General features: G+C 68.2%; 49 protein-coding genes and 8 pseudogenes (2 of these 57 running past the window's edge). 18 read left to right on the top strand and 39 right to left on the bottom strand.

The features are described from left to right. The 4 genes and pseudogenes from ACFY1H_RS42150 to ACFY1H_RS42135 form a co-directional block, all read left to right on the top strand. Positions 1-68 carry the 3' portion of a DUF3558 family protein gene (locus ACFY1H_RS42150; RefSeq protein WP_386955794.1) on the top strand. 1,513 nt of this gene lie to the left of the window's left edge, so the window shows 68 of its 1,581 coding nt (coding positions 1,514-1,581); its start codon lies beyond the left edge, outside the window; it ends in the stop codon at positions 66-68. Positions 69-355: 287 nt separating this feature from the next. Further along, on the top strand, positions 356-760 hold the full coding sequence (locus tag ACFY1H_RS42145; RefSeq protein ID WP_366585147.1) for a hypothetical protein: 405 nt from the start codon (positions 356-358) through the stop codon (positions 758-760). Positions 761-909: 149 nt separating this feature from the next. Then, positions 910-1,110 (top strand): annotated as a pseudogene (locus tag ACFY1H_RS42140) (site-specific integrase); the annotation flags it as partial. Between the two features lie 221 nt (positions 1,111-1,331). Next, positions 1,332-1,925: a tyrosine-type recombinase/integrase gene (locus tag ACFY1H_RS42135; protein ID WP_386955793.1), complete on the top strand. Its 594-nt coding sequence runs from the start codon at positions 1,332-1,334 to the stop codon at positions 1,923-1,925. On the opposite strand, the gene ACFY1H_RS42130 is transcribed toward ACFY1H_RS42135, so the two are convergent. The 5 genes from ACFY1H_RS42130 to ACFY1H_RS42110 form a co-directional block, all read right to left on the bottom strand. Then, complete coding sequence (locus ACFY1H_RS42130) at positions 1,922-2,077, bottom strand: hypothetical protein (RefSeq protein ID WP_386955792.1); 156 nt, start codon at positions 2,075-2,077, stop codon at positions 1,922-1,924. The two genes, ACFY1H_RS42135 and ACFY1H_RS42130, sit on opposite strands and share 4 nt — an antisense overlap. Before the next feature lie 50 nt (positions 2,078-2,127). After that, positions 2,128-2,847: a helix-turn-helix domain-containing protein gene (locus ACFY1H_RS42125; RefSeq protein ID WP_386955791.1), complete on the bottom strand. Its 720-nt coding sequence runs from the start codon at positions 2,845-2,847 to the stop codon at positions 2,128-2,130. Between the two features lie 86 nt (positions 2,848-2,933). Beyond that, the gene (locus tag ACFY1H_RS42120) at positions 2,934-3,476 is read right to left on the bottom strand and encodes a hypothetical protein (RefSeq protein WP_386955790.1); all 543 of its coding nucleotides are present in this window, start codon (positions 3,474-3,476) and stop codon (positions 2,934-2,936) included. Between the two features lie 40 nt (positions 3,477-3,516). Then, positions 3,517-3,861 (bottom strand): hypothetical protein, encoded by a 345-nt coding sequence (locus tag ACFY1H_RS42115; protein WP_386955789.1) that lies wholly within the window; start codon positions 3,859-3,861, stop codon positions 3,517-3,519. A 149-nt stretch (positions 3,862-4,010) separates the two neighbouring features. Next, positions 4,011-4,187, bottom strand: a complete 177-nt coding sequence (locus ACFY1H_RS42110) for a hypothetical protein (protein ID WP_366585155.1) — start codon at positions 4,185-4,187, stop codon at positions 4,011-4,013. A 531-nt stretch (positions 4,188-4,718) separates the two neighbouring features. On the opposite strand from ACFY1H_RS42110, the gene fmdA reads away from it, so the two are divergent. From fmdA to ACFY1H_RS42095, 3 genes and pseudogenes are all read left to right on the top strand, one after another. After that, positions 4,719-5,966, top strand: a complete 1,248-nt coding sequence (gene fmdA / locus ACFY1H_RS42105) for a formamidase (protein ID WP_366585157.1) — start codon at positions 4,719-4,721, stop codon at positions 5,964-5,966. A 309-nt stretch (positions 5,967-6,275) separates the two neighbouring features. Beyond that, positions 6,276-7,056: pseudogene (locus tag ACFY1H_RS42100) on the top strand (transposase family protein). Positions 7,057-7,467: 411 nt separating this feature from the next. Continuing rightward, positions 7,468-7,983, top strand: a complete 516-nt coding sequence (locus ACFY1H_RS42095; protein WP_386955788.1) for a hypothetical protein — start codon at positions 7,468-7,470, stop codon at positions 7,981-7,983. A gap of 13 nt (positions 7,984-7,996) precedes the next feature. Here ACFY1H_RS42095 and ACFY1H_RS42090 read toward each other — a convergent pair whose 3' ends face one another. From ACFY1H_RS42090 to ACFY1H_RS42025, 14 genes are all read right to left on the bottom strand, one after another. Next, positions 7,997-8,551 (bottom strand): YceI family protein, encoded by a 555-nt coding sequence (locus tag ACFY1H_RS42090; RefSeq protein ID WP_386955787.1) that lies wholly within the window; start codon positions 8,549-8,551, stop codon positions 7,997-7,999. 929 nt (positions 8,552-9,480) lie between these two features. Continuing rightward, entirely contained in the window at positions 9,481-10,794 is a 1,314-nt protein-coding gene (locus ACFY1H_RS42085; protein WP_386955786.1) for a PrsW family glutamic-type intramembrane protease, read from the bottom strand. A 40-nt stretch (positions 10,795-10,834) separates the two neighbouring features. Next, a complete protein-coding gene (locus tag ACFY1H_RS42080; RefSeq protein WP_386955785.1) occupies positions 10,835-11,425 on the bottom strand; it encodes an STAS domain-containing protein in 591 nt (196 codons plus the stop codon). Positions 11,426-11,438: 13 nt separating this feature from the next. Next, positions 11,439-11,888: a DUF1931 family protein gene (locus ACFY1H_RS42075; RefSeq protein WP_366585169.1), complete on the bottom strand. Its 450-nt coding sequence runs from the start codon at positions 11,886-11,888 to the stop codon at positions 11,439-11,441. Beyond that, complete coding sequence (locus ACFY1H_RS42070) at positions 11,888-13,579, bottom strand: FAD-dependent oxidoreductase (RefSeq protein WP_386955784.1); 1,692 nt, start codon at positions 13,577-13,579, stop codon at positions 11,888-11,890. Before ACFY1H_RS42070 ends, ACFY1H_RS42075 begins: the two co-directional genes overlap by 1 nt. Then, positions 13,576-13,839, bottom strand: a complete 264-nt coding sequence (locus tag ACFY1H_RS42065; protein ID WP_366585173.1) for a UBP-type zinc finger domain-containing protein — start codon at positions 13,837-13,839, stop codon at positions 13,576-13,578. Before ACFY1H_RS42065 ends, ACFY1H_RS42070 begins: the two co-directional genes overlap by 4 nt. 6 nt (positions 13,840-13,845) lie before the next feature. Next, complete coding sequence (trxA, locus tag ACFY1H_RS42060) at positions 13,846-14,340, bottom strand: thioredoxin (protein ID WP_366585175.1); 495 nt, start codon at positions 14,338-14,340, stop codon at positions 13,846-13,848. Further along, complete coding sequence (gene clpB, locus ACFY1H_RS42055) at positions 14,337-16,967, bottom strand: ATP-dependent chaperone ClpB (RefSeq protein ID WP_366585177.1); 2,631 nt, start codon at positions 16,965-16,967, stop codon at positions 14,337-14,339. The genes trxA and clpB overlap by 4 nt, the downstream gene beginning before the upstream one ends. After that, positions 16,958-17,254 (bottom strand): chaperone modulator CbpM, encoded by a 297-nt coding sequence (locus ACFY1H_RS42050; RefSeq protein WP_366585179.1) that lies wholly within the window; start codon positions 17,252-17,254, stop codon positions 16,958-16,960. Before ACFY1H_RS42050 ends, clpB begins: the two co-directional genes overlap by 10 nt. Continuing rightward, entirely contained in the window at positions 17,254-18,180 is a 927-nt protein-coding gene (locus ACFY1H_RS42045; RefSeq protein WP_366585181.1) for a DnaJ C-terminal domain-containing protein, read from the bottom strand. The genes ACFY1H_RS42050 and ACFY1H_RS42045 overlap by 1 nt, the downstream gene beginning before the upstream one ends. A gap of 6 nt (positions 18,181-18,186) precedes the next feature. Continuing rightward, positions 18,187-18,726: a nucleotide exchange factor GrpE gene (locus tag ACFY1H_RS42040; protein WP_366585183.1), complete on the bottom strand. Its 540-nt coding sequence runs from the start codon at positions 18,724-18,726 to the stop codon at positions 18,187-18,189. Positions 18,727-18,735: 9 nt separating this feature from the next. Beyond that, complete coding sequence (gene dnaK / locus ACFY1H_RS42035; RefSeq protein WP_366585185.1) at positions 18,736-20,613, bottom strand: molecular chaperone DnaK; 1,878 nt, start codon at positions 20,611-20,613, stop codon at positions 18,736-18,738. Then, on the bottom strand, positions 20,613-21,161 hold the full coding sequence (locus tag ACFY1H_RS42030) for a general stress protein (RefSeq protein WP_366585187.1): 549 nt from the start codon (positions 21,159-21,161) through the stop codon (positions 20,613-20,615). The genes dnaK and ACFY1H_RS42030 overlap by 1 nt, the downstream gene beginning before the upstream one ends. Before the next feature lie 10 nt (positions 21,162-21,171). After that, a complete protein-coding gene (locus tag ACFY1H_RS42025) occupies positions 21,172-21,633 on the bottom strand; it encodes an Hsp20/alpha crystallin family protein (RefSeq protein ID WP_366585189.1) in 462 nt (153 codons plus the stop codon). A gap of 270 nt (positions 21,634-21,903) precedes the next feature. On the opposite strand from ACFY1H_RS42025, the gene ACFY1H_RS42020 reads away from it, so the two are divergent. Continuing rightward, complete coding sequence (locus ACFY1H_RS42020; protein ID WP_386955783.1) at positions 21,904-23,568, top strand: PucR family transcriptional regulator; 1,665 nt, start codon at positions 21,904-21,906, stop codon at positions 23,566-23,568. Here the strand turns inward: ACFY1H_RS42020 and ACFY1H_RS42015 are convergent. From ACFY1H_RS42015 to ACFY1H_RS42000, 4 genes and pseudogenes are all read right to left on the bottom strand, one after another. Then, positions 23,454-23,798 carry a hypothetical protein gene (locus tag ACFY1H_RS42015; RefSeq protein ID WP_386955854.1) on the bottom strand — a complete coding sequence of 115 codons (345 nt, stop codon included), beginning with the start codon at positions 23,796-23,798 and terminating at the stop codon, positions 23,454-23,456. The two genes, ACFY1H_RS42020 and ACFY1H_RS42015, sit on opposite strands and share 115 nt — an antisense overlap. A 492-nt stretch (positions 23,799-24,290) precedes the next feature. Then, complete coding sequence (locus ACFY1H_RS42010) at positions 24,291-24,470, bottom strand: hypothetical protein (RefSeq protein ID WP_366585322.1); 180 nt, start codon at positions 24,468-24,470, stop codon at positions 24,291-24,293. 7 nt (positions 24,471-24,477) lie between these two features. Next, positions 24,478-24,609 (bottom strand): annotated as a pseudogene (locus tag ACFY1H_RS42005) (IS481 family transposase); the annotation flags it as partial. Between the two features lie 74 nt (positions 24,610-24,683). After that, positions 24,684-25,124, bottom strand: coding sequence for a hypothetical protein (locus ACFY1H_RS42000; protein ID WP_386955782.1), 441 nt, complete (start codon positions 25,122-25,124; stop codon positions 24,684-24,686). 176 nt (positions 25,125-25,300) lie between these two features. Here ACFY1H_RS42000 and ACFY1H_RS41995 point away from each other — a divergent pair, with 176 nt between their 5' ends. Beyond that, entirely contained in the window at positions 25,301-25,966 is a 666-nt protein-coding gene (locus tag ACFY1H_RS41995) for a Hint domain-containing protein (RefSeq protein WP_366585195.1), read from the top strand. Next, positions 25,942-26,223: an Imm53 family immunity protein gene (locus ACFY1H_RS41990; RefSeq protein ID WP_386955781.1), complete on the top strand. Its 282-nt coding sequence runs from the start codon at positions 25,942-25,944 to the stop codon at positions 26,221-26,223. The genes ACFY1H_RS41995 and ACFY1H_RS41990 overlap by 25 nt, the downstream gene beginning before the upstream one ends. A 1,877-nt stretch (positions 26,224-28,100) precedes the next feature. Here the strand turns inward: ACFY1H_RS41990 and ACFY1H_RS41985 are convergent. Continuing rightward, positions 28,101-31,829 (bottom strand): S8 family serine peptidase, encoded by a 3,729-nt coding sequence (locus ACFY1H_RS41985; RefSeq protein WP_386955780.1) that lies wholly within the window; start codon positions 31,827-31,829, stop codon positions 28,101-28,103. A gap of 146 nt (positions 31,830-31,975) precedes the next feature. On the opposite strand from ACFY1H_RS41985, the gene ACFY1H_RS41980 reads away from it, so the two are divergent. Further along, the gene (locus ACFY1H_RS41980; protein WP_366585199.1) at positions 31,976-34,822 is read left to right on the top strand and encodes an AAA family ATPase; all 2,847 of its coding nucleotides are present in this window, start codon (positions 31,976-31,978) and stop codon (positions 34,820-34,822) included. Positions 34,823-34,870: 48 nt separating this feature from the next. Here ACFY1H_RS41980 and ACFY1H_RS41975 read toward each other — a convergent pair whose 3' ends face one another. Continuing rightward, on the bottom strand, positions 34,871-35,272 hold the full coding sequence (locus tag ACFY1H_RS41975) for a hypothetical protein (RefSeq protein ID WP_386955779.1): 402 nt from the start codon (positions 35,270-35,272) through the stop codon (positions 34,871-34,873). A gap of 629 nt (positions 35,273-35,901) precedes the next feature. Here ACFY1H_RS41975 and ACFY1H_RS41970 point away from each other — a divergent pair. After that, positions 35,902-36,866: pseudogene (locus ACFY1H_RS41970) on the top strand (IS481 family transposase). A 758-nt stretch (positions 36,867-37,624) separates the two neighbouring features. Here ACFY1H_RS41970 and ACFY1H_RS41965 read toward each other — a convergent pair. The 3 genes from ACFY1H_RS41965 to ACFY1H_RS41955 all read right to left on the bottom strand — a co-directional run bounded on the left by ACFY1H_RS41965 (position 37,625) and on the right by ACFY1H_RS41955 (position 40,075). After that, positions 37,625-38,881 carry an RNA polymerase sigma factor gene (locus tag ACFY1H_RS41965; protein ID WP_386955778.1) on the bottom strand — a complete coding sequence of 419 codons (1,257 nt, stop codon included), beginning with the start codon at positions 38,879-38,881 and terminating at the stop codon, positions 37,625-37,627. 16 nt (positions 38,882-38,897) lie between these two features. After that, a complete protein-coding gene (locus ACFY1H_RS41960) occupies positions 38,898-39,254 on the bottom strand; it encodes a YciI family protein (protein WP_364063046.1) in 357 nt (118 codons plus the stop codon). A 662-nt stretch (positions 39,255-39,916) separates the two neighbouring features. Next, positions 39,917-40,075 carry a recombinase zinc beta ribbon domain-containing protein gene (locus tag ACFY1H_RS41955; RefSeq protein WP_386955853.1) on the bottom strand — a complete coding sequence of 53 codons (159 nt, stop codon included), beginning with the start codon at positions 40,073-40,075 and terminating at the stop codon, positions 39,917-39,919. A gap of 2,099 nt (positions 40,076-42,174) precedes the next feature. Between ACFY1H_RS41955 and ACFY1H_RS41950 the strand changes: the two genes are divergently transcribed. Next, entirely contained in the window at positions 42,175-43,350 is a 1,176-nt protein-coding gene (locus ACFY1H_RS41950; protein WP_366585251.1) for a serine hydrolase domain-containing protein, read from the top strand. Between the two features lie 48 nt (positions 43,351-43,398). Here ACFY1H_RS41950 and ACFY1H_RS41945 read toward each other — a convergent pair. The 5 genes and pseudogenes from ACFY1H_RS41945 to ACFY1H_RS41925 form a co-directional block, all read right to left on the bottom strand. Next, positions 43,399-44,340, bottom strand: a pseudogene (locus tag ACFY1H_RS41945) (nucleotidyltransferase family protein). A gap of 273 nt (positions 44,341-44,613) precedes the next feature. Then, positions 44,614-45,315 (bottom strand): acetate uptake transporter, encoded by a 702-nt coding sequence (locus ACFY1H_RS41940; RefSeq protein ID WP_366585253.1) that lies wholly within the window; start codon positions 45,313-45,315, stop codon positions 44,614-44,616. 70 nt (positions 45,316-45,385) lie between these two features. Further along, positions 45,386-46,402, bottom strand: a complete 1,017-nt coding sequence (locus tag ACFY1H_RS41935; protein WP_386955777.1) for an alpha/beta fold hydrolase — start codon at positions 46,400-46,402, stop codon at positions 45,386-45,388. Positions 46,403-46,641: 239 nt separating this feature from the next. Continuing rightward, positions 46,642-46,964: pseudogene (locus ACFY1H_RS41930) on the bottom strand (transposase); the annotation flags it as partial. Positions 46,965-47,207: 243 nt separating this feature from the next. Next, positions 47,208-48,143, bottom strand: coding sequence for an NADP-dependent oxidoreductase (locus tag ACFY1H_RS41925; RefSeq protein WP_386955852.1), 936 nt, complete (start codon positions 48,141-48,143; stop codon positions 47,208-47,210). Positions 48,144-48,239: 96 nt separating this feature from the next. Between ACFY1H_RS41925 and ACFY1H_RS41920 the strand changes: the two genes are divergently transcribed. Beyond that, entirely contained in the window at positions 48,240-48,842 is a 603-nt protein-coding gene (locus ACFY1H_RS41920; RefSeq protein ID WP_386955851.1) for a TetR/AcrR family transcriptional regulator, read from the top strand. Positions 48,843-48,899: 57 nt separating this feature from the next. Here the strand turns inward: ACFY1H_RS41920 and ACFY1H_RS41915 are convergent. Continuing rightward, positions 48,900-49,001, bottom strand: a pseudogene (locus tag ACFY1H_RS41915) (RHS repeat domain-containing protein); the annotation flags it as partial. An 832-nt stretch (positions 49,002-49,833) separates the two neighbouring features. Continuing rightward, positions 49,834-51,396 carry a metallophosphoesterase gene (locus ACFY1H_RS41910; protein WP_386955776.1) on the bottom strand — a complete coding sequence of 521 codons (1,563 nt, stop codon included), beginning with the start codon at positions 51,394-51,396 and terminating at the stop codon, positions 49,834-49,836. A gap of 242 nt (positions 51,397-51,638) precedes the next feature. On the opposite strand from ACFY1H_RS41910, the gene ACFY1H_RS41905 reads away from it, so the two are divergent. Together ACFY1H_RS41905 and ACFY1H_RS41900 are read left to right on the top strand one after the other, a co-directional pair. After that, on the top strand, positions 51,639-52,601 hold the full coding sequence (locus tag ACFY1H_RS41905; protein ID WP_386955775.1) for an MFS transporter: 963 nt from the start codon (positions 51,639-51,641) through the stop codon (positions 52,599-52,601). 38 nt (positions 52,602-52,639) lie between these two features. Next, the gene (locus tag ACFY1H_RS41900) at positions 52,640-52,867 is read left to right on the top strand and encodes an MFS transporter (protein ID WP_386955774.1); all 228 of its coding nucleotides are present in this window, start codon (positions 52,640-52,642) and stop codon (positions 52,865-52,867) included. 165 nt (positions 52,868-53,032) lie between these two features. Here the strand turns inward: ACFY1H_RS41900 and ACFY1H_RS41895 are convergent, their stop codons facing one another. The 3 genes from ACFY1H_RS41895 to ACFY1H_RS41885 are packed head-to-tail and all read right to left on the bottom strand — an operon-like array spanning position 53,033 to position 53,891. Beyond that, positions 53,033-53,236 (bottom strand): hypothetical protein, encoded by a 204-nt coding sequence (locus tag ACFY1H_RS41895; protein WP_386955773.1) that lies wholly within the window; start codon positions 53,234-53,236, stop codon positions 53,033-53,035. A 20-nt stretch (positions 53,237-53,256) separates the two neighbouring features. Continuing rightward, the gene (locus ACFY1H_RS41890) at positions 53,257-53,502 is read right to left on the bottom strand and encodes a hypothetical protein (RefSeq protein ID WP_386955772.1); all 246 of its coding nucleotides are present in this window, start codon (positions 53,500-53,502) and stop codon (positions 53,257-53,259) included. Continuing rightward, complete coding sequence (locus ACFY1H_RS41885) at positions 53,499-53,891, bottom strand: hypothetical protein (protein ID WP_386955771.1); 393 nt, start codon at positions 53,889-53,891, stop codon at positions 53,499-53,501. Before ACFY1H_RS41885 ends, ACFY1H_RS41890 begins: the two co-directional genes overlap by 4 nt. A gap of 337 nt (positions 53,892-54,228) precedes the next feature. On the opposite strand from ACFY1H_RS41885, the gene ACFY1H_RS41880 reads away from it, so the two are divergent. Further along, on the top strand, positions 54,229-55,164 hold the full coding sequence (locus tag ACFY1H_RS41880; protein ID WP_386955770.1) for a S41 family peptidase: 936 nt from the start codon (positions 54,229-54,231) through the stop codon (positions 55,162-55,164). A 507-nt stretch (positions 55,165-55,671) separates the two neighbouring features. On the opposite strand, the pseudogene ACFY1H_RS41875 reads toward ACFY1H_RS41880, so the two are convergent. Then, positions 55,672-56,879 (bottom strand): annotated as a pseudogene (locus tag ACFY1H_RS41875) (IS110 family transposase). A 202-nt stretch (positions 56,880-57,081) separates the two neighbouring features. On the opposite strand from ACFY1H_RS41875, the gene ACFY1H_RS41870 reads away from it, so the two are divergent. Next, on the top strand, positions 57,082-57,432 hold the 5' portion of the coding sequence (locus tag ACFY1H_RS41870) for a hypothetical protein (protein ID WP_386955769.1). 33 nt of this gene lie beyond the right edge of the window; only the first 351 of its 384 coding nucleotides appear in the window; the start codon lies at positions 57,082-57,084; the stop codon falls past the right edge of the window.

Raw genomic sequence — 57,432 nt, 5'->3', positions numbered from 1 at the left:
TCGACAACCCGTGTGCAACGGCGACGAAGTTCGCCGGCATCCTCATCGGACATCTGAAGGGGATGTAGGCCATGACTTACAGCGGCTTCGACATCTTCACGCTGATTCACAACCCCGGGAACACTGACACTCTCGACCGCGCTCAAGGCGATTCCTCGAAGTTGAAGACTATTCACGAGAAAATCGGCCAAACAATGGTCCGAGGTCAGACCGCACTGAGTTCGTTCTGGCAAGGGCAAGCCGCCGACAGCGGGACCGCGGGTTTGTCCCCATTGATCCAGTCGTCACAGATCACTGCTGAGAACCTCGATCGAGCTCAACGCTCGATGCAAGAGCTGGTCGACTTGGCGCGCGAGTGGGGCTGGGCGACACCGAGCTGCGCGAGGAGCTGGCGGCCGAAATCGAGCGCCTCTGCGAGGAGAGTCCCGCGCTGCCCTCGCCCGAGGACGCGGCGGGACGCCGTGGCGCGGCTGCGCGCGGGCTCGGCTCTACGCAGCATTACCTCGCCGGGTCCGAGGGTGCAGGGGCCGTGGAGCAGGTCGCGCCGGCCACCGCGGGCACCGTGCTGCTGCTCGCCGGCATCGCTGCGGCCGGTGGTGCGGGGATCGTGCTGCTGACCTGGGCCCACCAGCTGCTGGCCGGGTTGGTGTGCGTGGCGATCGCGGCGGCACTGATCGGGGTCGCCGACCGGCGGCTGCGACGCCACGGCGCGGCCCGCCGCACGGACCTGAGCCGCGACAGTACGGGGCGGCCACAGTGAGCACCGACATCGAGCCGCGCCGGGACACCGGGCTACAGCCCACACGACCGGGGGAGGTGACCCTGGCCGGCGCGGTCCGCCTGGTGCTGCCGCCGGCGGCGCCGGGGGAGCGCTACCACCTGCGCGGCCTGACCGAGCTGTGGGCGGACATGATCGGCCGCGACTCCGCGCATACTCGCCGCTCTTACGAGACCGGGCTGGCGCAGTGGCTGGATTACTACCTGCGCAGCCGTGTCGACCCGCTGCAGGCCCGCCGTGCCGACGTCGACGACTGGCTGGCCGCCCACTTGAACAGCCACAATGCCGAGACGGTCATCACTCGCCTGGCTGCGGTCGGCTCCTGGTACGGGTACCTGGTCGACAACGACATCGACGTCCGCGACCCCACCGCACGGGTCAAGCGGCCGAAGCGGCAGCGCACCAAGTCCAAGACCCCGTACCTGGACGAGGACGAGCTCAACGCGCTGTTGGCCGAGGCCGACCGGCGTCTGCAGGAGGCCCAGCAGTTCGGCGGGCTCGCGCTGGAGATCGCCGCCCGCGACGTCGCGGTGCTGCGCACCGCGACGTCGCGGTGCTGCGCACCCTCTACACCACCGCCGTGCGCTCTGGAGCCGTTCAGCACGCCGCCGTCGCCGACGTCCGCCTCGTCGAAGACGGCCACCGCGTGCTGCGATTCCACGGCAAGGGCGACGGCCGGGAAACCACCGAGCGACTCAAACCGCTCGTCCCCTACGCCGCGGCCGCCGTCGACTTCTACCTCGCGCTGGTCGCCGACCGCCTCGGCGTGCCCGTCGGCCAGCTCGACGGGCACGCGTTCCGAACTACCCCGTACCAGGGCCGGCGCAGGGGCCGCGAGCTGCGGTCCGACGCGCTGATCGACATGATGCGCACGATTGCCATCACCGCCGACATCGCCCCCGACAAGATCGTCAAGCTCAGCCCGCATTCGCTGCGGCACACCGCGGCCACGCTGCTGGGCAAGACAAAGACCCTGGCCGAGGTGCAGGATTTCCTCGACCACGCCGACCCCCGCACAACCCGTACATACCTGCACACCGACCAGTCGCTCAACTCCTCGCTGGCCTACAGCACCATGGCGTTCATCCAGGTGCCGGCCCGGAGCGCGCCGTCCTCGTCGAGATCCTCGCCGGTACGTGCCGTTTAGATTCGCGTGCGGGTGGTGGGGAAGTCCAGACGGGCACCCTTGGCTGCGGCGAGGGCGCTCTGCAGCTGGCGGGTGTGGCCGGCGCGGGCGTTGCGCAGCGCTCCGCCGTGGTGGGGCTGCCGGACGCCGGGCTGCGTGCGTGCAGGCGGCAAGCCAGGCAGACGACTTCGGCGGCGACGGCGGGAACCGGGGTGTGTTGGCCTCACGTGGAGCGCGGGCAGAGGTGGGTGGCGTCCTGGGGTTGCAGCTCGGCGACGGTGACGGTGTGCCGGTGCCCGCATGCCCCGCAGCGCAAGTCGAGCGGCGCCCGCAGATCCGGGGCGCTGCTGTCGGTCACCGCGTACTCCGCGCTCTGCGGCGGCATGACGAGCGTGCAGACCGGGCAGCGCGCGTACCAGGTGTCCATCTCATCCCCGGCCAGCGGCAGCGGCCGGTGCACCTCCCTCTGCACCGGGTCGCCGGGCGCCGGCTCGTGGTCGGCGTCGTCGCGTAGGCCCCAGGCGGTCTGGATGTGCGCGGGCGGGACCTGGTACAGCTGCGCAAGGGCGTCCAGCACTGGGCCCGGCTGGACCTGCCACACCACGGGCGCGGCGCCGTTTTCCAACGCCGTCAACCGGCGCACTCCGCCTGGGATTCCGTCCCGGGCCAGCAACACGTCCAGACCGTGGACCGCGACCTGGCGAGTCAGGCCGGCCCGCCGGCGCAGCGTCAGCAGGTCGCCGGCGTGGTCGTCGAGACCCATCAGGTGCGCTGGATCCACGGCCACTGCCTCGGCCAGAGCACGCAGCCGTGCGGCCTCCGGAGGGGCACGCGCGGCTTCGTAGCCGATGATCTTCTGCCGGGTGCAGCCGATCAGCGACGCCAGCATCTCCTGCGACAGCCCCGCCGCATGCCGCGCGTTAAGCCCGAAGCTCGCCGGCACCTCAAGTACCCGACCCCGGCCTCAGCGAACGCCGCGGCGAGCGCGAGGCCGAGGCTGACGCACCGAACATTGCGGGCGAGCTCAGGTTATTGCTCCGTCGTTGCTTCGTCGTCGCGCTGAGGATCGGGCTCGCCCTCGCCGAAGGTAGTCCAGTCTTCGGGACGCGGAGGCTCGTAGCCGTGTTCGCGCAGCGCGTCGAGGATCGCGTCGACCTTCTGGTGCTGCCGCTCGAGGATCGCATCCTCATCGCCGTATTGAACGCGTGCCTCGATGACGGCCTTCTCGCCGGGCATGTCGAGCCAGTCGGTCCATCGGCCGTCGACCTCAAGACCGGCGTCGCGAGCCAGGTGCACGGTCAGCGACAGCTCGATCTGCGCGCGGTGGTACGCGGTGGCCGCAACTTTCAGCGCCTCGTACGCCTGGTACGCGTTTCGGTTGACCGCCTCGAGGTCCGCGTGATGGCGGCTGATCTCCGGTCGTTCCGTGAGGTAGGTCCAGCTGCGCAGTTCGAGTGCGTCGTCGGGGTCGATGGTGTAGGTCGGCTTGGGGGGCTGGAGGTTGTACAGCTTGCCGCTCAGCCTGTGGGTGATCCCGGTGAGACGGCTCCAGGTCTCGGTGTTGACCAGCAACGGGTGCAGTGCCCCGTCGGTGTCGCCGAGCGTGGTGAGCTCATCGAGGCCGTTCTCGGCGCCGGTGAGGTCCGAGGTTGTCGACGACGTCATTCACGTTGGCCCGGAAGGGGACTTCACCACTGCTGGCGGCCGACCCGCGGTTGCTCATCAGAAGCTTGTCGGTGACCGGCGCGATGCCGCCGGCCACGTGCAGCGTTGCCCGCGAGTTGAGATCACCTTCCAACGCCTTGGGCACCAGCGTCGTGAAGTCAGGCGTCGGCGTCGAGTCCCACCGCACGCCGAGGAGGTCGTGGGGCACCGGGCCTCGGTTGCCCCACGCCCGCAACGACTGCGGCCGGGTACTGGCCTTGGCCGAGCGCCAGGGCAGGTCGACCAGCGTCATCACGTGCGAGGCGTAGGCCGACTTGTGAACCTGCGCCACGCCGAGCAGTTCGCGCAGGTGCCGTTCGGAAGGCCAGTCAACTCGGGTTCTCGGGCGACAGACAGGGCCTCGCGGGTCGCGGACGAAACCGCAGGTGGAGCCGCGTGTGGCTACCCGGCCAAGCGCCGGATGCTGGGCCGTGCGGTGATCACGACCGAGCCGCCGCAACTCCAGCACTCGACCGCCGCCCCCGGCGGAGTCCGCCCGGCGACCTCGCAGCTGGCGCATTCCCACGCGGTGAGGACGACGAACTCCATCGAGCCGTCGTCGTCGGACTTCGCTTCCACGACGCTCCATCGTTTTCTTGATCAGCATTGGTTCGACGCCCGTAACGGGCAGCCGGTGCAAGACGAGGCAAGATAACGAAACGATATACCTTAAGTCAAGCCGGAGCGTGGTTTTTCGTTGCCCTTGACATCCCTGCGCGACGTGCGAATACGCTGCGCACAGCGCGATCCCGTTCGAGATGCGGCGTCGGGCCAGTGCCGTCCTGGTCTCGGGAGTGGCCGAACGTCCTCGTGAGTCCGCCCGGGCCGTCACGGAAAGTAGCCCGCAAGCAGTCGGTGTGGCGACCGCAACCGCAACGGCGATCAGCGCCGGCCGGAGTCGTCGATGCTTGCCTCAGGGCGTGGGTACGGATCGCCGAACAGCGAAGGTCTTTTTGCAGAATTTCATATCGTCGGCGAAATCAGGTTTTTCGTAAATCCAGGCGTCGGTTTTTCTGCCGAACGTCGCCGAATATGACCGGGAGGTTCACAGGTACTGACCCGAGAACGGCGGGCGAATCGTCAAGGGCCCGCAAACAGAGGAGAATTCGCATGCCAGAAGTAGTGTTCAGCGTCGACCAGACAAAATCCATGCGCGATCAGGCGGTGCCGGGCCACAACCGGTGGCATCCGGACGTACCGGTCGCCGCGATGGTCCGTCCCGGGCAGGAGTTCCGCGTGGAGTGCCGGGAATGGACCGACGCCCAGCTCGGCAACAACGACTCGGCCAACGACGTGCGGGACGTCGACCTGTCACGCTGCCACATGCTCAGCGGTCCCATCGGCGTCGAGGGTGCCCAACCCGGAGACCTGCTCGTCGTCGACATCCTCGACCTCGGCCCGGTTCCGCAGGAGACCGGCGACGCGCCGGGGCAGGGCTGGGGCTACACCGGGGTGTTCGCCAAGGCCAACGGCGGCGGGTTCCTGACCGACTACTTCCCCGACGCCTACAAGGCGATCTGGGACTTCCACGGTCAGCAGGCCACCTCGCGCCACCTGCCGGGCATCCGGTACACCGGAATCACCCACCCCGGCCTCTTCGGCACCGCGCCTTCGGCCGAGCTGCTCCAGCGGTGGAACCGCAGGGAGCGGGCGCTGGTCGACCGCGAGCCCGACCGCGTACCGCCGCTGGGCCTGCCGCCGTTGCTCGACGGGACCCTCGCCGGAACGGCCGACGGGTCGACCGCGGACCACATCGCCCGCGAGGGCGCCCGCACGGTGCCGGCCCGGGAGAACGGCGGGAACCACGACATCAAGAACTTCACCCGGGGATCGCGCGTCTTCTACCCGGTCTACGTCGACGACGCCAAGTTCTCCGGCGGAGATCTGCACTTCAGCCAGGGCGACGGCGAGATCACCTTCTGTGGCGCCATCGAGATGGGCGGGTACATCGACTTCCACGTCGACCTCATCAAAGGCGGCATGGAGAAGTACGGCATCACCACGAATCCGGTGTTCATGCCGGGAAACGTCGAACCCCGGTATTCCGAGTTCCTCTCGTTCGTGGGCGTCTCAGTGGACCGGGAGACCGACGAGAACCTCTACCTCGACGCGACCATGGCCTACCGCAATGCCGCCCTGAACGCGGTGGAATACTTCAAGAAGTGGGGCTTCACCGGTGAACAGGCCTACCTGCTGCTCGGTTCGGCGCCCATCGAAGGCCGGATCAGCGGCATCGTGGACATCCCCAACGCGTGTTGCACGCTCTACGTGCCCACCGAAATCTTCGATTTCGACGTGCGCCCGACGAGCGAAGGCCCGGTGAGGGCCGATCGCGGACAGTGCGCGGTCACGTCCTGACCTGCGGAGGGGTTTCAGCGAGGCCGGACTTCGTTCGGTGTCGACCGACAGTGGCGAAACGCTCGGCTGGGACTCCCAGCCGAGCGTTTCCGTGCGGCTGTGCTGCGGAGCCAGGTCCGTTGCGGTGGACCGCCGTCCGAACCGGTTCCGCGCGACCGATCACGGGCGACCGGTGGCGTTCGTCGAGCACGGCTCGCTCAGGCCGGTCGTCGTGGCGCCGAGTGCGGCCGGTGGGTCGTGAGCTCACTAAGGGATGTCTCGTAACCGGGTCTCGGTCTCGCTGGGCCGGTCGGTGATCGTGTTGTCGTGGTGCAGGTGATCACAGCGTCGCGGCCGGAGTGGATTGTCCCGTTTACCGGGTTGGAGGCGGGGCAGTTCCGGAAGCTGGTGCGGTTGGTCGCGAAGCGGGGCGGGGACGAGATCGCGGACGGTAGCCCTGGCCGGCGGTGGGCATTGCCGCTGGCAGACCGGGTTCTGCTGGTCGCGACCTACTGGCGGACGAACCTGACGATGCGTCAGATCGGGCCGCTGTTCGGGGTATTGCCTTCCGCAGCGCATCGGGGGAAGCGACACGATCGGCCCGTTGCTGGCACTGGCCCCGGTCCGTAAACGCCGGATCGACGCGGTGGCGATCGTGGACGGCACCCTGGTCCCGACCCGGGATCACCGGCTGGCCACCCCGTCGAAGAACTACCGCTACTCCACGAATGTGCAGGTCGCCATCGACGCCGACACCCGGCTGGTGATCGCCACCGGCGCCCCACAGCCGGGCAGCCGCAACGACTGCACCGTCTACCGCGACTCCGGCATCGCCGAACAACTCGCCGACCGGCCGGTCATGGCTGACGGCGGTTACCAAGGCACCCCCGACGTGGTCATGCCTTATCGCAAACCCCGTGACGGGGGCGAGTTGCCGGGCTGGAAGCAAGACCTCAACGCCACCCACCGCAAGGTCCGAGCCCGCGTCGAGCACGTTCTGTCCCGGATGAAGAACTTCAAGATCCTTCGCGACTACCGCCGCGCCGCGAGCACACTCGCCGACACGATGTCCGCAATCGCGCACCTGCACAACATCATCCTCGCCGGCTGACCGCACCACCAGCCCCACCAACCACAACAACAGTTACGAGACAGCCCTTAGCCACGCTCACCGTCCAGGTGGGGCCAGTGTCCGTACCCAGGGCCGACGGGTTCCGGGTGGCGTTCGCCGTCGCGGCTGCCGCCGGCGCGCTTTCCGCGCTGACCATCCCCCGGGGAATTCCGGACGACCACGATGCGCCGCTGCCAGGGGGAATGAGTCAGCGCGACGAAGTTTGAGCCAGCTGTGCCGCTTCCTGGTAGCTGGTATCGCGCAGCCCCGGCGAGCAGCTACGCCAGGATGGTTGCCTGCTGTGACGACATACCCGGGTTGGTGAGCGAGGCTTGACCTCAGACAGCGACCAATGGCGTGCGTGGCTCAGGAGCGAGGTCCTGACCGGCCTTGTTCTCGCAGGAAAGGGCGATGATGTTCCAGCAGACCTTCGTTACGGCGACCACGCCGACCGGCGGCGAGACCCGGCCCTCTGTCCACCGGCGGGCCGACGCTGTCGTGTCCCTGATAGCCCAGCATCGCGCGGCCGCGTCCGCCAGCCGCCGTTATGCGGACCTGGCCGACCGCAGCCTGGCCGCGAAGCTGGCCGCCGAAGACGCCGCCGTCGAGACCGGCCTGTCCCCGTTCGAGCGGCTGACCTGCCCCGCCCACCGCCGGTGGATCCATCAGTGCATCGCTTCCCCCGAGCACGCCAGCCCAGTCACGGGTCATCGCTGGTGCCGTGACTGTCAGTGCGCAGTCACGGTGGCTATCGACGAGCTCACTGGCGACGTGACGATGGCTTGCCCGCGCTGCCGCCGCACCCCCAAGGGCATTGCCACTCGCCAGATTGTGAGCGCCTGCCGGGCCAGCCTGGCCACTGTCCACGACCACCGCGCTCAGCCGGCACCCAGTATGCTGCATTTCGGCGAGCGGCGGCCGGCCTGATGATTCTGCGTGGCTAGAGCGGGGTGAGTTCCGCGTCGAACTCGATTGCGACCTCGTTTGCCAGCTTCAGCGCCCCGAAAAACGCCGAATAGGGTTTGATGCCCCATTGTGTCTGGACTATGGTTGCGCCGCCTCGAATCCTGCGGTCGTCGCTGACCGTGGCCGGCACGGTGATCGGGTGTGACTGGTCCATGATGGTCAGATTGCCGTCGACGGTGAGCGATTCGCCATCTTGGATGACTCGCGTCGAGTGGAACGTGATTGCGTGATATCGGTCGGTGTGCAGAATCTTCGTCCGAATGTTTTTCTCGATCTCGGCGCGGTCGGAGTCGGTGAGCGGTTTGATTCCGCCGCTTCCGGACCGCACCCGCAGCGAGCCGGCGACGACGTCGACCAAGACCGAGGACAGCGCGGGGTCCGCCGTGTTCACCGACACGGCGGCAACCCACTCTGACGCCTCGATCGTGAGATCGTGCCCGACGCGCGAGCCGAGTCCAGTGCGCCGCGTCTTCACCAATAGCTCGGCCGACTGCGGACCGGACCGGTACTGGCCGTCCCGAAACGACATAAACTCGACGTTACGCCGGGACGCTCAGCCGTCCAAGTCGACGTCGCCGTCCGGGTCGCGACGCGGGCGCTTCCTGGCCGGCACCGGGTCCGCTACGTCGTCCCGGTCAGGGTCGAGATCGACTGCGACAACGACACGATCGACCGGATCGCCACCCCGCCCTGCCGGGCGAGGTGGCGACTTGTCAGCGGGCGAACTTCTCAATGGCGGCCAGTGTTGTAGTTATCGTGTCGGAAACTCAATTACCCATGGGGCGTGGGGTGGCTTCGGGGTCGACAAGTGAGAACCTGCACGTCAGCCGGGGATCCGGAGCGTTGTGGTTAGCGTGCAAGATCGTCTCGGACACTCCTTTACCCCACGAATCTTCAGATCCGTGGGGTACTTCTATATCGGTCCACGGCTGCCACCGCCTGATGATATCGGTCGCTCGCCGGTTGCAGGGAATGAGCGGTGATGCTCGTCGACGGCCGCTGTCCGGTGCTCCGGTGCCGTGCCCGCGTGGTGACTGCAGTCCAATTCGAGGGTGAGCTGATTCGGTGGTCGTGGCGGGCAGGCGACGTGTTGCGCGACGGCCGGCCGAAGTTCGCGAGTCTCGCGACCGCATAAGATCGCCAATCCGCGGTTTCGAAGGTCCTCACGTATCTCGCGCGGGCTGCGGTCGTGGGCCTGTCCGTCTTCGTGAAGCAAGCCCGTCAACGTCACCAGAAGGTGTTCCTCCCGAACATAGACGTTGCGCGGCCGATGAGGCGGTCGAGGTGCGGCCGTACGGCAGCGATATCCCGGGCGGGGCCCTGTCACGATTTCCGTGTAAGCCACTCGGCCGTGATCCGCGTCGATTCCGAGCCGCGACACCAGCTGCCGCATCACGCGGATGAGCAACGCCCGTGCCCGGTGACGCACCAGGACGGCGCCGAGCGCGGGCAGCGAGATCATCGCGACTGGTGCTCGACGTCGATTCCCGCGACGACGGGTTTCGTCCCTGCGCGCCGGGGCAGATCGGTGATCAGGACCAGCAGGTCCCAGCGCTGGTCTTGCCGGTGCCGCTGTGACAAGGTGCGCATCGGGAGGTCATCGTTTTCGTCCAGCGGCAACTGCTCCACCTGGTCCGCCACCCGCCATCGCGTCTTCTCGCTCACCTGGGCGGCGAATATCCCGGGCAGGTCGTCGGCGATCGTCGTGATCACCTGCTCCGGTAGCCCTTCGTCGGCCAGCACTCCGACGGCCACCTGGCGTGGTGCCTTCATCCGTTTCACCTCGCTCATCGGTACCCGTCGGATTCCCCGGGTGGCGCCGGCCAAATCACCCGGCCCGGCAGCGAGCTCGGCTATTGGCTCGGACAGCGGGTCAACGGAAGAGCCGGATGCCGGGACGTCGCCACGCGGTAGGTCAGTGCCGGTCGCGTGCCCTGCCGCTCCCGGCGTGCCCGCACGACCAGCACCAGCAGCCACAACCACCCCGGTCGCCGCGATCAGGCCCTGGCCCACCCAGGTCAGCGTCGTGTACAACCCGACCTGGGTGCCGGTCGGAGCGGCCGGCAGGCCGCGCGCGAGCAGGTCGTACTGCCACGGCTGACCGGTCAGCAGCAGCGTGATGTACAGGGAAATCACGGACATCGAGTCCCACAGCGCGTGCAGCAGCGAAACGCCCAGGTAGGCCAGTGCGAGCCGGGCGGTGAGGACGAAATGGTCGCGGGTGCTCCACGCGAACAGGAGCCCGCCGAGAACCGCGGTCCACAGCCCGCGGCCGACCGGGGCGAGGAGCCCGCGCAACAGTTCGGTGGTCACCAAGTTCGCCAGAGACAGTCCCTGAGAGGTGAACAGCGCGGTCAGCGCGAACCCGGCCGACTCCAAGGCGGCGAACCCGAACCCGGCCGCGGCACCCAGGATCAACCCATCGCGCACGGACTTCACGGCCAAGCGCCTCGTCAGCAGGGCGAGCGCGGCCAGCTTGACCGCTTCCTCGATGAGTCCGACGCCGACGTACAGCCACGGCGACGGGTACAGCAGGTATGTTTCCAGCACCGACGCGCCGAGCACGCCGAGAACACCGCCGACTGTGAACATGCGGAACACGAGTTCGGCGGTGATCTCGCCGGAGTCCCGGTGCTCGAACGCCCACGCCACGAAGGTCACCGGCACCAGGAAGCTGCCGAGCAGCACCAGGGTGGGGATGAGGTTGGGGTTTCCGGTCAGGTAGGTGACGACCGCGGACATTGTCCACAGGAGCAGGCCGACTCTGAGCATCCGAAGCCACGTACTCGTTTCGGTCGTTCGGCAGCAGCTCTCACCTGCGCTTCCCCCATCGCTCGCCGCGGCCGTGGGCGGCCGTGTCGATGAAAGTCCGGTGCCGGTCCGCGGATCCGGGCTCCGCGACGTTCTCGAGCCCTTGCGGGCAGCGCAATGCCGACCACAGTGCGGCACGCGGTCTCGGGTCCTCGATGACGGCGCGGTGCCAGGAAAAGACCCCGGCCAGCAGGGCGTCGTCCATTGCGTACAGCACGGGCGGCGCGAGCCCGGTCAGCTCGAACAGGCCGTTGAGCGCCGTTAGCCTGTCCTCCACCTTGTGCATGAGTCCGAACAGGCTGTCGTCCACCTCCTTGACCTGGGACAGATCGACCACCAGGTGCCGGGTACCGGCGTGGAGCAGTCCGGCGAAGTGAGCGGACAGTAGGCGCAGCGCCCGCGCGTCGATCGAACCACCGATCGTGACGACTGTGTAGCGCTCGCCCCGCATCGTCGAGGTGACCGTTAGATCCCCCGTGGTGTGGGCGGCCTCGGCCGGTGCGCCACGCGCCTGTCCGGTGAGGCGTTGCAGCTCGGCGAACGCGGCCACGTACGCCGGCTGATCGAGGTTGCGTGAGAGTCCGTTGACCATGCCTGACGCCCTTTCAGAGGAGCAGTTCGAACATCCGGAAGACTTGTTCCCACTCGGCGGAGCCGGGGTTCTTGACCCGCGGGGCGATGATCTTGAACGCCTGCGCGAGAGCCACGCTGAGGCCGCCGGCGATGGCCGGGAGCCGTGCCTCGGTGTCTTCGGCGATCGCGATCTCGAGCGGGGGACGCCTCAGGAGCTGCTCGATCAGCGGCACCACTTCCAGGTCGTCTTCCATGTTGAGGAACTCGTGCATGCACTCCTGCAGCCCCTTGGTGATCGGCAGGTCCCTCGGTTCGATGACGTCCCGCCCGTTGGCCTTGGCCGTGGCCTTGGCGACTACGAAGAGGTCGTAGATCTTGCGGTCCAAGAACTCGTCGTACCGTTTCAGATCGCTCTTGTCGACATTCAGGCTCGCGGCCACCCGGAAGAACCGTTCGAACCTTGCCGCGCCCATGACCGGCATCAGGCCTCCATCGAGAGATGTTCGTGTACGAACCGGACGGCCATGGCGCCTTCCCCGACCGCCGAGGCCACTCGTTTGACCGAGCCGTGGCGCACGTCGCCCACAGCGAACACGCCCGGCCTGCTCGTCTCCAGCACCAGCGGCGGGCGCTGAACCCCGCGCCACACGTCGGGGTCCCGGTGCCCCTCGGCGTCCGCACCGGTGAGCACGAACCCGTCCTCGTCCAGGGCGACCATCCCCGAAAGCCAGGCGGTGTGCGGGGAAGCCCCGATGAAGACGAAGAGCGCACGGGCGTCGAGGACGCGGCGCTCGCGGGTGCGGTTGTCCTCGACGACCAGGGATTCGAGGCTGTCGCCGCCGACGAGCTCGCGGACTTCGGTGTGCTTGAGCACGGTGATCCGCGGATGCTGTTCGACCTGGTCGACGAGATAGCGGGACATGTTCACAGCGAGATCGCCGCCGCGCACGACCAGGTGGACCACCGGCGAACCCTCCGCGAGGAAGACCGCCGCCTGGCCGGCCGAGTTGCCGCCACCGACCACTGCGACGGGGGTGGCGAGGCATCGACGCGCTTCGTGCAGAGTCGCGGCGTAGTAGACGCTGGTCGCTTCGAATGTCTCGATGCCAGGTATGACGAGCCTGCGGTAGCGAGCACCGGTGGCGATCACGACGGCACGGGAAACGATCTCGATGCCGTCGTCGAATCCGACGACGTAGCGGCCGGCGCGTGGTTCGAGGGTGCGCGCTTCGGCCGGGACGGCGACTCGAGCCCCGAACTTGGCCGCCTGGATCACCGATCGCTCGGCCAGCTCCGCGCCGGAGATCCCCGGCGGGAAGCCGAGGTAGTTCTCGATGCGGGACGTCGTTCCGGCCTGGCCGCCCGGCGCCAGGGCGTCGAACGCCGACAGCCGCAACCCGTCGGAAGCGCCGTAGACCACCGCGGCCAGCCCGCCGGGCCCGGCACCGACCACGAGCAAGTCCCGCACACCGCGTTCCGGTTCCGGCGGCCGCAGCCCCATTCTCCGGGCCAGCTCGGCGGTGCTCGGGTTCCGCAGCACTTCGGTGCCGTTCAGCACGACCACCGGGGTGTCCTCGACGGCAACGCCGAAGCGCTCCAGGAGCGCTTCGGCTTGCTGGTCCTTGTCGACGTCGACCAGCCGGTACGGGAGCCGGTTGCGCGCCACGAACTCCAGCAGCCGCTTGGTGTCCGGGGTATAGCAGGAGCCGACGATCCGCAGCCCGGTGCCGGATCCGATGAGGAGCGTCCGCCGCACGAGGTAGGCACGCAGGATCAGGTCGCCGAGCACCGGATCGCCGAGCACCAGGCGCCGCAACGCGCTTGCCGGGATGGCGAGCACCTCGCCGGCCTCGACGGCCACGGCGCCGACGAACGCGGGCTGCCCTTCGAGCAGCCCGAGTTCACCCAGGAACCGGTGAGGTCCGTGGACGCGGACGACCTTCGCGTCGCGCCCGGTTCCTTCCACCACGGCGACCTTGCCGGTCAGGATCACGAAAAACTCGGATGTCGGCTCGCCCTGTGCGTACAACACCTCGCCCGCCCGGACCGGACGGCGTTTGCCGCCTTTGCCGAGGGTGCGGATCTGCTCGTCCGTGAGCGAGGGGAACGCTCCGTGCGGATCCGGGGTCTCGGTCAGCGGCGCGCTGAGGTCGATCCCTGTCAAGGCGGTCATACGAATGCCTGATCGACGTAGCACCAGCGCCAGGTCTCGCCGGGCTCGAACGAGCGCACGATCGGATGTCCGATGGCGTGGGCGTGCTTGCTGGCGTGCTTCATCGGCGACGAGTCGCAGCAGCCGACGTGCCCGCACGTCAGGCACAGCCGTAAATGCAGCCACGGCGTGCCGGCGACCAGGCACTCCTCGCAACCCTGCGGGGTTCGCGGCCCAACGTCCCGGACGAACTCGAGATGCCGGTCGACGACACTGGTCATCACAGGTCACCTTCCTTGCTCATGGCTGACCTCGCGGGCACTTTCCGGTCGCGCTATCGCCTGATCGAGCCACTCGCGCAGCACGTTCACGGGCGCAGCCCCTGCCTGCCGCGCGACGACCTCACCGCCGCGCAGCACCATGAGCGTCGGCACGGCCTTCACGTCGAACCGCTGGGCCAGCCCGGGTGCGTTGTCCACATCGACCTTCACGAGCTTGACCTTCCCGGCCCGCTCCCGTGCGAGCTGGGCCAGCGCGGGGCTGACCTGTCGGCAGGGCCCGCACCAGGCGGCCCAGAGGTCGACCAGCACCGGCATCGTGGCCTGCTCCGCGACTTCCGCGAAGTCGGTCTCGCCGGCGTCGACGATCCAGGGCAGCGGCTCGTGGCAGTGCCCGCAGGTCGGCTTGCCCGCGGCAGCCGCCGGCAGGCGGTTCTTGTGCCCGCAGTGTTCGCAGACGACCGTGCCGGTGGTGCCGGAGGTGTTACCGGTGCCGGTGCTCATGCCGCGGACCTCCCTTCGCCCCCGCTGTAGGTGACGACGAGCTCGCCGTCCTTGGCGTCGACGGTGATCACCAGCCCCTCGGTCGGTTCACCGCGCAGGAGCGTGCGGCCGATCTTGGTCTCGACCTCGTGGGAGATGTACCGGCGCAGCGGCCGGGCGCCGTACACGGGATCGAATCCGTGCTGGGCGATGAGTTTCCTCGCCTGCGCGGTGAGCTCGACCGAGATGCCCTGTTCAGCCAGCCGGTGGCGCAACTCGTCGAACTGCAGGTCGACGATCCGCTCGATCTCGGCCGGCCCGAGCGGCGTGAACAGCACGATGTCGTCGACGCGGTTGAGGAACTCCGGCCGGAAGTGGTGCCGCAGCTCGCCCAGCACGGCGTCCCGGGCATCCGGCTTGATCTCGCCGGTGGAGGTGACCCCGTCGAGCAGGTGCTGCGAGCCGATGTTGGAGGTCATGATGATCACCGTGTTGCGGAAGTCGACGGTACGGCCCTGCGCGTCGGTGATCCGGCCGTCGTCGAGCACCTGGAGCAGCGTGTTGAACACGTCCGGGTGCGCCTTCTCGATCTCGTCGAACAGAACTACCGAGTAAGGCTTGCGCCGCACGGCTTCGGTGAGCTGCCCGCCCTCGTCGTAGCCGACGTAACCCGGCGGAGCTCCCAGCAGCCTCGAGACGGTGTGCCGCTCCTGGTACTCACTCATGTCGAGCCGGACCATGTTTTCCTCGCTGTCGAACAAGGCGGCCGCGAGGGTCTTGGCCAGTTCGGTCTTCCCGACACCGGTCGGGCCGAGGAAGATGAACGACCCGATCGGCTTGCGAGGATCGCGGATACCCGAACGCGCCCGGATGATCGCGTCGGCGACCAGCCGGACGGCCTCGTCCTGGCCGATGACCCGCTCGTGCAGGATCTCATCGAGCCGCAGCAGCTTTTCCCGCTCGCCTTCCTGCAACCGGGAAACTGGGATCCCGGTCCACGAGGCGACGATCTCGGCGATCTCCTCGTCGGTGACGACCTCGTGCAGCAGCCGCTTCCGGCCCTGCTTGCCCGCCAGCTGTTCTTCCTCCGCGGCAAGCCGGCGCTCGGCTTCGGTGATCTCGCCGTAGCGCAGCTCGGCCGCGCGGTTCAGGTCGTAGTTCCGTTCCGCTTCCTCGGCTTCGTGGCGCAGCCGTTCCAGCTCGGACCGCAGCTGCTGGACCCGCCGGATCGCCTGACGCTCGGCTTCCCACTGGGCCTTCTTCGAGTCCGCTTCGGCACGAAGATCGGCGAGTTCCCGGTGGAGGTCCGCCAACCGGGCCTTGCTGGCCTTGTCGGGTTCCTTGGACAACGCGGCTTCCTCGATCTCCAGACGGGTGACTCGCCGGGTGAGCTCGTCGAGTTCGGCGGGCATGGAATCGATCTCCGTGCGCAGCCGCGCGCACGCCTCGTCGACCAGGTCGATCGCCTTGTCCGGGAGGAAACGATCGGTGATGTAGCGGTGGGACATGGTCGCGGCGGCGACCAGCGCGCCGTCCTGGATCTTGACCCCGTGGAACACCTCGAGCCGCTCCCGCAGTCCACGCAGGATCGAGATGGTGTCCTCGACGGAGGGTTCGTCGACGACGATCGGCTGGAACCGGCGCTCCAGCGCGGCGTCCTTCTCGATGTGCTTGCGGTACTCGTCGAGTGTCGTCGCGCCGATCATGTGGAGCTCACCGCGCGCCAGCATCGGCTTGAGCATGTTCCCGGCGTCCATCGCGCCTTCGGCGGCGCCGGCCCCGACGACCGTGTGGAGCTCGTCGACGAAGAGCAGGATGCGTCCCTCTTCGGCTTTGACCTCGGCCAGCACGGCCTTGAGGCGCTCCTCGAACTCGCCGCGGTACTTCGCCCCGGCGACGAGCGCGCCCATGTCGAGAGAGAAGATCGTCTTGTCCCGCAGGCCTTCCGGCACGTCGCCGCGCACGACCCGCTGGGCGAGGCCCTCGACGATCGCCGTCTTGCCGACCCCCGGGTCGCCGATCAGGACGGGATTGTTCTTCGTCTTCCGCGACAGGATCTGGACCACCCGGCGGATCTCGGCGTCCCGGCCGATCACCGGGTCGAGCTTGCCTGATCGCGCGTCGGCGACGAGGTCCCGGCCGTACTTTTCGAGCGCCTCGTACGCGCCCTCGGGAGTAGCGGAGGTGACCCGCTGGTTGCCGCGGATCTTGGTCAGCGCTGTCAAGAACGACTCGCGCGTCACGCCGTGCTGGGTCAGCAGCCGCCCCGCAGCGGACTTCGCACCCTCGTCGGCGAGTGCCAGCACGAGGTGTTCGACGGAGACGTATTCGTCCTTGAGCCGCTTGGCGTCCCGTTCGGCGGCGTCGAGCAGGCCGGCGAGGCGGCGAGTGAGGTAGACCTGCCCGGGGGTGGCGCCGGGGCCGGTCACCTTCGGCCGCCGCGCGAGCTCCCCTTCGACGGCTTCGCGCAGGCCGTCGACGTCCGCGCCGGCCTGCACGAGCAGCCGGGGCGCCAGGCCGTCGGACTGATCGAGCAGGGCGAGCAGCAGGTGCTCACCGTCGGTCTCGGTGTGGCCGTGGCGCTGCGCCACGCTCTGGGCCTCCTGCAGGGCTTCCTGCGATTTTTGGGTCAGCTTGTTCATGTCCATCGCCGGTGGCTCCTGACTTGGGCTTCGAGGACGTCGATTCGGTCCAGCAGGTCGAGCACGAGCCCGATGGCCGCGTAGTTGAGGGAAAGGCCCGCGCGCAAGCGCTGGATGCGCGCGAGGGTGGCGACGGCGGACGGGGCGAACCACAGCCGCCCGCTCGCATCGGCGGCGCCGTCCACGAGGCTCAGCGCGACGAACCGGCGGATCAGATCCGGATGCAGCCCGCTTCGCGCGGCTACCGTGTCGAGGCTGAGCCGGACGGGACGGGCGAGCAGGTACTCGGCCATCAGGTCCTCCTCGGGTCGAAATCGGACACCGCGGCGAGCTCTTCGAAGAGCTCGCGCTCCTGCTTGCCGAGCTTCTTCGGCACCATCACGCGGACCTCGGCGTAGAGATCGCCCGGCCTGCCCTTGGGGTTGGGCAGGCCTTCGCCGCGCAGCCGCAGCCGCCGTCCGGTCGACGAGCCGGGCACGACTCGCACCTTCACCTCACCGCCGGGGGTCAGCACGGGAACCGTGGCGCCGAGCGCCGCCTCCCAGGGCGACACCGGCAGCTCGACCGTGATGTCGCGCCCGGACAGGCGGTAGCGAGGGTGCGGCTTGATCCGTACCACGAGGTAGAGGTCGCCGGGCGCCGCGTTCCCGGACGCCCGCCCGCCCTGACCGGCGAGCCGGATGCGCTGGCCGTCGAGTACACCGGCCGGGATGTCGACGTCGTATCCGCGCTCACCCGCGCCGGTGATGCTCAAATGCCGTCGCCCGCCCTGGTAGGCCTCCTCGACCGTCAGCTCGAGCTCGGCCTCCTGGTCGGCGCCGGCGATCGGCCCACCGGCGCCCCGGCTCCGGAAGAAGCCGCCCAGCAGGTCCTCGAGGTCGACGCCTTCGAAGCCCTCGGACCCGCCGCCGAATCCCGGGCCTGCCCGGGTGGAGCGGCCGCGGCCGCCACCCCGCCCGCCGGCACTGGCGTACACCCGCTCGTCGAAGTCGTCGGGCACGCGGCGGAAATCCGCGCCGAACCGGTCGTACTTTTTGCGCTGTTCCGGGTCGGACAGGACCTGGTAGGCCTCGCTGATCTCCTTGAAGCGCTCTTCGGCGCCCGGGTCGGAGTTCACGTCGGGGTGGTGCTGCCGCGCCAGTTTTCGGTACGCGAGCTGGATTTCGTCGGTGCTCGCCGTTTTGGCGACACCGAGAGCCTGGTAAAAATCGGTTGCCACCGGCCATCACCCCGGTGCCTTGGACACCGTCACGGCCGTCGGCCGCAGCTGGTGCCGGTCGGTCCCGTAGCCGGGGCGCACCACCCGGGTCACGGTGTTCGGTTCGGTGGCCGGGTCCTCGACGACGGCGACGACCTCATGCCTGTTCGGGTCGAACCGGACGCCGGTTTCGTCGTCCCGCGGGTACCCGAGACCGGCGAGCAGCTGGACGGCTTGATCCCGGATCGCGTGGACGCCCTGCACGACGGCCGACGGCTCCGCCTCGGCGTGCGCGAGCGCCAGTTCGAGGTTGTCGAGCACCGGAAGCCAGGCCGCCGCGACCCTGGCCCTCTCGGCTTCCACCTCCCGCCGCATGTCCGTGGCATGGCGCTTGCGCACGTTGTCGAGGTCGGCCACGGCCCGCCGCCACCGGTCCTCGAGCTCGGTGAGCTTCTCTTCCGCCCCGGCCGCCGGGGCCGGTACTTCCTGCGGGCCCGGCGCCGTGCCGGCCTCGGCGACCTCCGCGGAGGGGTTTCCCTGCTCCGCGGCCTTTCCTGGGGTGGTCATCGATTCGCCTCACGCCCGGTCGAAGTCCGCGTCGATCACGTCGTCCTCGTCGGCCGATTGCTGCGTGCCGCCGCCGGAACCGCTGCCACCTTCGCCGCCGCTCGCCCGGGAAGCGTTGAGCCCGGCCAGCACCTGCTGCAACTCCGAGGTCAGCGAACGCACCTGGTCCACCGGAGCCGCGTTCTTCACGGCCTCACGAGCCTCGTTGACGAGCATCTCCGCCCGCGCCTTCTCATGCGGCGGGGTGGTGTCCGTGATCGCCCGTTCGACCTGGTATGCCGCCGAGTCGAGCAGGTTGCGCGCGTCGACCTCTTCGCGCAGCCGCAGGTCCTCGGACCGGTTGCGTTCGGCTTCGGTGACCATGCGGTCGATCTCGGCCTGGTCGAGATTCGAGCTCTCGCTGATCGTGATGCCCTGCTGCGCGCCGGTGTCCTTGTCCTTGGCCGTGACATCGAGGATGCCGTTGGCGTCGACGTCGAAGGTGACCTCGATCTGGGGCTCGCCGCGCGGAGCCGGCCGGATGTCGGTGAGCTGGAAGCGCCCGAGCACCCGGTTGTCGGCCGCCCTCTCCCGCTCGCCCTGGAGAACCACGACGTCGACCGCGGGCTGGTTGTCCTCCGCGGTGGAGAACACCTCGGTCCGCCGCGCCGGGATGGTCGTGTTGCGCTCGATGATCTTCGTCATCACGCCGCCCTGGGTTTCGACGCCGAGGGACAGTGGTGTGACGTCGAGCAACAGGACGTCCTTGACCTCGCCCTTGAGCACACCTGACTGGACCGCCGCACCGAGCGCGACGACCTCGTCCGGGTTGACGCTCATGTTCGGGTCCTTGCCGCCGGTCAGCCTGCGGACCAGGCTCTGCACGGCCGGGATCCGCGTCGATCCGCCGACCAGGATGACCTCGTCGATGTCGTTCGCGGTCACCTTCGCGTCGCTCATCGCCTGCTTGACCGGGCCAAGGCACCGCTCGACCAGGTCCGTGGTGATCTGCTCGAACACCGAGCGCATCAAGGTGGTCGTGAGATGCTTCGGGCCGTCTTTGTCCGCAGTGATGAACGGCAGGCTCACGCTCGTCTGGCTGACCGAGCTGAGCTCGACCTTCGCCTTCTCCGCGGCTTCGAAGAGCCGTTGGAGCGCCTGCGGATCCGCCCGCAGGTCGATGCCGTTGTCCTTCTGGAACTGATCGGCGAGGTGATCCACGATCCGGCGGTCGAAGTCGTCACCCCCGAGATGGGTGTCCCCGGCGGTCGAGCGGACCTCGACCACGCCGTCTCCGACGTCGAGCAGGCTCACGTCGAAGGTGCCGCCGCCGAGGTCGAACACGAGGACCGTCTCGTGGCTCTTCGAGTCGAGCCCGTAGGCGAGCGCGGCGGCGGTCGGCTCGTTGATGATGCGCAGGACCTCGAGGCCGGCGATTTTGCCGGCGTCCTTGGTGGCCTGCCGCTGGGCGTCGTTGAAGTACGCCGGCACGGTGATGACGGCCTCGGTCACCCGCTCGCCGAGGAACTTGCCCGCGTCGTCGGCGAGCTTGCGCAGGATCTGCGCGCTGATCTCCTCCGGCGAGTAGAGCTTGTCGCGGACCTTGAACCGGACGACGCCGCCTTCGCCCTCGACGACGTCGAAGCCGACAGCCTTGGCCTCGTCGCCGACCTCGTCGTATTTCCGGCCGATGAACCTCTTCGCGGAGTAGACGGTGCCCTTCGGATTGAGGATCGCTTGCCGGCGGGCGAGCTGGCCGACCAGCCGCTCGCCGCTTTCGGTGAACGCGACCACCGACGGGGTGGTCCGGGTGCCTTCGGAGTTGGCGATGACCGTGGGTTCGCCGCCTTCCCAGGCGGCGATCACCGAGTTGGTCGTGCCCAGGTCGATGCCGACCGCCTTGGCCATCACACACTTCCCTTCATCTTGGCGAGCAGTTTCTTGGCTTCGTCGGCCACCGCTTCATCGGCGACGACCTCGTAGCGGGTGGGCGTCATGACCCGGACCGAGGCGAAGTCGCGGCGGCCACGCTGGAGCGCATGGACGGCGAGGCCGAAGATCGCGCCGATCACAGCGCCGAACACAAGGCCGTACACGGCGAGGGTGAAGGCCGCCAGCAACGGCGTGAACCAGTTCAAGATCCCGAACAGCCAACCGATCAGCAGTCCTGTGACGGCACCCGAGCCGGCTCCGCGCAGCGCGGCGCCGCCGTAGTTCAGGCGCCCGACGACCTGCTCGACCAGCTTGACGTCCGAGCCGATGATGGCGACCCGCTGGACCGGGAAGCCGTTGTCCGACAGGTAGTCAACGGCACGCTCGGCTTCGCTGTAGGTCTCGTAAGCGCCGATCGGACGACGCCGGCTCGCGGTGCGCTGTTCCGAGGTGAGCTCATCCGAAGCTTGCTGGTCCGAAGAGTCACGCGGTGATGGCGCCGTGGCGCCGGGCTGCGCAGTCATCGTCCGGCTCCTAGACGTTCGCGTGTTCTTCGCGAGAAGCCTTGATCTGAGGCTTCTTTTCAGCCGTCTCGGTGCCGCCGCCGATTTCGACCTTGCGAGGCTTGCTGGCTTCGGCGACCGGGATGCCGAGCATGAGCACACCGTGGTCGACCTCCGCGGACAGCCGCGTGCTGTCCAGGTTGTCGCCCAGGAAGAATTGGCGGCTGAACTCACCCTGCGGCCGTTCGTCGACCACCAGTTCGTCACCTTCACGGCGCAGCGGGGCGCGACGGGCACGTACGGTCACCACATTGCGTTCCACCGTCACGTCGACGTCGTCGGGGTTCACTCCCGGTAGGTCCAGCGCGACGACGAACTGGTCGCCGCGGCGGAAGGCCTCGATCGGCATCGCCCGCGGGCCGCGGGCGCCCACCACGGCCTGCTCGGTCAACCGTTCGAGATCGCGGAACGGGTCGAAACGCATCAATGTCATGACTCTCCTCATTCCTCGGCCGATTACGTGTCGCGAATGGACCTACCGCGTCGAACAAACTCTGTGACGCGCTTCTCCTTGCGCATGCGAATTTGCGGTTACCGGCGGAATCGGGACCGTCGCAGCGGTTTTTCGTGACACAGCAGACTGTGCCAAGCAGAGCCATGCTCGCGCGTGCGCCTGGCAGGCCGAAACTGGCGCGAACGATCGACCCGGCAGAGCAGGATCATCCGTGTAGAGTCTTTGTTCAGTCGGCGGTTGGAGGCCCGGATGGCACCCGCGGCGGCGGGCGGAACCCACCAAAATCCACAGAGGTCGGACGGCTGGTGGCGTGGCCACTTGTCGAATTTGCGGGGGTCGTTCGTCGGCCGTGAAGCCGACGACATCGTTCGACTGGCCGCCACCTCGGTGCTGTCGCTGAGCGGCTGCGGCACCAAGGCGGTGTACCTGATCATCGACGGCGCACTCAAGCGTTGTGATGACGCGGAGCCGAACGCGGAGCTTGACCAGCAGGTGCGGCTTCTCGACGGCGACAGCGGCTCGCTCGTCCTACCCGGCGGCGATTGGTGCTGGGGCTTCGCGCTGCGCGGGCTGAACGTCTTGAGAGGCTACCTGGTGGTGCACGCGGCAATTCAGCCGTCGGAGGACGAGTTCTTCTTGCTCGAAGCGCTCAGTCAACAGGCGGCGGATGCGCTGGCCAACGCCGCGCTCCACCGGCGAGAGCGGGAACAGGCCCTCGTTCTGCAAGAGCTCAACGGCAGGCTGGCTGCGTCGGTCGCCCGGCTCGAGCAACAGGGGCACGTGCACGAGGTACTCACCAACATCTCCGTGTCCGGTGCGGGCGAGCCTGGCATCGCCCATGCGCTGCACCAGCTGACATCGTTGTCGGTCGCGATCGAAGACCGGTTCGGCAACCTGCGGGCCTGGGCCGGTTCCGGCAAGCCCGACCCGTACCCGAAGCCCGAATCCCACCGGCGCGAGGAGCTGCTCAGGCGCGCCGCGGCGGTCCCCCATCCGGTCCGGGAGAAGGACCGGTTGATCTCGCTCGTCAAACCGCACTACGAGGTACTCGGCGTGATCGCGCTCGTGGACCCCCGCAGGACCGTGGGCAGCCACGAGATGTTCGCGCTCGAATACGGGACAACGGTGCTGGCGCTGGAGCTGTCCCACCAGCGCAATCTCGCCGAGGTCGAACTACGCCTTCACCGTGACCTGGTCGACGACCTGATCACCGGCACCGACGACGAGAGCGCCTACGCTCGCGCCGACGCGATCGGGCACGACCTGCGCGGCCCTCATTACGTGATCGTCGTCCAATGGGACGGGAGGCAGGCCGACGACGCCCTCGCCCACGCCACCGGCCGGGCGGCCGCCTCGCTTCAGCTGAGCTCGATGATCTCCCGGCGCTCGGGAGCCGTGGTGCTCCTCGTCCGCGGACGCCCGGACGGGGACGCGCTGTGCCGCACCCTCTCGGAGAGCCTCGGAAGCGCCTGTGCGATCGGGGTCGGTGCCCGCTGCGACAGCCCTGGCAACTTTCCGAGGTCCTACTCGGAAGCCTTGCGAGCCCTGGACGTCCGCCAGAAATCAAGGTCACCCCATGGTGCGACGACATTCGACCAACTGGGCCTTTACCGCATTCTGGACACCGGAGACAATCGCGCCGAAATCGTCGCGTTCGTGCGGGAATGGCTGGGCCAGCTTCTCGACTACGACGAGCAAAAGAACACGAATCTGGTTCAGACGCTGTCGCAGTACCTCGAATGCGGCGGACACTACGACGAGACCGCTTCCGCGCTGGTGATCCACCGCAGCACCCTGCGCTACCGGCTCGGCCGGATCCGGGAGATCACCGACCGCGACCTCAATGACGTCGACAGCAGACTCAACCTGCACGTGGCCACCAGGGTCTGGCAGGTGCTGCAGGGTTCGGAGTGAACGGAGACGCCGAGGTAGGAGTAGAGGTGCAGCAGGTGCCAGGACTCGTGGCGCAACCGGCGGCGCGGGGCCCACACCGAGGTGAGGACGACCAAGACGAGCGCGACCGTACCCGCGGTCGCCAGCAGTATGCCCGGGTAGGTCGTGACGAGACTCCACACCTCGGCGATAAGTCCACTGTGGTCGGTCATGGCGTAGCCCAGAGAGATCAGGACGATGTGCAGGCACAGCAGGACGAACGAGGTGAACCCGGTCAGCTGGTGCCCGTGCGCCAGCGTGTCTTGCCCGGAGTTGAGTTCGACCCGGGGAGATCCGGGCGATCAGCAGTACCTGCAGCAGGAGCAGGGCGGACGAGAGCAGCCCGGTCAGGCGGCCCGCGGACGTGAGTCCGGAAGCGACCGAGCCCAGCTGCTGCAGGCCCTGGTGCGCCGCCCTGAGCGCGGTGACGAACAGCAACGTCGCTCATGTCGCCAGCACGTCGTGAGGGGGACATGCGGGCTCTCTTGGTGGTGACGTGGTGTCATCACCCTTCCGGAGCCCGGTTAGTCTCCGGCGTGATCGGGGTGAGAAAACGGTATCTCCCCTCGATCCGGTCGAGGGGGAGATGCTCTCGCGCAGTCCCGGAACGTTGATCTGCTGGGCAACAGGAGGCCGGAGCGAAAAGGAGAGCCCGTTCGGCGGGATGCCCGGCTCACAGGACGCGCACAGCGCTGTTGGCGAGTTCAAGAACGGTGTGCACAGTCAGTACGACGCCGTTCGGCCGCCAGGAATTCATCCGCCGGACCGCGGAACGCGCCGGTGTCGACCGGGGGATCGCCGATGCCGGTGTCGCCGCCGGTCCGGCGTTTGTCCTCGCCGCCTGAGCGGCTCCCGTCCGTCTCGATTTCGTGCTCGAGGCGCATCGGCGCGTGGTGCGAGCAACAGTCGTGTGTGAGACCTGAAACCGCTCAGCTGCGCGTCGTAGTGACCAGCCTTGATCGATGACACATGCGCCAACCGGAGCCTGCCGGTCGGGGTCAACGGGGCGTTACGGTGGAGGATGAGGGCCTCCGGGAGTCGGTGCAGGTTGTGGTGATCCACACCGAAACCCGGGGTCCTCACCCATATCAAGATCATCAAGACCGTGTCGCCACGTCACCAACGTGCCCGAACAGCACAGCTAGGGCCTCGCGGTCGACCGGGACGGGCGAGTTGATGACCGGTCGCTGTGCCGGGGAGAACCGCTCCCTCTGGACGGACATCAAAGCCGCGAGCTGGTCGTGAGCGGCGGCGCCTTCGGCGGCTCGCACGTCTGAAGTGGAGGTGGTTGGTGTCGCGCGGGGCGCGGCTGCGCGCGTCGCGGTGCGTCGGCGGTTCTTTCCGCGCCCGGCGAAGAGGCTGTTGACAAGCGCGTTCTCGGCCGCACCGAGCGGGTTGGTCACCGTGTAGATAGCCCGGCTCAGCTGGCGTACCGGACGGGGTGTCACCGCGTATTTGACGGTGCGGATCGGATGAGCCGTCTTGCGGCGGCGGGTGAAAAACCAGGCGGGTCCGAACGGTTTTCGTGATGTCCGCAACGCCCGTTCGGCGAGGTCCTTCGCCGGGCGGTGGACGAAGATCGTCCGGACCCGGTGCCCGGCCCGCGTTGACCGCGTTTATGCAGATGGCTGATCTGCGAGCGGTTGAGAGTGCAGAGCGACGACTGTCAACGATCAGGGCTTGCAATAGCTTCCTACCTGGAACACTCGTGTTGATGGCTGACGGATCTCGGCGATCAATCGAGTCGACCAAGCTGGGAGAATGGGTAGAAGCCGCTGACCCTGTCACCGGCCGGAGTGTTGCGCGGCAAGTCGTGGGAACGGTGACAGGTGAGGGCTGGAAGACTCTGATCCAGATTCGGATGACCGGTAGCTCGGAGACGATTACGGCCACTGGCAGTCATCCGTTCTGGTTGGCGACAAGGCAAGAATGGGTACCGGCGAGTGAGCTCCGTACCGGCGACATGGTGCGAGGCATCGACCGGCAAGTGCGCATCGCATCAACTGTCAAGGTCATGCGGCCACTGCGGGTCTACAACATCACCGTAGACGTTGGCCACGTGTATCGTGTGATGTCCGGGGACCAGGCGATCCTGGTGCACAATGGGCGCCCCCCACGCCAGGCTCCAGACCCGGCGGCGGAAGGACCGCACACTACGTTCCGATACGCAGGAGACACCGATGAGATCAAGATGTATGCCGAGTGGGCGCCACCGTCAGATCCGCGCGACCCAAGGCCCCTTGTTTTGCAGAAGCGTTTTGACCGCTACGGCCCGGCACATGTAAACCGTGATGGTTCAATCATTTCGACTCCGCACATCAATCTGCCGGACGGCAGTGCTAGAACCCTTGAACAATGGGAATTGCCGGGAGGATGCTAGTGTCGTTGGAAGTGAGTGTCCAATATCTCCTGGACTGGTATGCAAATAATTGTAACGGTGATTGTGAGCATGAATACGGCATAAAGATATCGACCATCGATAACCCTGGATGGCTAATTCAGGTGAACCTTTCCGAAACGGATATTTCCGGCCGAATAATGGAGCCACGCACTTGGGAACCGGAACATGGGCGATGGGTTCGATCGTGGTCCAATGGGGAAGAATTTAATGTTGTGTGTGATGTGCACGTCCTTTGACGTGGCTATTGGAGAGTTTCAGAAGTTTGCCGAAGCCAAATAAGCTGAGTCGGTGACCCGTTCGGCGGGTTGGGTGCCGGGGTTCCACTGGCCCGGGCGCGTTCGCCGCCGACGCCACCGGCGGCCAACGACCGGATCTCGAAGTGCAGCACCGGCGCCGCACCCGCTGCGAGGATCGCATCCGCGTCGCGGAGAGCAGCCGCAGGCACAGCCGTTTGGGTTCGCATCGGCGTGCGTCGTGCCGTGTATGGCCAGCAGCTGCAGCCGAGCGGTTGGTTCGGTTGCGAGGCAGTCGATGGCGATCCAGGTCCGGTTGGCGTCGAACCCGTGCATAGGGAGGTTGCGCAGACCCGTCTCTTTCACCGGTCTCGCCGCGGTTGGGTTCGTGCAGCGCCTCGCCCGCGGCCTGACCCAGGCGGCGCAACTCGCCGTGCTGTGGCGCCTCGTGCCGGACGAGCAGATGCCGATCAACGTCGTCTTCGCGACCTTCGAGGTGGAGATCATGCCGCCGGCCCCGGCTGCCGTCGGCCAGCGCGGCGCTGACGTTTGCCGAGCGAGTCGATCATTGCGTAGACCTCGGCCTCGCCGAGTCCCGGAGGTTCGCCGGCCCTCATCAGTTCTGCCTGAGCGGCCCCTCGATCGGCTTGCGCCCGGTTGAGGTCGACCACGCGTCTGCGTCGCCATCGACCGCCGACGCGCCGATCTCGCGCACAACTCCGCACCATGGAGTTCGTGTGGTCCGTACGACGCGGACGGGCATCCTATCGACGGAACTAGGATCAGCACCGACGCGGCACTGGACGCTGCCGAGAAGTGGCTCGGTCCCGGCGGCTACTTCGAACCGGAGTGAAATTGGAATCACGAATCGAATTCGATCAGTACGTTCTGGGCGAGGGCTTGAAGTTCCGTTGGGACGACGGTTTTGCCCTGGACGTGACCATCGATGGATCAGCGGTACTTGTCCGGGGCAACCCTGCGGGGCTGAGGTCGCTTGCGCGCCACCTGCTCACACTGGCTCAAGAGTCAGTCCCCGCCGGATCTCACCTACATCTCACGGGAGGTTCCGAACTCGACGGTGACGCTGACCTCATTGTCGAACGCGCTGATTTGTGACGGCCACGTCTCGGCCGGCAGCTACAGCAACGGCCGTCAACTCCTGAAGGACACGCGGAAGACGAAGGCCCGACCATTTCGACTGAGCAGGATCCCAGCGGCTTGTTGTTCCGCAATCGTGACTACACCGATTGGAGGACTGTGACACTTTCTCGGATCCCGGTGGTTCGGTGTCCGTCGTTGCCTACTCGTTGTTTGGTAGCGGCGGCCATTGGGTCGGTCACGGGCGCCGGTGTTGTCGAAGCGCAGTGGTTGTCAGCAGTCTGATGAAGATGGACGGTTCCCGCGTTCGCGCGTGGCTCTTCGCCTCAACTCGCCGACCAGCTCGTGGGCGACCGTGATCGGTCGCTGCGCCGGTGGCCCGCGAACCAGGTTCCGCACCACCCCGTCGGGCGGCGGCGCCTGGCCGGCGACTACCTGGGCCAGAGTCGACTCCGCCCAGGTGGGGCCAGTGTCCGTACCCACGGCCGACCCGCCGGCCCGGCAGGACGCCGCCATCTCGAGGACCGTCGTCGCCGTGTCCATTCACCCTTCACGAAGCTCAGTCCGGCGCCCGGTTTCCGAGCAGCGCCAGGACTGTCTTCTCTCGACGGCCAATCGCGCCAGAAAGTGTTTTCACCAAAGCGAATCAGGCCGAGCGTCCACCTCGGACACCCAGCCTGACGGAAACGCCCTGCCCGGAATGAGGATGCCGTACGCCGTGAAAGGCGCTTTCGGGTTGTCCAGCGTCCCGAAAGCGCCTTTCACGGCAGGTGATCAGCTGCTCATTGCTGCCAGGGGTCGACGTAGGCGATGGTGGTCATCTCCACCTCCACGCCGGTCTCGAGGCTGCCCGCCGTGGCGCTCTGGCCGGTCACGTAGAACCGGATGCCGTCCTTCTTCGTGGTCATGGCGATCGCGTGGGCGCCGTCCGGGCCGCCGGCCAGGCCGTCGTACCGGCCGAGCCATGTCTGCCTGCCGGTGGCCGCGTCGTAGGCGATCGTCACGTAGTCGCTGCCCGCGCCGCTATCCGCGCTCGTGCCGGTGATGACCACCTTCTTGCCGTCGGGTGTGACCACGATGCCCGATGACGTGTCGTCTTGGTGGGCCTTGCCGTCGAACCGCTGGAGCCACAGCCGCCTGCCGGTGCGCTCGTCGTAGGCGACCGTGGTCATGTCGAACCCGGTGCCTGCGCCCTCCGTGTTGCCCGTGACGTACACCCGGCCCTGGGAAGCCGTGATGGCGTACGGGTTGTCGGTGGCGTGTCCCGGGCCGTCGTAGTTGTCCGACCACCGCACGGCGCCGGTGCGGGTGTCGTACGCGATGGTCGTCAGGTCGACCGCCGTCGCGCCCTCGGTGCTCGCACCGGTCACGATGACCGAACGGCCGTCCTCCGACACCGTCATCGCGGACGGCATGTCGTAGCCGTGCGTCGGGCTGTCGTACCGGGCCACCCACTTCTGCTTGCCGGTGGCCGTGTCGTAGGCGACCGTGCCCCAGTCGTAGCCGGTCTCGGTCGGCCCCGGGCTCTGCCCGCTGACGAAGACCGTCCTGCCGTCCGGGGCCAGGGCGATCATCCGGGCGTCGTCGGTCGCCTTGCCCGCGCCGTCGTAGGTCGTGGCCCAGACCTGCCTGCCGGTGGTGGCGTCGTAGGCGGCGGTGAAGAAATCGTCGATGCCGTCGTCCGCGAGGGTCGTCATGCCCGTGACGTACACGCGCCTGCCGTCCTGGCTCACCACGATCCCGTTGCTCCAGGCCGTGAAGGCGCCCGGGCCGGTGTACCGCACCTCCCACTTCTGCCTGCCCGTCGCGGCGTCGTAGGCGATGGTGACGGCGTCGTTGCCGGTGGCGTCCGCGGCCGTGGCTCCCGTGACGTACAGCGTCCGCCCGTCCGGGCTCACCTGCATGTCGTGGGGCTCGGCGTACGTGCCTGCCGGGCCCGCGTACTTCGCCGACCACAGCTCGGCACCCGTCTTCGCGTCGTGGGCGACCGTGGCGATGCTCAGGTTGTACTGCCCGGGCGCCGAGCCGTAGTTGACGCCGGTCACGAAAACCCGCTTGCCGTCGGGCGCGAGGACGACCTGCTCACCCGAGTCCTGCACGCCCGCGACGCCGTGATCCGCGGTCCACGCCTGGGCGACCGGGCGGACCACCATCGGGATCCGTACCTTGTGCCGGGCGTCGCGCCAGGTCAGCTGGCCGGAGACGTACGTGTTGACGGCCGCGCTGGTCCGGGTGAACGTCACGGTGAACGACTTCGTCTCGCCTCCGCGCAGCGTGAGCCGGTCGGGCTTGACCTTCACCGACACGCCGGGCAGACCCGTCACCACCGGGGTGTACGTCGTCTGGTCGCGGCCGACGTTGGTCACCGAGCGCGTCACCGTCTGCGTGCCCGGCAAGCGCCCGATGGAGATTGACGGCGTGTTCAGGTCGCTGGGGTCGAACGACTTTCCCTTCTTCGCCTCGGCGTCGCAGGCGGTCTGGGTCACGCCTTTGGTGGTGTCGCACAGGAACGCGATCCAGTCGTCGGCGCCGCTGTCGAAGACCAGCCCCGGGTCCACGGCGCTGTTGGGCACGACGTGCCCGGCGCCCTGTGCGAACGCGACCGCCGGGTCGCTGCCCGGCCCGTCGAGGACATCGCTGCCGGTCGTCATCAGCGCCGACTTGACGGCCATCGGCGACCAGTCCGGGTGCCGCTGCTTGAGCAGCGCCGCGAGCCCGGCGACGTGCGGTGCCGACATCGACGTGCCGCTCATCAGGTTGAAGTCCAGGCCGCCCTGTCCCGGCGGCGCGACCGCGGCGAGGATGTCCTGCCCGGGTGCCGTGAGGTCGGGCTTGAGCAGGTCACCGCCCGCGGCCGTGGACGGCCCGCGCGAGGAGAACGCGGCGATGTACGGCGCGGGCGTGTTGTAGGAGATCGTGGCCGCCGAGACCGACGCCGTGGCACCGGGCGTGGCGGCGTACGCCTGGATCGCAGCCTGGTTCGTGGCCGTCAGGTGCACGGTCGGCACGGCGTGGACGTCGGCGACGAGCCCGTCGTCGTCCGGGGTCGTGTTGACGAGGATCATGCCGACGCCGCCGGCCTCCTTCACCGCGCGGCTCTTGTTGATGCGTGCGTTGTTGCCCCGCTCGCAGACGACGATCTTCCCCGTCACCTTGGCGGGGTCGAGCACGGGCGTGCCGCCGTTGTCGACCGCGGCGTAACAGAGCCTCGCGAGCTGGTCGCTGGCCGTCGACTGCCCGGTCGTGGCCGCTCCGGAGTAGACGAGCGGCGCCGGGCCGGCCGCGGTGGTCGCGAGTGACGCGCCGGTGTGGGTGGTGCCGTCGCCGAGGGTGGCGGTGGCGGTCGTGCTCCGGTTGTGGGTGCTCGCGGCGACCGTCGTCACCCACGGCGACGGGTGAGCGACCGTCGTGGCCGCCGGGCCGCTGTTTCCCGCGGAGGCCGAGACGAAGACCCCGGCCTCGGCCGCGGCGAGGAACGCGATCTCAATCGGGTCGAGCAGGTCGGTCGTGGTCCCCGAGACGGAGAAGTTGAGCACGTCGACACCGTCGGCCACGGCCTGGTCGATGGCGGCGACGATGTCGGAGGTGGCACCCGAGGCGGTCGAGCCGTCCTCGCTGGACCACAGCGCCTTGTAGGCGGCGATCCGGGCGCGCGGCGCCATGCCGGTGATCGCACCGAGCACGGACATCGGGCCGGTAGCCGCCACGCCGTGGTTGCCGCCCGCGGTCGAAGCGGTATGGGTGCCGTGCCCGTTGTAGTCACGCGGGGAGGGGAACTCCCACGGCATCGCGCTCGTGACACCCGCGTCGCCGCCCCACGCCGCGTCGAAGTGCCGCGCGGCGACGATCTTGCCTGTGCAGTCGTCCGGCTGCCACGAGGCGTTCGCGACCGTTTCGCACGTGCCGTGGAAGTCGCTCAGCGGCGCGTACATCTTCCCATCGGTGTCGGGGTTGGCGAAGCTCGCGCTGTCGGGCCAGATGCCGCTGTCGATCACGCCGATGACCAGGCCCTCGCCCGCGCCTTCCGGGCCCTGCAGCTGGTCCCACAGCCCGCCCGGCTTGTCCAGACCGAGGAAGCCGGCGGTCGACGAGGTCTGCGTGGTGACCTTCCGGTCGGCGGTGACCGCGACGACGTCGGGCATCGCCCGCAGCTGCGCGGCCTGCGCGCCGGTCAGGTCGGCCGCGAACCCGTCGAAGGAGTAGACGTAGGTGCTGCGCTTCTTCGCGCCCACCGCCCGCGCCGCCTGGTCCTGCCGGCCCCGGACGTGGTCGGCGTACTCCGCGACTTGCGCCGACCTGGGGTTGACCTTGCGGCCGCGAGCCGGCTTGGTCGGCGGCAGCCCGGCGACGCCACCGTCGTAGGCGACGACGGGATCCAGGGCCATCTGGACGATATAGGTCTGCCGCGCCGCGGCGGTGCCGGGTTCGGCCGCGGCGGCGACGGGCGTCACCGCCGACGCCACCACCGCGACCGCCACGGCGGCCGGCAGCCACCGCCGGGCTCTGGACATTGTGGACCGTTCCATCGCTCACCCTCCGCGTCGAGAATTTCGCTGACGCTAGCGACGGACCACCCGGGTGCCATCCGTACCGCACACGGAAGAATGGCGGTAACCTAGGCCGACCAGGGAGAACGCGGCATGAGTGAGGTTGGCGGATGATCTCGGGAGCGCCGACCACCAGGGCGGACCCGCCCGCCGGTGCACTGATCGGTCGGGCAGCGGAGCTGGCCCTGGCCCAGACGGCGATCACCGCCACCCCGTCGGTCTTGCTGATCGAGGGCGAGGCGGGGATCGGCAAGAGCCGCTTGGTCCGCGAGCTGCTCGCCCTGCCCCCGGCCGCCGAGCGCCGGGTCCTCGTCGGCCAGTGCGAACAGCTCCAGGAGCCGCTGCCGCTCTCGGCTCTCCTCGACGCGTTCCGGCAGGCGGGCCCGCTGACCGGCGGCGCGCTCAACCCGGTGATCGGCGCGCTGGCCCCGTTGTTGCCCGAGGTCGCCGCGTACCTGCCGCCGCCCCCGCCGCCGCTCTCCGACCCGGGCGCGGACCGGCACCGCGTGTTCCGCGCGGCCGTCGCTCTCCTCGACCGGGTCGGCCCTCTGCTGCTCGTGCTCGAGGACGTGCACTGGGCTGATCCCGTGACGCTGGACTTCCTCGCCTTCCTCGCCGCGCACCTCCCACCGGAGCTGGCGCTGATCATCACCGCGCGCACCGAGACCGGCCGGCTGCCGATCCGGGAGGCGCTGGCCCGCGCCCCGTCGGGTGCCGCCCGCGTCGTGGGCCTGCGCCCGCTCGACCGGGTCGAGGTCGCGCAGCTCGCCGGCGGGATCCTCGCCACGCCACCCGCGCCGGCCTTCGCCGAGCGGCTCTACGAGAAAACCGGCGGCATCCCCTTCGTGGTGGAGGAGGTGCTCCGCACCTATCTGGAGGAGCCGGGTGAGCTGTCGGGGCGGCCGGAGGCGCTCGACGACCTCGCGGTGCCGACCGTGCTGCGCGACGTGGTCCTGCAGCGCCTCTTCTCCCTCGGCAACGACGCCCGCGAGATCCTCGACGCGGCCGCCGTCACCGGTCTGGTGACCGATGACGCCCTGCTCGCCGAGGTGACCGGGCGCGACTCGGCCGGGATCGCAAACGCGCTCGCCCGCGCGCAGGAGGTCGGGCTCCTGCAGGAGGACAACCGGCACAGCAGGTTCCGGCACGCGCTCGCACGGCAGGTCGTGTACGAGTCGGTGCCCGCAGCGCGGCGGCGGTGGCTGCACCTGCGCACCGGTCGCGCGCTCGAGGCACGCCACGCCTCCCCTGCCCGGCTCGCGCACCACTACCTGCAGGCCGGTCACCACGCCGAGATGGTGGTCCACGCGGAGGCTGCGGCCGAGACCGCGCTCGCCCACGGCAACGACGCCACCGCCGCGCGGTTCCTGTTGACGGCGCTCGGCGCGGACGGAGTCGCGCAGGAGCTCCGGGTCCGGCTCGCGGTGAAGCTCGGCCGGGCCGCCGTCGACGGGCTCGCACACGCCGAGGCGCTGCCGATCGTCGACCGGCTGCTGGCCACCGAGCGGCTGCCCGTCGCGGTCCGGGGCGAGCTGCGGTTCGCGCACGGCCGCCTGCTCCGGCAATCCGGCGACGCCCGAGCCGGTCACTTGGAGATCGAGCGTGCCGTCGAGGATCTCGCGGACGAGCCCGCCCTTCTCGGGCGCGCACTCGCCGTCCTGGCCGCGCCCGAGACCGTCACGGGCAGGCACGTCCACGAGCACCTCGCCCGCTGCGACGAGGCGGCGGTGGCGGCGCGCCGCAGCGGTGACCGCGGTGTCGACGTTGCCGTGCGGATCACGCGGGCGGGCCTGTTGATGGAGCTGGGCCGGCCGGACGGCTGGCCGCTGGTCGACGAGCTGCTCGGTGGCGACGGCCTGTCCGCCCGCGAGCGGGCCCGCGCGTGCCTGAACTGGGCGCAGGGGGCGCTGCACGCGGGCCGTCTGGACCACGCGGAGGCGTTGCTCGCGGAGGGGCGGCGGGTCGCCGACCACGCGGAGTACCTGCGGGTAGCGGTGGTGCTCGACCTGGTGACGGCAGCGGTTGACCACGCGGCGGGCCGGTGGGACGGCCTGCTGGACCGGGTCCGGCTGATCGGCGGCACCCACGCCGCGTTCGGGGCAGCGGCGCTGGATTCGCGGCTGCTCCGGGGTTCGCTGCTCGCGGCGATCGGGCCGGCGGAGGAGGCTGCGGAGTGCTTCGGCGAGGTCATCGCCGTCGCGGAGCGGGTCGGGGCCGTGTGGCCGCTCATCTCGGCACGGACCGCCATGGCGCGGCTGCTGCTGACGCTGGACGACGCAGGCGGCGCCGCCGAGCACGCCCGGGCCGCGATCACCCAGGTCCGCGCGAAGGGGAACTGGGTGTGGGGTGGTGAGGCCGTGCTGTGCCTGGCGGAGGCGCTGGGCCGGGCAGCTGAGGTCGCGGCCGTCGTCGACGAGCTGGCGGCGGGTCTCGACCAGACCGACGCACCCCGCGCGCGGGGTGCTCTCCTTGCCGCACAGGCAATCCTGGCCCCCGACGGCGAGACCGGCCGGCTCCTCGACGAGGCCCGCGTCGTCACGGCGGGCGCGGGCTTGAGCTACGAGGAGGCGCAGGCCGCCGAACGGCTGGGGCTGTTGCGCTGCGGGCACGGGGACCCGCGTGGCGGCGCGGACCTGGAGGCCGCGTTGCGACGGTACGGCGCGCTGCACGCCACCCGTGACATCGCCCGCGTCTGCCGCGCGATGCGGCTGCACAACGTGCCGATCCCCTATCCGTGGCGAGGCGGGCGGCCCGCGCTCGGGCAGACGCTGTCGGCGCAGGAGCACCGCGTGGCCGCCCTCGCGGCGGCGGGCCGGACGAACCGGGAGATCGCGACCGAGCTGTTCCTGTCCCGCCGCACGGTCGAGAGCCACGTCTCGAGCGCGCTGCGCAAGCTCGGTTGCTCGTCCCGCAAGGACCTGGCGGGCCCTCTCCTCGACGACTCCAAGCCCGCGTGACGCGGAAGGCCGGGCCCGCGGGGTGGGCCTGGCCTGCGTTCCGCGAACTCAGTGCGGTGCGGCGAAGAACGCCTGGATGTCGCCGACCACGACCTCGGGCACCTCGTGCGATGCGAAGTGGCCGCCTTTCTCGAACCGGCTCCGGTGCACGATGTTGGAGTCATCCCGCTCCGCGAAGGTCTGGCTCGTGCTTGACACGGACGCCCGCGCGTACGAGCCGGCAACTGGGCCGACCGGATCAAGCCCCTGCCGGGCTTCGACGAGCAACAGCTGCAGAAAGAACCGCCAGGCGGTATCGGCGAGCCCGAGCCGTCCGACCACGCGCTGGGCCGGTCGAGGGGAGGCTGGACGACCAAGCTGCATCTGGCCATCGTGATGCGCCCCGGGTCTGGTGCAGGCCTCGTGCGGGTCCTTGCTGGCTTTCCAGGTCTTCGTGGCCTGCCAGGACACGCCCTCCGCGCGCAGGATCTGCCGGACGGTCTCGGTGCTCGCCTTGATCCAGGCGTGTTCGGCGAGGTAGCCGACCAGTTTGGCCAGGCTCCAGTGGTGAACGGCAGTCCCAGCTCAGTCGGTTTGCAGGCGGCGATGCGGCAGATCTGCTCCCGGGCGGCCGGCCCGAATTTAGCTGGTCGGCCGCCCCTCCATTTTGGGGACAACGCCGCGAACCCGGAGTCGTTGAACGCGTGGATCACCTCCCGCACATAGCCCTCGGTCGCGGCGAACATCACCGCGATCTCACCTGCGGACCGGCCTTGCGACGAGGCCAGCACGATCCCGGACCGCCGCAGACGCACCCGATCCCGGGTCGATCTCGTGATCTTGACCAGCCGCTGGGCCTCTTCCAGCTCCAGGGACCGCGCGAACACCTCCGGCTGACGTGCCATGGCTCATCTCCACCGGCCAGCCTCACTCTCACCAGTCCCGATGTCCAGGCGACACGGTTACCACGTCAACGTTCCTTGACGAGGCACTAGTTTGTATTTGGCCAGGACGTTGGTTGCGGGTGGTCTTGGTTGACATGGGGAGAGCCTCCGGTTGGGGTGTGGTTTGTCTAGGACCCACTCCAACCGGAGGCTCTCGTGTCTCACCGTAATGCCCGGACCACGGTTGTGGGCAGGCTGCTGATCGTCCAACGTCACCGGGCGGGATGGCCGCAGGCGCATATCGCGGCCGCGATGGGGATCTCCCGTAAATGCGTGAAAACCTGGCTGGACCGATACGCCGCGGAGGGCGAGCCCGGTCTTCGCGACCGGTCCTCGCGCCCGCATTCCTCGCCGCGGCGGACCAGCGAGGAGACCGAGCGCCGGATCGTGCACCTGCGCCGGAGCCAGCGCCGTGGACCGGACTGGCTGGGAGCCGCGCTGGGGGTGCCGACGAGGACAGTGTCGCGGGTGCTGGCCCGCAACAATATCCCGCGGTTGTCCGCGCTCGATCCGATCACCGGCGAGGTGATCCGGGCCGGCAAAACCACCGCGGTGCGCTACGAACGGGACCGGCCGGGCGAGCTGGTCCACATGGACGTGAAGAAGATCGGCCGCATTCCTGACGGCGGCGGCTGGCGAGCACACGGCCGCGCGAACCAGGACGCCACCCGTGACCGCAGCGTCAGGATCGGGTTCGACTACGTCCACTCCTTGGTCGACGACCACAGCCGGCTGGCCTACTCCGAGATCCTCCCGGACGAGAAGGGCCCGACCTGCGCAGCGTTCTTCGCCCGGGCGATCACCTACTTCGCCGGCCACGGCTTCACCCGCATCGAGCGGCTGATGACCGACAACGCCTGGGCCTACCGCTGGTCCCTGCGCCAGGTCTGCGCCAAAAACGGCATCCGGTAGAAGTTCATCAAACCCCACTGCCCTGGCAGAACGGGAAAGTCGAGCGCCTCAACCGCACCCTGCAAACCGAATGGGCCTACCGGCAGGCCTTCACCAGCAACACCGAACGCACCGCAGCCCTTGCCCCCTGGATCGAGCACTACAACACTCAACGCCGCCACAGCGCACTCGGCGGACACCCACCCACCAGCCGACTGCCACCAACCTGATGGCCAAATACAACTAGTGCCGCGGCCGTTTGCGTGGGCGGACGTACATGTACACAAGGAGACCTGCTCTCGCCCGATCAGCCTAAGGAAAGCGTTGTGGTTAGCGAGCAAGATCGTCCTCGGACACACAGCTTGGTCTCTGACCAGCGAATTCTCTTGCGGCTGCGAGTTCTTAGGTGTGAACATGCTGGTCAGAGGCGTTGGGGGTACAAGTCCCTCAGGGATACGCTCGCTAGCCACACGCGCCTGGTGAGCGACCCGACAGAGTCGTTCGAGGCCACTGCAGCCAGTGGCGAATCCAGCTTCGGGCACGTGCATGTGAAACCTGGGCGTCGCAGGCATATCGACCGACGCCGCGGTCGACTCCGCGGAACTCATTGCAGTTGTCTTCAAGGACGTTACGGCGGGGCTCTGGACCAACGGGACCATCTCCGCTTGGTGGAGCCCATCGATTCAGGAGTTCCGCGACCTGACGGCGGTGAGTGGCAGCCGCCTGAAAGCTCACCGACGACCCTCGCGAAAGGCTTGGGTCATGGAACACCCGGAAGGTGAGCAGGCCACGTCAGCAGATCGCAGCCGCCGCTCGGCCCGCGGTTCACCGACTGGCGACCACGGGATTGATCAGGGCAAGCAGACCGGCGACGTGCGTGGTCGGCCGGCTCCTCACAGTGGGAACTTGTCAACTCCCCAGTTCCCGAGGCTGGCACCACCACGTGTGTCCAGGTGTGCCGGACACTGAGCCCGCGCCGCTCACTGGATCAGTCGAGATGGAGCGCGACTTCTTCGCGCCGTCTGAGCAGGAAGGCGCGTTCCACCTCGTTGTCGGTCATCGTCAGGGCCTCCTCGTATGACAGGGCTGCTTCGGGCCACCGGCCGAGGCGGCGCAGGAAGTCGGCGCGGGCCGCGCTCAGGTAGGCGTGGGTGCCCAGCGTGGGTTCGTCCAGCAGGGGCGCGAGCGCGGCGAGGCCGGCCTCCGGACCGTCTCGGAATCCGATGGCGATGGCCCAGTTGAGGTCGACGACCGCGGACGGCCACAAACGGCGCAGCACCTCGTACAGCCCGACTATCTCCACCCAGTCGGTGTCCTCCCAGGTCGCCGCCTCCGCGTGCACCGCGGCGATCGCGGCCTGGACCGAGTACCTCGTCGGCCCCGTACGCCGCAACGACTGGGTCAGCAGGGCCGTGCCCTCCTCGATCTGCAGCGCATCCCACCGTCGCCGGTCCTGGTCGGCGAGCAGGACCAGCGCCCCGTCCCCGGAGATCCGGGTGTCCCGGCGGGCGTCGGTGAGCAGCAGCAACGCCAGCAGGCCGGCGACATCGGTGTTGCCGGGCAGCAGCTGGTGCAGGGTGCGGGCGAGGTGGAGGGCACCGTCGACGAGGTCCCGCCGTACGAGCTGGTTGCCGACCGGCGTGACGTGGCCGGTGGTGAAGACGAGGTGCACGACGTCGAGAACGGAGTCCACACGTCGGGGAAGGTCACCGGGGTCGGGCATCCGATAGGGGATCCGAGCACCGCTGATCTTCCTCTTCGCCCGCGTGATCCGCGCCGCCATCGCTGCGTCCTGCACCAAGAAGGCCCGAGCCACTTCGGTCGTGGACAGCCCGCACACCAGTCGCAGGGTCAGTGCCACCTGGGCATCGCGAGACAGCGTCGGGTGACAACAGGTGAAAATGAGCCGCAGCCGGTCGTCGCCGACGGCTTGCGGGTCCGCCCTGTCCTCCGGCCCGGTCACGATGTCGTCCGTGACAAGCAACGGCAACGCGGAGCGCAGGACCGACTCCCGCCGCAGCAGGTCCTTCGCCCGGTTGCGCGCGACACTGGTCAACCACGCGCCCGGCCGGGCGGGCACTCCGCTCACCGTCCACTTCCGCAGAGCCTGGGTGTACGCGTCCTGGACGCACTCCTCGGCAAGGTCGAGATCGCGCACGACACGCACCGTCGCGGCGAGCACTCTGGCCCACTCGCGACGGTGCGCCTGCGCGACCGCCTCCGTGACGTCGACGTTCCCGGTCAAGGCGCGCCGATCCGGTCTAGTCCGGCTCGTTGATCGGCCGGATCTCGACCCCGCTGTGCGCGACCCTGAGCTCGGGCAGCCGCTCGGCGAGTTTGACCGCAGCGTCCAGGTCGGGTGCTTCCACCACGTAGTAGCCGCCGAGCACTTCCTTGGACTCGAGGAACGGTCCGTCGGTCGGCGTCGGTCGGCCACTCACGCTGCCGCGCAGGCTCGTCGCGGTCGCCGTCGGCAGAAGCTCGTGGCCGGAGATGACCGCGGCACCGGCTGCGGCGTTGAACGCGGCATGCCCGGCTTCGACCTCCGCCCTCTCCTGCGCGGAGCCCGCTTCCCAGATCTGCTCGTCCCCATAGATGAGGAGCAGGTACTTCGCCATCTCACGCATCCCATCGGTTCGGGGCCTCCGTTCGGCCCGTCTGTTTCTACGACGAACGAACCAGCCACGAATCGATGCTCCGCCGCTCTCCCGGTCGACTTTATCCGTGCGAGACCACGGCTCAGGTTCACGGCGCGCCCGGCGATCGCATCGCCAGTGTGTTCGTGTACCCGCACGCCCCTCGGCATCACCGCCGCGTCCCCCCACCCGAGGACCTTCCACACCGCGTACCCGCAGCCCTCGTGCGACGTCAGGTGCGAGCACGCTGCGCACAGCAGCGCGCACATGGTGGTTGCGCCATCCAGGTCGGCGTTCCCGCTGTCGGGCCCAACGGACTGCCAAATCCCTATCTGCGTGCGAGCGTGCTCAACGGACGCAACCGGATATCATCTCAGCACCTGGAGGCGTGTGGCTAACGTGCAAGATCGTCACGGACACTCAATTACCCCACAGAGCCGCATGCCGCGGCGAGGTCAGAGTAACAGGAACTGCCCTCCGGTGGTTTCGGCTGTTGCGGCATGTATGCGTGGTGGGCCACAAGGTTTGATTTCACGCGTGGGACCGCCGTACATGATTGTCAGGTGACCCGACCTCAAGTAGTCCGCGATCGCGGAAGTGTCGTGGCCCAACTCTTCGGCAAACCGGGCGCGAAGGTCGTTTAGTTAGCGGTCTTCGCGGACGTAGACGTTCTTTGCAAGCCCTTGTGGGCGGTTGCGGGCGCTGGTGCGACCGTGGCGGCAGCGGTAGCCGGGTCGGCCGTTCGCCCAGCGCGACTCCAGTCGGCGGCCACAGAGCGGACATTGCACGAGGCCGGCCAGCATGTACGTCCTGGTGTCGCCGTGCCGTGTGGTTCTGGCCGCACGCATGCCCTGGACCGCCAGGAACGTTGCCTCGTCCACGAGAGCTGGAACCCATATGGTGGTCGGCCGCCGAGGAACCTCCCTTGAACGGTGGTCTGCGTATGCATAGCTGCCAGCACGCGGTGCTGCGCTCGCAACACCTCGCGACGCGACTGGGACCCGAGCGGTCGTCGAGGTTTACCGGACCGTCCGCTTCGGGGAGCCACAGTTCGATACCTTGCACCCACAGCGCGGTCAGCACCGCGCCGAACTGAACTCCGTAGCACGCTCACTCGTACTCCCCGATGACGACAGCATCGAACGAACGGTTCGGCTGCCGCGCAGCTGCCATCAGCTGTGCCGCGGCCGGCCGTTCGGACCACGGCAGCCGACGCGAACATCATTCGTCGAAGTACTCCGCCACGATCACGCCGTGCCCTCGGATCGTCTCGTCGGCGACCTCCCGCTGCCAGCCCAACGACGTCGTCCGATCCTGGAACTCGACCGTGGACATCCGCCCGTAAAACGCGAACCTCAGCCCACGGCCTCCCACGGTTTGCTGGCGACATCGGGCACCGGCCCGACGCGGAGACACCGCGCCTGTCGGGGTGGCTGGTAGGGCGGTAGTGATCATCGTGCACCTCGGTGCTTGAGGCGGATCCGGGTCGAGGACGGAACGCTGTTACCCGGTACCGATGACGAGTTGGGGCTGATCTGCACCCGAACGGACGCATTGCCGCTCGCCTCCAGATGCAAGGGGGGCAGCGCCCGCGTCTAGTACTGCACGGGCAGTTGGCGGGTCGTGGCACACCGCCGGTTCAGCGAAAACCTGCGTACCCTCGCTCGCGCCGAAGAGGCTGTTGCCCACTTCACCGCCTCCATCGACAGCTGGGCCGGGCCGACGCACTCGAACTGCAGGCCCTGGTACTGGGCGACCTCGGTGACCCAGACGCCGCGACCGCGCGGCTACGCGCGGCGCTTGAGCTCAGCGGTGGCCGCGATGAGCAGACCACCGCGCGTCTGCGCGCCGAGATCGCGGTAACCGAACGGTCGGCCCGGGGCGGGCCACGTCAGTGACGTGGGAGTGCGCTGCCGACCTTTTGCCGATAGAGGTCGGACCCCCGGGTGGTGAGGAGTTATTCACCCCGGGTTTTTCAACGGTGCGCAGTGGAGCGACCTCGGCTCTGAGGACGTGCTCGCCGTCGACCGGTTCCCGCTGCCGTGTGTGTGGGCTTCCGGTTCGCCGAGGTCGCCCGGCGCCACGGCGACTTCGCGCTCGCCGGCGTCGTGATCCGGGTCCGGGTGTCCGGTGGGCAGGTGGGCAGGTGGAGGAGGCCGTGATGACGGCCTTCGGTGTGTCCGATCGAGCGGTCACTCGCGATGTCACCGCGATGCCGGAGGCGACGCGGGTGCTCTCGGTGAACCGGCGGCGGCGCTCGGCGGCGAGCTTGTCGACACCGCCGAGAACCCGCACGGCTCGCCCGCCTACCGGCGCCGGCTGCTGTCCGCGCCGGGTGCGCGGGAGCTGGCGCGCGCGTACCGTTTCGCCACGAGGGGAAAGCGGTGATGACACTTCCTCGCCCGGTCCGGGCGGAGTTCACCAAGCACGTCGGCGACGACCGCTACCGCGGCCGGGCGCGGGTGGCAGTCGGCCCGATCCGGCTCTCGTTCGCTGGGATCGAGCACGCGGCCGAACGTGACGCCGGCGCACACAGGCTCCGCGTCTTCGGCCAGGGCGAGGACGCTGGTGGCGGCCGGACGCAGGCCGACATCGTGCTGGTCGCCGAGGACCAGCCGGGCGGGGGGCGGCTGCGGGCCACCACTGCCTTTACCTCACCGGGCGGATCGCCCAGTTCGGCCGGGCACTCTCCGGCGACGTCAGCCGGCGGATGTTCGAGCAGTTCGCGGGTGGCGGTGGAGAAGACCGCGGTTCCGCGGGGCACCCGTCGCCCCGCGCGGAACCCCGAGCGCCATCGTCCTGGTGGCAGGCACGCTCCGTTCGCGAGCGCGCAATTGGTGGCGGCGCATCCGTGGCCGTCGTTCCGGCAGGACCCACAACACGTGATGAGGAGACCTCAACGGTGAGCTCGACTTCGACGATCGACACCTCGGCTATGGACCGAGTGCTACGAGACGCGGTCGGCGCTGGGCACGCGCCCAACGTCGTCGCCGTCGCGGGGGATCGTGACGGCATCATTTACGAAGGCGCGGCCGGACCTCGTGCCGCGGAGGCGCCGGAGCCGGTCTCGGCCGACTCGCACTTCCGGATCATGTCCATGACCAAGATGGTGGGCACCGTGGCCGCGCTGCAGCTGCGCGACCGCGGCGCGCTCGACTTCAACGCCCCCATCGACACCTACCGGCCCGAGTTCGCCGATGTCCAGGTGCTGGAGGGTTTCGACGGCGAAAACCCGGTGCTGCGCGCGCCCGCGAGCCGTGCGACTGTCGCGCAGCTGGTGACGCACACGAGCGGCCTGAGCTACTGGTTCTGGAACGACGACATCGTCAAGTGGGAGCGGGCAACCGGCACGCCGAACGTGCTGGCCGGCAAAACCGTGATCTTCCACGCGCCGATGGTGGCTGACCCGGGTACGACATTCGAGTACGGCATCAACACCGACTGGCTCGGCCGGGTCGTCGAGGCCGCGTCCGGCAAGTCGCTGGACGTCTACTTCAAGGAGAACATCACCGGCCCGCTCGGCATGGCGGAGACGACGTTCGTCCCGAGCGCCGAGCAGCGGGCCAACCTGGTGCCCGTCCACGTGCAGGGTGAGGACGGCACGTGGGCGGTCACGGAGATCGACCTGCCCACCGAGCCCGAGTACTACACCGCCGGCCACGGGCTCTACTCCACGCCCCGCGACTACCTGAAGTTCCAGCGCATGTTGCTCGGCGGCGGCACGCTCGACGGGGTCGAGGTGCTTCGGAAGTCCACTGTGGACGAGGCGTTCACCAACCAGGTGGGCGAGATCGAGTTTCCGGCGCACATCCCGACCGCGGACCCGGCTACGACGCACGAGCTCGACCTCGGCCCGGGCCTCAAGTGGGGCTGGGGCCTGGTGCTCACCACGGCGCAGCAGCCGGGCATGCGCGCACCCGGCAGCGGTGCGTGGGCAGGGTTGTGCAACACGCACTTCTGGGTCGACCCGGCCAGCGGCATCACCGGCGCGATCTACTCGCAGTCGCTGCCGTTCGTCCCGCCGGGGCAGCTACAGATGTACGCAGATTTCGAGCGGGCGCTCTACGCCTCGCTCTGAACCCGGCGAGAACCGTGAAGGGTGCTCTTCCCGTTGCGGGAGCGCCCTTCACGGCGTTTCACGCCTTCTCGGGTTCAAGACCGGACGCGCCGCTCGGTGAACATCGTGCCGTCCGCCGGTGCCGGGCTCGGCTTCGAGCCGAGGAAACCCAGCAGGATCCAAATTGGCGTCGGATAGTCGAGCGGGAACGGCGCGTCGGCCGCACCGCCCGGCCACACCGCCGCACTCAGCCATTACGAAAGACGACTCGCCGCCGAACTCGACCAAACCGCCGCCCGGCACCCCACCAAAGCTGGGTTGAAGCGGCACGCCGGGCGGCAGCCAACCAACTCGGACCCCGTGGTGAGAGATAGCGGTCACAAGTGACAGATATAAGCTCGGGCCACTGGCGGAGCCAGCGACTGGCTTTGGCCTCGTAGACGGCACGCGGTGCCAGCACGGGATTCGGGCGGATGAAGTCGCAGTCACGCTAGCGCTCAAGGGGTGCGCATAAGGGGAAAACGGCCGCAGGTTCCTAACGCGACCTTCCGCAACTCGAAATTTCTCTGCACTTGTCAACTGACTGCAACGGTGAGGGACGAGGTTGAACACGTCGGACAGCCCGTGCGGGGCGTAGACGCGCCAGCGGCCGCCTGATTCGAGGCGGACCCCCAGACGGCACGTGGTCGCGGCGAAGGAGCCGATCGCGTCCTCGGTGGACAAGTGGGCAGGACATGGCGTCCCGAACTTCTCCTCGTACTGGAGATGGACACGCGCCTCGTTGCGGATTTCCACCTCGATCGGGATGTCGGCGAAGACATGCTTCGCTGACTGGATCACCGCATCCTCCGCCTCCCAGGACAGATCGGTGGCGTCGAATTAGAACAGGTCGTAGTCCTTGATGCCGTCACCTGGGGCCTGGCTGGTGACCGCGTTCCAGAGGGTCTGGAACAGACAGCCCGCCGTCAGATACCAGCCGGGTAATCCCAGCGACGCCGACCGGGACAGCACCTCCGTCAGCACGTCGTTGCGCGAGAGCACCTCTTGGAAGGCGTCGAGTTGTTCGTTGAGAGGCAGTTGGCTGATCACCGTCTATATGCCTACCACCTGCATTGCTGGACACGGGCGAGCGTCAACGAGCGGACGGCATGCCGAGCCCGACCGGCGCGACGCGTGCCAGGCGCTTGGTCTCCTCCCGCTTCGGGCTGATGCCCTGGCCGCCGCGGAAATCTCGGAGGCCAGGACCGGCCCACCGGAGGGTTCCAGTTGTCGCTCGCGGTCCACTCAGGCCGAGTGCGCCGCCCGCCTGCCCGGCCAGATCGGCAGCAGGCCCCGCCCGCTGATGTCGTTGAGAACGATGGCTGAGCACAGGTAGAACGCGACGAAGGAGTCCAGGAGGCCAACCCAGCCACCGGCCTTGGTCAGTGCGATCGCGGTGGCTCCCGATCCGACGAGGTTGGCGAGGCCCAGCAGTAGGTAAACCACGACCAGCAACACGAACGCGGCGAACGCTGGTGCGTTGACCACCCGTGCCCCCACGGCGAGCATCGCGGTAAACAATGCCCACACGATCAGGTAAGCTCCGAACATGCGGGCGAAGTTCGCTGCTCCCGCCGTGTCGGTGATCATCGGTGCGTAGAACTGCACGATCAGCGCCGTGGTGAACAGGAAGCAGGCATACGCCGAACAGAACGTCGCGCCGAACAGGTTGTTGCCGCGGAACTCCCAGATCCCGCCGACGAGCATGGCAAGCGCGCCTGTGCCCATCGCGACGGGAACGAACATCGTGGCCGTCCGCTGGTCCACGACACCTGTGTTGGCCAACGACAGAATCGTCAGCGAGAATCCGAACCCCGCCAGCGCGAGTGGCACCCCGCTGGCTGTGGGGGCGAAGGCGGTCGTGGCGGGCTCACCCATCCGCGGCGGCGGCACTTCCGGGGCGGTTCCCGGAGGAGTGGTTCGTTGTGCATATTCTGCGCTGGTCATGATGCTACCTCCAGCTGCGCAGGACTGCTCTCGACACGGACCGGGTAGAACCGCGCCGAGGCCAGGCCGATCAGACTTCCGTGGCGAGCAGTTCCTTGAGGCCGTTGTCGATGAACCGGGTGTCTTCCTGGTTGAGGCCGCCACCGGCGAAATGTCCCCACGCTCCCGGGATGACGCGCAGCTCCGCCCGGTGCATGTGCTTGACCTCCCACTCGTTGTCCTCGGGCGGGAAGTACAGGTCCTGCTGCGCCGGCATCACGATCGCGGGCGACCGGATCGCGCCGAGTGCGTCCTCGAGGCTGCGCTTTCCCGGCGTGTTGCCGATGTCGGCGTGCTGCCAGGTCCACAGCATAGCCAGGAGGTTGTTCGCGTCGCGCTTGAGGAACAGGCCCTCCCAGAAGGCCACGAGGAAGTCCTCCAGGGACGCGTAGCCCAGTGGCTCGCGCTCGTAGATCTTCTCCCGGTAGAACTGCTGGCAGAAGCCCCACCCGGCGTAGACCCGCGCCAGGGCGCGAAGCCCGATGTCGGGTTGCTTGTCGTACCGGCCGCCGTTGTAGGCCGCGTCCGCGGTCAGCGCCGTCCTGACCCCTTCCAGGAACACGAAGTTGTGCAGGCTGGTCTTCGCCGATCCGCAGAATGGCAGGATCCGCTTGACCATGTCGGGGAAGCTGACCGCCCACTGGTAGGTCTGCCCGGCGCCCATCGACCAGCCGGTGACCAACTCCAGTGTTGCGATTCCGAAGCGCTCGGTCACCAGCCGGTGCTGGAACTGAACGTTGTCATACATTGTCACCCGCGGAAACGACGCACGGTCATGCGGCGCGGGCGTGTTGCTCGGCGACGAGGACAGCCCGTTGCCCAGCATATTCGGAATGATGATGAAGTATCTCGCCGGATCGAGCGCCATCCCCTCGCCGATCAGCCATTCATTGTCGTAGTGCTGCCCGGAATACCACGTTGGGTACACGATCGCATTACTCTTGTCACCGTTGAGCTCGCCGTACGTCTTGTACGCGAGCTTGGCATCGCTGAGTGTGGCGCCTTCTTGTAACCGGACGGTACCAAGGTCGAATATTTCGTAATCCACGAGAGCCTCCCCGCCGGTTTCTCCGGCTGCGCCCTCCTCGTGGTTCTACAGTACGCCGCCACCGGGTAGGCGATGCGTGCTGGCCGAACTGTATCGCGCCAGTTCCCGCCTCGGCCGACCAGCGCTGATACCGGTGGGACGGCCGTTCGCTACGTCCAGCGGACGGCTGAGATCCTGATCGTCGACGATGCCACCCGCGATGACCGCTTCGCCCGTGACCCGTACCTCGCCGGCCTGGACTGCCGCGGCACCCCGGCCGAGCGCGTGCCCTTCTTCAGAAAGCGGTGTCGTCCACGATCAGCACCCCACCGGGCTCGCCGAGATGCTCGACCACGTAGTCGCCCAGATCGTCGCGGACGCCGTCGATGTCCCAATCCGCCCAGCGCAGCAGCCGTTGCATCCCGTCCGGCGAGATCTCGCCGGCCTGCTCGGCCAGCGTCCACCCGTTCTTCCGCTCCAACCCCGCGACCAGCCCGGACACCTACTCCCGCGCACGCGCCCGCGGGTCCGACGGCGCGAACCGGCCCCCGATCCGCTCATGCACCCGATCCAGCTGATCCATCACCACACCGACCACCACCACGATGATCTACCACACCACCACCAACTGCCGTTGCAGTACTAGGTCTGTGATCCGGCCGGGGTGATTGTCACGTCGCCCATTTTGCGCGAGCGCGATTCGCGTGGATCGCGATCGACGACACTCGCTCAATGCGCATGAGAGTGCGTCCCAGCCTGCGCCATGGGGGAGACCCCGCGCTCGTGATGGCCGGCGGACGCCGCGGCTTGCTGTTCGGGATTCGGCTCACCGCGGCTCGGCGATCTGGAGGACGATCTTGCCGCCGGGGTGTTGTGATTGGCTCAGTTCGATGGCTTCGCGCCAGTCGGGGAGGGGGATGGTGCGGGCGACGGGGATACCGAAGCGGCCCTGGGCCGCGAGTTGGGCGCACGCCTCGACGACGTCGTAGCGGTGGCCGAGTGGTCCTTCGGTGAACGCGTCGCGGGCGCCGGACTCGCGTGCCTGGGCCAGGTTGCTGATGGTCAGGACGTGCTGGGGGTCGGTGACCGTGCGGAGGAGTTCCGGGAGGGTGGCGTCGTCGGGTGGTGAGACGTCGAGGACGACGTCGACGGGGCCGCCTGCCAGCTCGCGTATCCGCTCGGCCATGCCCTTGCCGTAGGGGGTGACCTCGGCTCCGGTGGCGCGCAGGGCTGCGGTGTGGGTGGGGCCGGCGGTGGTGAGCACCCGTGCCCCGGTCCGGCGGGCGAGTTGCACGGCGGCGAAGCCGGTGGTGGTGCCGCCTCCGCTGACGAGCAGGGTCGTGTCGGAGATGATGCGGAGCAGGTCCAGGCCGAGTTGCGCGGTGTCCACGGCCATGGGCAGTGCGGCGGCGGCCGCTGGATCGAGGGCGGGTGGCCGCGGGAACCAGATGTCGAGCAACGCGTGGTCTGCGGCGCCCGCGGTCGGTCCGGTGAACGGGGCAGGACCGAACACCGCGTCCCCGGGCTGGACGCCCGTCACGTTGTCGCCGATGGCGTCGACGGTGCCGGCGACCTCGAGCCCAACTCCGCGGGGCAGGTCGCCGGGGTACAGGCCCTGGCACAGGGCCAGGTCTGCGGGGTTGATCGTGCAGACCTCCACGGCGACCCGGATCTGCCCCGGGGCCGGTCGGGGCTGCTCGACCTCCTCGAGCCGCAGGACGTCGAGGGCCTCACCGGTGTGGTGGAAACGCAGAGCGCGCATGGCGATCTCCTGGTCGGGATCCGAGTGACAGCAGATGCTGTCATCACTCGACGGTAGCACAGTGACGACAGGATCTGCTGTCACTATGCTGGGACCATGGCTCGTTGGGAGGGCAACACTCGTGAGCGGCTCGAGCGCGCCGCGTTGGAGTTGTTCCGCGATCAGGGCTACGACCGCACGTCGGTGGCGCAGATCGCCAAGCACGCCGGTTTGACCGAGCGATCGTTCTACCGCTGGTTCACCGACAAGCGGGAGGTGCTCTTCGCCGGCGACGAGCTGCAGGCCTGTCTGGAAGCGGGCATCGCGGAGGTGACCGCGGGAACCGGCGCGCTCGCGACACTGATGGCCGCGTTCACCGCCGTGCCCGAGGTACTGCGTCCGCGCGAACTGCTGATCGAGCTGCGCGCCGTCATCGCGGCCAACCCGCCGCTGCGGGAACGCAGCCTGATCAAGGAAGCGATGCTGTCCGAAGTGACCGCGGCGGCGCTGCGCCGCCGTGGCCATGACGAGCAGACCGCGCGGCTGGCCACGTCTCTCGGCATGGCGATCCTGGGGTCGGCCACCAGGCGATGGGTGCTCGGCGAAGAGGCCGACTTCGCCACCCTGCTGGCCGACAGCGCCGCCGACCTCCTCGCTGTCGCCGCCGACCTGCCACCGGCCCACACCCCGACCGGCCACGCGCCACGCAAGGGGAGGTAGCGGGAGACTGGCGACACCTCGGTCCGTCGATCTCGCCGATGCAAACGGATCCAGCAACGAGGTGAGCCGGTCGGCCGCGTCGTAGCCGTAGGTCGTGGTGCCACCCGGGTCGGTCATCATCTTGAGGTTCGTGGCCGGGTCGTAGGTGTAGGAGAGCACCTCGTTCGGGGTGGTGCCGTCGGTGCGGGTGTCGGTGCGCAGCAGGCGGCGCGTCGCGGCTCGCTGCCAGGCCCCGCTCGTCCTCGGCGATATGGCGCCGCCGATTCGACCCTAGAAAGCAGATTCGTCCTTACCTGCTTCGAGCTCTTACGATCTGCGTGAAAGCACCGCTCACAATGAATACTAAAAACACAACCACAAAGGTTGCAACTCCAGAGAAAATTAGTCTTTGCGGGATTCTAGTAAATGTCATGAGAATCAAAAAATATCACATAAAGCACTGGTGTGGAAATCACTGTGGATGTCCACAACCTGGTCCACGAACTGCTGCCCACCGACGCCGGACGCGCCCAGTTTGGCGTAACTGCTGCCTGCCGCGACCAGGTATTCCGTGTATCCCCAGGTCAGCGTTAGAACTACGGATCAGAAGGTCAGGGGTTCGAATCCTTCGGGCGCACGTCTGGTTGAGACAATGAGAAACCCTCCTGTTGACTACGGGAGCCGCAACGTCGTCGAACGCCGCTCACCTGGTCAAACAATGTCGCGTCGAGGCCTGCAGTAGCGACGGCGTCTGCTTGACCACCTGCCCTGCGTTGCGCGACGTGGACAAGATCGCGGGAAGCGCCACGCTGCCGTTCTGGTAGTGCGATCAAGTCCGGTCGAGTCAGTCCTACAGGTGCGCGGCCAGCCGGATCCGCCGGCCCAGGACGTCCGCGAGGTCGATCGAGAAATCTTTCGTTGGTGATCGGGAAGAGCGGAACCCTTACCAGGCCGAAGCGGTCGAGATCGCGGACGTCCGAGCGGGGCTGTAGCACATATCCCGCAGGACGCATCAACCGCGCGAGCGGGCCCCGGCGCGTTCGGGCCGCCGGAGGCCGGAGAGATCGACCTTCTTGACGATGTTGCGGTCCACCACGTTGTTCCCCAGCGCGAACTGACCCCAGCTGCCTGCGAGCTCCTGACGGCTGCGCTCGCTCCACTCGCGGGCCAGGTCGCTGCGCGACTTGTGGAAGTTCAGTGCGAACCCCTCGCTGTGCAGCCGGAGGATCGAGAAGCCGCCCGGGTACTCCTTGGCCGCGGCGACCTCCTGCAGGGTCACCCGCGGTGCGGTCGGGCTGACGGTGTGGTGGTTGCGGTGAGTGTGTCCCGCGTGGTGGAGGAAGACGCCCGGAGTCTTCGCGTAGGTCTCCAGGATCGACGCGGCCTGGGCGGCGTCCAGCGAACTGCTCGACTTGATCGGCCTCGACGACTCCTGGACGACGAGCGGGTGGTGACCGAACACGAGGGTCGGCTGCTCCTTGTGCTCGGCCAGGTCCTTCATGAACCAGGCGTACTGCTCCGCCGCCAGGGCACCCGCGTCGCCTCCGCCACCGGCCTTGTCGTACGTGTCGAGTCCGATCACGTGCAGACCGGAGAGATCGGTCGAGTAGAAGGCGATCTCGTCGTCGGGGAAGTAGCGGTCCTGGAAGCAGTCGTTGCCCTGCCAGCGACCGACCCGGCAGTTCGCGTATGGGTCACCGACGTGTGCCCGGTCGTGGTTGCCGCGCGTGACGAAGTAGTCCTCGCGGTACTTGCCGAACCGGTCGAGCAACTGACCGGCTCGGCTGAGATCGCCGGGTACGGCCTCGGCGGAGATGTCACCCGCGGCCAGGAGATAGGTCGGGTCGAAGCTCCGGACGTCGCGCACCAGGGATTCGAGCATGACCTCGGGATACGGCGGCTCGCCCGGGACCTGGACGATCGGGATGACCGACGGGTCCCCGCCGACGAGCCCCGCCTGCGTCTCGCCCATGTGCAGGTCGTTGCACAGCACCACGGAGAAGAGGTAGCGCCCCGGCGGCGGCTGCGGCGTGGTGAACGAGAATGGGCCGCCCGGCGTTCCGAGGCCGTGGTCGTTGGTGCCGACGGCGTTGCCGGCGATGAGCGTGAACACCATGGGGGCGGCCAGCTTCCCGTGGGAGCGCGCCTGGTAGTAGTACGTCTGCCCCGGCTCCAAGTCGGTCAGCTCGACGTGGTGGTAGGGGGTAAATGGACCACTCTGGCCGACGACGCGGTTGAGCCGGTGGGGGTTGGTGCCGTACCAGACCTCACCGTCGGCGGGCAGCGGCACCATTCTGCCCGTGCCATCGTTCGTGCCGGCCTCGCCGGTGTACCAGGTCACCACGGCCCGGTCTTCCGTCAGTGTCACCAGTTCCAAGTTGACTGGCACGACTTCGCCGGTCCCGGCAGCGCCGGTGGACGCGGAGCTTCGAGCGGGATCGACCACACTTGCCAGCGGTATGGCTGCAGCCGCGATCGCGCTCCAGCGAAGAATGTCTCGACGGGTCACATCACAACCAGGCACGCACAGCCTCCGGAATGTCTCCCCGGTCCGAGTCGCCGGGGTCGTCAACATCGCACCTCATGAGGCTGTGGCCTGAAAAGAACCACCGCCGTGAACACCTTGTGTCGAGGTCGGATCGTCGACACGAACACCGTCGCTTGTCAATGACACACAGTCCGGCTTGTAGACAACACGTCGTGCCAGTCGGTCAGGCCTGGATCAGCGTCGTTAAGTACAAGTTGATCCGAACAAACTCAGTTTTATTGCCGAACACGAAGCACCTCTGCCAAGGTGGCTTCTGTGGCGAACGAGGGGTGGCCACCCGCCGCGGTGGCCTGCTGCGTACGAGGGACTTCCGGCGGCTGTGGCTCGCCGACGCGCTGAGCCAGGTCGGCAGCCGCATCGACTTCCTGGCGGTTCCGTTGCTGGCCACGACCGTGTTGTCGGCTTCGGTGGTCGAGGTGTCACTGCTGAGAACACTCGCGACGCTGCCCTACCTGGTGCTCGGGCTGCAGGTCGGCGCGTGGTGCGACCGGATCCGACAGCGGCCCGTGCTGGTGGCCGCCGACCTCGGCCGCGCGGTGCTGATCGGATCGATCCCGGTCGCGGCGGTGGCGCAGGTGCTCACGCTCTGGCACCTCTTCGTGGTCGTCCTGCTCGCGGGTGTACTCGGGGTGTTCTTCGACGTCGCGCACCAGACGTACGTGCCGCACCTCGTCGCGCGCGCCGACCTGCCCGAGGCCAACGCGCGGCTGCAGACCAACGCATCCGTCGCCGCGGTCGCGGGGCCGAGCCCGGCCGGCGTGGTGATCCAGTACCTCGGCTACGCCGGCGCGATGGCCGCCGACGCCCTGTCCCACCTGTGGTCGGCCCTCTGGTTGCGTCGCATGGAAACTCCGGACGCGCCTGGCGAACGGTCCGGCCGCAGCCTCCACCAACAGATCGCCGAAGGGCTGAAAGCCGTGCTCGGCGACGCGATCATCCGTGCCATCACCTTGCACGGCACGGTCTCGTGCCTGTTCCAGTCGATGTTCATGGCCATCAGCGTTGTGTTCCTCAGCCGTGACCTCGGGCTGTCGCCGGTCGCGATTGGATTGCTCAGCACGGTTTCCCTCACCGGCGCGCTGGTGGCGAGTGCCGTCGCGAGGCCGCTCGAGCGGCGGATCGGGGCGGCGCGCGCGCTGAACGCGGCGCCGTCGTCTACGGGGGCTCGTTCCTGCTCTACGCGTTCACCACGCCCGGCTGGGGTTTGGCCTGGTATGTCGCCGGCGGGGTAGGCGCGGGATTCGGGATCATCCTCATCAACGTCTACGCTGTGAGCTTCCGCCAGGCAGCCACCCCGCGCAGGCTGCTCGGCCGCGTCAACTCGGTGTCGACGACGTTGATCCGCGGCATGGCGCCCCTCGGCAGTCTGGCCGGCGGCGTGCTCGCCGAGGTGACGAACATGCGGACCACGCTGTACGTCGTCGGCGTCGGACTGCTGCTGTCGACGGCGATCCTGCTCTTGTCGCCGCTGCGGCGGCTCAGGGACCTGCCGGAGTGACCGTGCGGAGGCCGTCGGTGCCCGCCAAGTGGCATCTCAGCCTGACCGCCGTGAACCAGGACCTGCTGCGGGTCGGCCGAATCCGCCCATCGACGCCGGACACGCCCAGTTGGGCGTAACTGCTGCCTGCCGCGCCCAGGCGTTCCGTTTATCCCCAGGTCAGCGTTAGAAGAACGCCTGTCCGTCGGTTGTGCGGTGGCGGTCGACCGAGGCCACGTACAGCGACTCCCCCTGGCGGAGGCGTTCCGCCGGATTGTGGCTCTGTGGTTCGATCGACGACAGAAGTTGTAAGTCTGTCTCGGCGAGAGCTTCGACAAGTTGCTCGGGCATCGTCCGGTGTTCAGGATGGGCCGGGTCGTCCAGCGACACCCGTACTCTCGTGTCGCGCCTCAGGAAATCCTCAGCGAGGCGTTCGGCAGGCCGGCCGCGGAGACTGCTTCTACCGTCCGAGATTTCAACTCGGCGGCACTGCGTGGGTCGACTTCCCGCGCAGCCTGGTAGATGGTGCGGGCGAGGGCCTTCGCCGCATCGAGCGAAGCATCGACGTGTATGACGTATGGCCCTGAAGTGATCGTGTCCGTGACCGGATCATAGCCAAAGTGCGCGTACTTGCTCGCCACCTCCCGCGCGGTCACCCCAGCCCTGACCTCCTTGTTCTGTGGTCATCGCCGGCCCCGCGGGCCCACTCGTCGAAGTGCACCAGCGCGTTACGCATCTGGGAGATACCAGGCACTGCATAGTCGAACTGCACCCGGGCGCGGCTGAGCGTGGCGATCACACTCTGCTCCATGCCGAGCGCCCGTAGCGCCGTCTGCTGCAGGTTCTCGGCCACGCGTAGCTGCCACAGAGCCACAACGAGCTGGCGCGCGTCGATTTGGCGGCTGCTGAAGCCCGACCGGTAGTCGTCGCCGTCGCGGATGCGAAGCCTGTTCAACGCGGCGCAACGTAGCCACCATTCGGCCTCGGAGACGGCGATCGCGTAAGGGTTGTCCGCAGGCGACCAGCCGCTAGTGGGATTTGACACCCTGGCGTTGTCGTCAGCGCACCCAGCGCACGCCAACATCGCTTCGGACAACCATCCGGCGGGCCGCGGCCCGAACTGGTCGGCAATGAACGGTGCCTACGGAAGTTGATCAATGGGTGCCAAGATGGGTGCGAAACGACGTCTAAACCATTCACCCGAAGCAGCGGAGACAACAATAGCGTCATTCTGACCAGCAGGTGACGTCGGAGCTGGTGCTGACCAGCGCTTTTGCACGGCGGTGGTCAGGGCAACCTGAACCCGGCGTGCACACCGGTCCTGATGGCAGGATGGTGTCCCTGGGGGTGGGCGAATGCGTCGGTGGTCGGTGCTCGTTGTCGTGCTGCTGGTGGTCGGTGCTGGGCTCACGGCGGCGGCGCCGGTGCCTGTGTGGTCGACGCCGCAGAGGTATCTCATCGGGGCGCTGAACCTGCTGCGGCTGCATTCGATGGACCGGGACCGGGTGGACTGGCCGCGAGCGGAGGCGGAGGCCGTGCGTCGGGCGGCGGATGTTACGACGCCGGCGGGGACGTATTCGGTGATCCGGCAGGTGATCGCCGAGCTCGGGAACCCGCACACGATGCTGCTCGGCCCGGCGAGTGCGCGGGCACCGTTGCCGGCCTCGATCGACGTGCCGCGGAGTCATGCGTCGCATGGCGTGGCTGTGATAAGGGTGCCCGGATTCGTCGCTGATCCGGCGGGGGAGCGACGGTATGTCGCGGCGGGAGTGGCAGCGCTTCAGGCGGTCGAGGGGCAGGCGACGTGCGGCTGGGTCGTCGACCTGCGCGACGACACCGGCGGCAACATGTGGCCGATGCTCACCGTGTTGGCGCCACTGCTCGGTGAGGGCGTGGTGGGCTCGTTCACTGGGCCCGGAGTCGCGCCGATGACGTGGTCGGTGCGCGACGGCCGGGCGCTACTCAACGGGTCAGCTCTCGCCGCGGAGACCAACTCGGTGCGGCTGACCCGGCCGCGGCCGCCGATCGCCGTGCTCACCTCGAAGCTCACTGTGAGCTCGGGTGAAGCGACGCTCGTGGCGTTCCGGGGCATGCCGGGCGTTGAGACGTTCGGCGCGCCTACCGGGGGTGCTGCCAGTGGCAATGAGGTCTTCAACCTGAGCGACGGCGCGGAGCTGCTCATCACAAGCGTCGTCGACGTCGATCGCATGGGACGGGTCTACGGAAACGCGCCGATCGAGCCGGACCATCCGGTGCCTCCCGCCGACGCGGAGGCCGTTGCCTCGCAATGGGTGCGTGCGCAGGGTCGCTGTGGCTAGTGAGCAGTCACAGTAAACGAGGTCAGAGGTACCGCGCCGGCTGCAAAACGATGCCCGGATGTAGAACAAAGGCCCTCGCGGCCGCCGTCGGCATCGCGCCGTCCACACCCAAGGGTGCCGGCGTATGTCCCTTCCGCCAGTGTTGCTTAGCTCCGACGGCAGCGGCTCCGGCCCGCGCAACGGTCGTCTCCACGGTACGTCGCGGCTAGGCAGGCTGGTGTAACAGCTACGAGGAACGGGGGGCGGAAGGGCTTTCCGAGTTCGTGAACTTAGCGACTGGGCAGGTGCACTGCCGCCCGCTGCCGGTACTGAGCAGGCGCTATTCGCGGGATTCGGATATAGGAGCCTGCCCGTGGCGGACTCCCACGAGTTCAGGAATTCCGAAGGTTCCGCATAGGGGTGTCCCGTTCGCTCGAACCTTTCGGTGTCCGGACCTACTTTTCGGGACTGGCTTCGACTGTCCGGGCTTACTTTTCGGATGTGGTTGCGGGGGTCCCTATGTGGTTGTCAAGCCGCAGTGGCAACGGGGGCTGGTTCGGGGTGGCGGTAGTGGGTGCCGTTGCGGAGCATGGCGTAGAGGACGTCGCAGCGTCGGCGGGCCAGGCAGATCAGAGCGGCGTTGTGCTTCTTGCCTTCGGCTCGTTTGCGGTCGTAGTAGGCCCTGCTGGTCGGGTCGGCGAGGGCCGCGAATGCGGCCAGGAAGAACGCCCGTTTCAGCTTCCTGTTGCCGGTCCGAGGCGGATGCTCGCCCTTGATGCTGGTGCCGGAGCTGCGGGTGACCGGAGCAATGCCGGCGTAGGCCGCCAGATGCCCGGAACTGGCGAAGTTCGAGGCGTCACCGATCTCCAGCAGGATGCGGGCTGCGGTCCTGACCCCGATGCCGGGCATCGAAGTCAGGACCCCGGCAAGAGGGTGTGCATCGAGTATCCCCTCAACTTGCTCAGCGACGTCTTTGCGTTGCTGGAGAACGGTTTTGAGGCTTTCCGCGAGCCGCGGCAGGACTGTGTCGGCGGCTGCGGTGCCCGGGACCGGGACGGTCTGCTCGGCCAGCGCGGTCATGATCGCCTCGACCAGCTGCTCGCCCATGCGAGGCGCGTGGACCTTCGCGATCGCGGTCAGTTTGCGGCGGCCGGCCTTGGCGATCCCGGCCGGACCGCCGCAACGGGAGAGGATTTCCAGCACGGCTGGGTGGCTGATCCGCGGGCCGATGGCGCGTTCGAGGGCGGAGTGGATGCCGGTGAGCAGACCGCGCGGATCCTGTTGCTGATCCGGGTGGCCTCGCCGGCGAGGTCGTCGTCGAACCCGACCAGCCCCTCCAGCTCGGCCAGGGCCTCGTCGCCGACGTCGACCGGGCGCAACGTGTGAGGCAGCGAGCGGGCGGCGTCGGCGATGATGAACGCGTCCCGGGCATCGGTTTTGGCGCGGCCGGGGTAGAGGTCGGCGATGCGGCGCATCGCCAGGCCGGGCAGGTAGGCGACCTGATGACCGGCCGCGCGGGCGACTTTGACGGGCAGTGCCCCGATCGTGGCGGGCTGGTCGACCACGACCAGCAGCGGTCCGTGCTGGGCGAGTTTGTCGAACAGGGCTCGCAGTTCCGGTTCGGTGTTGGGCAGCGGCCCGTCATGCAGCCGATTACCCTCCGGGTCGAGGCCGACTGCGTGATGGGCTTCCTTGCCGACATCCAGGCCGAGGAACATCCCGAAGCTGCTGCTCATCCACCAGCCGTTTCGTTCGTCGCGTCGTGGTCACCGGGTTGGGCATCGATGGCCGGCACCCACGTTACGACGAGACCTACCAGTTGGTGGCCGTGTCCCTATCAGCGGTCCCTCGATGCCACCAGACTCGGTGACACCACCCCCCCGGATCATGGATTCGACTGGGGGCGTTAGTCATGCCGGGCCTGGTGACCACAGCTCCTTGATCAGGAACTACGAAAAAGGTAACGGGGCGTTCGGCGCAGGGAGAGTGCGCTCCGGAACGAGCCCAGGGACATACCCTGACGTCGAAGTCATTTTCATACAGTGGGGGGCTGGGTACGCGGACTCCGTGGCAGGCGCGGTCGACCGGATGGTCCACCGCGGATGTGACCTCGTCGAGCTGATCGAGTTCCTCCGGGCGCACGAAACGTTTCGGCTGTCTCCGCTGAACCTCATGCGGATCCTGGACGACGCGGCGGGAATCCCGTGGACGATCACACGAGCGGAGTTCGGGTCGATGTTCGATCCCGACCTCCGCCCGCTCACCTCACAGACGGAAATCGAAGCCCGC

Origin of the sequence: Amycolatopsis sp. NPDC001319, assembly GCF_042896185.1 — a bacterium.
Lineage (GTDB): Bacteria > Actinomycetota > Actinomycetes > Mycobacteriales > Pseudonocardiaceae > Amycolatopsis.
Note: the sequence above shows the minus strand (reverse complement) of the source record. Positions and strands in the feature narration are given on the sequence as shown.

Coding starts and splice junctions, on each gene's coding strand:
- ACFY1H_RS42050 (WP_366585179.1), bottom strand. CDS start 17,254: ATGGCCGAGTACCTGCTCGCCCGTCCCGTCCGGCTCAGCCTCGACACG.
- ACFY1H_RS42070 (WP_386955784.1), bottom strand. CDS start 13,579: ATGACCGCCTTGACAGGGATCGACCTCAGCGCGCCGCTGACCGAGACC.
- ACFY1H_RS42020 (WP_386955783.1), top strand. CDS start 21,904: ATGGCACCCGCGGCGGCGGGCGGAACCCACCAAAATCCACAGAGGTCG.
- ACFY1H_RS42030 (WP_366585187.1), bottom strand. CDS start 21,161: ATGACTGCGCAGCCCGGCGCCACGGCGCCATCACCGCGTGACTCTTCG.
- dnaK (WP_366585185.1), bottom strand. CDS start 20,613: ATGGCCAAGGCGGTCGGCATCGACCTGGGCACGACCAACTCGGTGATC.
- ACFY1H_RS42095 (WP_386955788.1), top strand. CDS start 7,468: ATGATGTTCCAGCAGACCTTCGTTACGGCGACCACGCCGACCGGCGGC.
- ACFY1H_RS41980 (WP_366585199.1), top strand. CDS start 31,976: ATGATCTCGGGAGCGCCGACCACCAGGGCGGACCCGCCCGCCGGTGCA.
- ACFY1H_RS41995 (WP_366585195.1), top strand. CDS start 25,301: ATGGCTGACGGATCTCGGCGATCAATCGAGTCGACCAAGCTGGGAGAA.
- ACFY1H_RS41985 (WP_386955780.1), bottom strand. CDS start 31,829: ATGTCCAGAGCCCGGCGGTGGCTGCCGGCCGCCGTGGCGGTCGCGGTG.
- ACFY1H_RS41940 (WP_366585253.1), bottom strand. CDS start 45,315: ATGACCAGCGCAGAATATGCACAACGAACCACTCCTCCGGGAACCGCC.
- ACFY1H_RS41925 (WP_386955852.1), bottom strand. CDS start 48,143: ATGCGCGCTCTGCGTTTCCACCACACCGGTGAGGCCCTCGACGTCCTG.
- ACFY1H_RS41920 (WP_386955851.1), top strand. CDS start 48,240: ATGGCTCGTTGGGAGGGCAACACTCGTGAGCGGCTCGAGCGCGCCGCG.
- ACFY1H_RS42010 (WP_366585322.1), bottom strand. CDS start 24,470: ATGCGCCTCGAGCACGAAATCGAGACGGACGGGAGCCGCTCAGGCGGC.
- ACFY1H_RS41955 (WP_386955853.1), bottom strand. CDS start 40,075: ATGCTGGCCGGCCTCGTGCAATGTCCGCTCTGTGGCCGCCGACTGGAG.
- ACFY1H_RS42025 (WP_366585189.1), bottom strand. CDS start 21,633: ATGACATTGATGCGTTTCGACCCGTTCCGCGATCTCGAACGGTTGACC.
- ACFY1H_RS42065 (WP_366585173.1), bottom strand. CDS start 13,839: ATGACCAGTGTCGTCGACCGGCATCTCGAGTTCGTCCGGGACGTTGGG.
- clpB (WP_366585177.1), bottom strand. CDS start 16,967: ATGGACATGAACAAGCTGACCCAAAAATCGCAGGAAGCCCTGCAGGAG.
- trxA (WP_366585175.1), bottom strand. CDS start 14,340: ATGAGCACCGGCACCGGTAACACCTCCGGCACCACCGGCACGGTCGTC.
- ACFY1H_RS42090 (WP_386955787.1), bottom strand. CDS start 8,551: ATGTCGTTTCGGGACGGCCAGTACCGGTCCGGTCCGCAGTCGGCCGAG.
- fmdA (WP_366585157.1), top strand. CDS start 4,719: ATGCCAGAAGTAGTGTTCAGCGTCGACCAGACAAAATCCATGCGCGAT.
- ACFY1H_RS42080 (WP_386955785.1), bottom strand. CDS start 11,425: ATGGTCAACGGACTCTCACGCAACCTCGATCAGCCGGCGTACGTGGCC.
- ACFY1H_RS42115 (WP_386955789.1), bottom strand. CDS start 3,861: ATGACGCTGGTCGACCTGCCCTGGCGCTCGGCCAAGGCCAGTACCCGG.
- ACFY1H_RS41990 (WP_386955781.1), top strand. CDS start 25,942: ATGGGAATTGCCGGGAGGATGCTAGTGTCGTTGGAAGTGAGTGTCCAA.
- ACFY1H_RS42040 (WP_366585183.1), bottom strand. CDS start 18,726: ATGACCACCCCAGGAAAGGCCGCGGAGCAGGGAAACCCCTCCGCGGAG.
- ACFY1H_RS41960 (WP_364063046.1), bottom strand. CDS start 39,254: ATGGCGAAGTACCTGCTCCTCATCTATGGGGACGAGCAGATCTGGGAA.
- ACFY1H_RS41910 (WP_386955776.1), bottom strand. CDS start 51,396: ATGTTGACGACCCCGGCGACTCGGACCGGGGAGACATTCCGGAGGCTG.
- ACFY1H_RS42075 (WP_366585169.1), bottom strand. CDS start 11,888: ATGCCGGTCATGGGCGCGGCAAGGTTCGAACGGTTCTTCCGGGTGGCC.
- ACFY1H_RS42085 (WP_386955786.1), bottom strand. CDS start 10,794: ATGCTCAGAGTCGGCCTGCTCCTGTGGACAATGTCCGCGGTCGTCACC.